Origin of the sequence: Streptomyces sp. NPDC057616 (assembly GCF_042800575.1) — a bacterium.
In the GTDB taxonomy this organism is placed as follows: Bacteria; Actinomycetota; Actinomycetes; order Streptomycetales; family Streptomycetaceae; genus Streptomyces.
The window spans coordinates 1-57,086 of sequence record NZ_JBHVGU010000021.1 but is presented as its reverse complement, the minus strand read 5'-3'; the positions used below and the strand labels follow the sequence as shown (position 1 = coordinate 57,086).

Annotated in this window: 46 protein-coding genes and 3 tRNA genes (1 of these 49 running past the window's edge); 20 read left to right on the top strand and 29 right to left on the bottom strand. The window is 71.3% G+C overall.

Translation table 11 applies throughout. The annotated features are described in order from the left end of the window. Window positions 1–905, bottom strand: the 5' portion of a protein-coding gene (locus tag ACFU97_RS25835) for a metal ABC transporter substrate-binding protein (RefSeq protein WP_384260742.1). Its footprint begins 55 nt before the window's first position; only the first 905 of its 960 coding nucleotides appear in the window; the start codon lies at window positions 903–905; its stop codon lies off the left edge, out of view. Window positions 906–1,054: 149 nt separating this feature from the next. Between ACFU97_RS25835 and ACFU97_RS25830 the strand changes: the two genes are divergently transcribed. Together ACFU97_RS25830 and ACFU97_RS25825 are read left to right on the top strand one after the other, a co-directional pair. Beyond that, the gene (locus tag ACFU97_RS25830) at window positions 1,055–2,437 is read left to right on the top strand and encodes a glycine--tRNA ligase (protein WP_384260739.1); all 1,383 of its coding nucleotides are present in this window, start codon (window positions 1,055–1,057) and stop codon (window positions 2,435–2,437) included. A gap of 156 nt (window positions 2,438–2,593) precedes the next feature. Then, window positions 2,594–3,205: a LysE family translocator gene (locus ACFU97_RS25825; RefSeq protein WP_384260737.1), complete on the top strand. Its 612-nt coding sequence runs from the start codon at window positions 2,594–2,596 to the stop codon at window positions 3,203–3,205. On the opposite strand, the gene ACFU97_RS25820 is transcribed toward ACFU97_RS25825, so the two are convergent. Continuing rightward, on the bottom strand, window positions 3,202–4,257 hold the full coding sequence (locus ACFU97_RS25820) for a chitinase (protein WP_384260735.1): 1,056 nt from the start codon (window positions 4,255–4,257) through the stop codon (window positions 3,202–3,204). The two genes, ACFU97_RS25825 and ACFU97_RS25820, sit on opposite strands and share 4 nt — an antisense overlap. Window positions 4,258–4,415: 158 nt before the next feature. Between ACFU97_RS25820 and ACFU97_RS25815 the strand changes: the two genes are divergently transcribed. Next, window positions 4,416–5,426 (top strand): aldo/keto reductase, encoded by a 1,011-nt coding sequence (locus ACFU97_RS25815; RefSeq protein ID WP_384260732.1) that lies wholly within the window; start codon window positions 4,416–4,418, stop codon window positions 5,424–5,426. A gap of 26 nt (window positions 5,427–5,452) precedes the next feature. After that, complete coding sequence (locus tag ACFU97_RS25810; RefSeq protein ID WP_384260730.1) at window positions 5,453–6,043, top strand: TetR family transcriptional regulator; 591 nt, start codon at window positions 5,453–5,455, stop codon at window positions 6,041–6,043. A gap of 58 nt (window positions 6,044–6,101) precedes the next feature. On the opposite strand, the gene ACFU97_RS25805 is transcribed toward ACFU97_RS25810, so the two are convergent. From ACFU97_RS25805 to ACFU97_RS25790, 4 genes are all read right to left on the bottom strand, one after another. Then, window positions 6,102–6,872 (bottom strand): transposase family protein, encoded by a 771-nt coding sequence (locus tag ACFU97_RS25805; protein WP_384260728.1) that lies wholly within the window; start codon window positions 6,870–6,872, stop codon window positions 6,102–6,104. Window positions 6,873–6,959: 87 nt separating this feature from the next. Continuing rightward, window positions 6,960–8,102, bottom strand: coding sequence for a serine hydrolase domain-containing protein (locus ACFU97_RS25800; protein ID WP_384260725.1), 1,143 nt, complete (start codon window positions 8,100–8,102; stop codon window positions 6,960–6,962). Window positions 8,103–8,205: 103 nt separating this feature from the next. Beyond that, window positions 8,206–8,412 carry a hypothetical protein gene (locus tag ACFU97_RS25795; protein WP_384260723.1) on the bottom strand — a complete coding sequence of 69 codons (207 nt, stop codon included), beginning with the start codon at window positions 8,410–8,412 and terminating at the stop codon, window positions 8,206–8,208. A 122-nt stretch (window positions 8,413–8,534) separates the two neighbouring features. Then, on the bottom strand, window positions 8,535–9,962 hold the full coding sequence (locus ACFU97_RS25790; protein WP_384260720.1) for an MFS transporter: 1,428 nt from the start codon (window positions 9,960–9,962) through the stop codon (window positions 8,535–8,537). A gap of 101 nt (window positions 9,963–10,063) precedes the next feature. Here ACFU97_RS25790 and ACFU97_RS25785 point away from each other — a divergent pair, with 101 nt between their 5' ends. After that, a complete protein-coding gene (locus ACFU97_RS25785; RefSeq protein ID WP_384260718.1) occupies window positions 10,064–10,975 on the top strand; it encodes a helix-turn-helix transcriptional regulator in 912 nt (303 codons plus the stop codon). A gap of 123 nt (window positions 10,976–11,098) precedes the next feature. Here ACFU97_RS25785 and ACFU97_RS25780 read toward each other — a convergent pair whose 3' ends face one another. Next, window positions 11,099–12,544, bottom strand: coding sequence for an MFS transporter (locus tag ACFU97_RS25780; protein ID WP_384260716.1), 1,446 nt, complete (start codon window positions 12,542–12,544; stop codon window positions 11,099–11,101). 97 nt (window positions 12,545–12,641) lie between these two features. On the opposite strand from ACFU97_RS25780, the gene dusB reads away from it, so the two are divergent. Then, window positions 12,642–13,784 carry a tRNA dihydrouridine synthase DusB gene (gene dusB / locus ACFU97_RS25775; protein ID WP_384260713.1) on the top strand — a complete coding sequence of 381 codons (1,143 nt, stop codon included), beginning with the start codon at window positions 12,642–12,644 and terminating at the stop codon, window positions 13,782–13,784. 110 nt (window positions 13,785–13,894) lie between these two features. Here the strand turns inward: dusB and ACFU97_RS25770 are convergent, their stop codons facing one another. The 3 genes from ACFU97_RS25770 to ACFU97_RS25760 all read right to left on the bottom strand — a co-directional run bounded on the left by ACFU97_RS25770 (window position 13,895) and on the right by ACFU97_RS25760 (window position 19,372). Then, on the bottom strand, window positions 13,895–15,748 hold the full coding sequence (locus tag ACFU97_RS25770; protein ID WP_384260711.1) for a CDP-alcohol phosphatidyltransferase: 1,854 nt from the start codon (window positions 15,746–15,748) through the stop codon (window positions 13,895–13,897). A 244-nt stretch (window positions 15,749–15,992) separates the two neighbouring features. Beyond that, window positions 15,993–17,930 carry a glycogen debranching N-terminal domain-containing protein gene (locus ACFU97_RS25765; protein ID WP_384260709.1) on the bottom strand — a complete coding sequence of 646 codons (1,938 nt, stop codon included), beginning with the start codon at window positions 17,928–17,930 and terminating at the stop codon, window positions 15,993–15,995. Continuing rightward, window positions 17,927–19,372 (bottom strand): hypothetical protein, encoded by a 1,446-nt coding sequence (locus ACFU97_RS25760; protein WP_384260706.1) that lies wholly within the window; start codon window positions 19,370–19,372, stop codon window positions 17,927–17,929. The genes ACFU97_RS25765 and ACFU97_RS25760 overlap by 4 nt, the downstream gene beginning before the upstream one ends. Window positions 19,373–19,493: 121 nt before the next feature. Between ACFU97_RS25760 and ACFU97_RS25755 the strand changes: the two genes are divergently transcribed. Both ACFU97_RS25755 and ppdK read left to right on the top strand, forming a co-directional pair. Next, entirely contained in the window at window positions 19,494–20,690 is a 1,197-nt protein-coding gene (locus tag ACFU97_RS25755; RefSeq protein ID WP_384260704.1) for an ROK family protein, read from the top strand. 417 nt (window positions 20,691–21,107) lie between these two features. Then, complete coding sequence (gene ppdK / locus ACFU97_RS25750) at window positions 21,108–23,828, top strand: pyruvate, phosphate dikinase (RefSeq protein WP_384260702.1); 2,721 nt, start codon at window positions 21,108–21,110, stop codon at window positions 23,826–23,828. A gap of 177 nt (window positions 23,829–24,005) precedes the next feature. Here ppdK and ACFU97_RS25745 read toward each other — a convergent pair whose 3' ends face one another. Continuing rightward, on the bottom strand, window positions 24,006–24,545 hold the full coding sequence (locus tag ACFU97_RS25745; RefSeq protein ID WP_384260700.1) for a DUF4232 domain-containing protein: 540 nt from the start codon (window positions 24,543–24,545) through the stop codon (window positions 24,006–24,008). A 171-nt stretch (window positions 24,546–24,716) separates the two neighbouring features. Here ACFU97_RS25745 and ACFU97_RS25740 point away from each other — a divergent pair, with 171 nt between their 5' ends. Further along, window positions 24,717–25,643, top strand: a complete 927-nt coding sequence (locus ACFU97_RS25740; protein WP_384260698.1) for an oxidoreductase — start codon at window positions 24,717–24,719, stop codon at window positions 25,641–25,643. A gap of 24 nt (window positions 25,644–25,667) precedes the next feature. On the opposite strand, the gene ACFU97_RS25735 is transcribed toward ACFU97_RS25740, so the two are convergent. The 5 genes from ACFU97_RS25735 to ACFU97_RS25715 form a co-directional block, all read right to left on the bottom strand. After that, window positions 25,668–26,432, bottom strand: a complete 765-nt coding sequence (locus ACFU97_RS25735) for an SDR family NAD(P)-dependent oxidoreductase (protein WP_384260696.1) — start codon at window positions 26,430–26,432, stop codon at window positions 25,668–25,670. An 83-nt stretch (window positions 26,433–26,515) separates the two neighbouring features. After that, window positions 26,516–27,106, bottom strand: a complete 591-nt coding sequence (locus ACFU97_RS25730) for a TetR/AcrR family transcriptional regulator (RefSeq protein WP_384260694.1) — start codon at window positions 27,104–27,106, stop codon at window positions 26,516–26,518. A 54-nt stretch (window positions 27,107–27,160) separates the two neighbouring features. Then, window positions 27,161–27,511 (bottom strand): nitrite reductase small subunit NirD, encoded by a 351-nt coding sequence (gene nirD / locus ACFU97_RS25725; protein ID WP_384260691.1) that lies wholly within the window; start codon window positions 27,509–27,511, stop codon window positions 27,161–27,163. Further along, window positions 27,511–30,126, bottom strand: coding sequence for a nitrite reductase large subunit NirB (gene nirB, locus ACFU97_RS25720; RefSeq protein ID WP_384260689.1), 2,616 nt, complete (start codon window positions 30,124–30,126; stop codon window positions 27,511–27,513). The genes nirD and nirB overlap by 1 nt, the downstream gene beginning before the upstream one ends. After that, a complete protein-coding gene (locus tag ACFU97_RS25715) occupies window positions 30,126–31,337 on the bottom strand; it encodes an NAD(P)/FAD-dependent oxidoreductase (RefSeq protein WP_384260686.1) in 1,212 nt (403 codons plus the stop codon). The genes nirB and ACFU97_RS25715 overlap by 1 nt, the downstream gene beginning before the upstream one ends. 145 nt (window positions 31,338–31,482) lie before the next feature. Between ACFU97_RS25715 and cpt the strand changes: the two genes are divergently transcribed. After that, on the top strand, window positions 31,483–32,031 hold the full coding sequence (gene cpt, locus ACFU97_RS25710; protein WP_384260684.1) for a chloramphenicol phosphotransferase CPT: 549 nt from the start codon (window positions 31,483–31,485) through the stop codon (window positions 32,029–32,031). An 89-nt stretch (window positions 32,032–32,120) separates the two neighbouring features. Here the strand turns inward: cpt and ACFU97_RS25705 are convergent, their stop codons facing one another. Then, window positions 32,121–32,741 (bottom strand): class F sortase, encoded by a 621-nt coding sequence (locus ACFU97_RS25705; protein ID WP_384260681.1) that lies wholly within the window; start codon window positions 32,739–32,741, stop codon window positions 32,121–32,123. 130 nt (window positions 32,742–32,871) lie between these two features. After that, the gene (locus ACFU97_RS25700) at window positions 32,872–33,387 is read right to left on the bottom strand and encodes a hypothetical protein (protein ID WP_384260679.1); all 516 of its coding nucleotides are present in this window, start codon (window positions 33,385–33,387) and stop codon (window positions 32,872–32,874) included. Window positions 33,388–33,676: 289 nt separating this feature from the next. Between ACFU97_RS25700 and ACFU97_RS25695 the strand changes: the two genes are divergently transcribed. After that, on the top strand, window positions 33,677–34,267 hold the full coding sequence (locus tag ACFU97_RS25695; protein WP_384260676.1) for an NADPH-dependent FMN reductase: 591 nt from the start codon (window positions 33,677–33,679) through the stop codon (window positions 34,265–34,267). A 39-nt stretch (window positions 34,268–34,306) separates the two neighbouring features. On the opposite strand, the gene ACFU97_RS25690 is transcribed toward ACFU97_RS25695, so the two are convergent. Then, window positions 34,307–35,233: an aminoglycoside phosphotransferase family protein gene (locus ACFU97_RS25690; RefSeq protein WP_384260674.1), complete on the bottom strand. Its 927-nt coding sequence runs from the start codon at window positions 35,231–35,233 to the stop codon at window positions 34,307–34,309. 94 nt (window positions 35,234–35,327) lie between these two features. Then, window positions 35,328–36,980 carry a M4 family metallopeptidase gene (locus tag ACFU97_RS25685; RefSeq protein ID WP_384260671.1) on the bottom strand — a complete coding sequence of 551 codons (1,653 nt, stop codon included), beginning with the start codon at window positions 36,978–36,980 and terminating at the stop codon, window positions 35,328–35,330. Window positions 36,981–37,112: 132 nt separating this feature from the next. On the opposite strand from ACFU97_RS25685, the gene ACFU97_RS25680 reads away from it, so the two are divergent. After that, a complete protein-coding gene (locus ACFU97_RS25680) occupies window positions 37,113–37,523 on the top strand; it encodes a gamma-glutamylcyclotransferase family protein (RefSeq protein ID WP_384260669.1) in 411 nt (136 codons plus the stop codon). 3 nt (window positions 37,524–37,526) lie between these two features. Here ACFU97_RS25680 and ACFU97_RS25675 read toward each other — a convergent pair whose 3' ends face one another. Beyond that, entirely contained in the window at window positions 37,527–39,629 is a 2,103-nt protein-coding gene (locus tag ACFU97_RS25675; RefSeq protein ID WP_384260667.1) for a molybdopterin oxidoreductase family protein, read from the bottom strand. Between the two features lie 112 nt (window positions 39,630–39,741). Then, window positions 39,742–40,428 (bottom strand): vancomycin high temperature exclusion protein, encoded by a 687-nt coding sequence (locus tag ACFU97_RS25670; RefSeq protein ID WP_384260664.1) that lies wholly within the window; start codon window positions 40,426–40,428, stop codon window positions 39,742–39,744. A 259-nt stretch (window positions 40,429–40,687) separates the two neighbouring features. Between ACFU97_RS25670 and ACFU97_RS25665 the strand changes: the two genes are divergently transcribed. From ACFU97_RS25665 to ACFU97_RS25645, 5 genes are all read left to right on the top strand, one after another. Continuing rightward, window positions 40,688–41,560 (top strand): sirohydrochlorin chelatase, encoded by an 873-nt coding sequence (locus ACFU97_RS25665; protein ID WP_384260994.1) that lies wholly within the window; start codon window positions 40,688–40,690, stop codon window positions 41,558–41,560. Between the two features lie 50 nt (window positions 41,561–41,610). Next, complete coding sequence (locus tag ACFU97_RS25660; RefSeq protein WP_384260661.1) at window positions 41,611–42,924, top strand: deoxyguanosinetriphosphate triphosphohydrolase; 1,314 nt, start codon at window positions 41,611–41,613, stop codon at window positions 42,922–42,924. Window positions 42,925–43,059: 135 nt separating this feature from the next. Continuing rightward, complete coding sequence (locus tag ACFU97_RS25655) at window positions 43,060–44,325, top strand: NAD(P)/FAD-dependent oxidoreductase (RefSeq protein WP_384260658.1); 1,266 nt, start codon at window positions 43,060–43,062, stop codon at window positions 44,323–44,325. 29 nt (window positions 44,326–44,354) lie between these two features. Next, window positions 44,355–46,250, top strand: a complete 1,896-nt coding sequence (gene dnaG / locus ACFU97_RS25650) for a DNA primase (RefSeq protein WP_384260655.1) — start codon at window positions 44,355–44,357, stop codon at window positions 46,248–46,250. Between the two features lie 103 nt (window positions 46,251–46,353). Next, on the top strand, window positions 46,354–47,655 hold the full coding sequence (locus ACFU97_RS25645; protein ID WP_384260653.1) for an RNA polymerase sigma factor: 1,302 nt from the start codon (window positions 46,354–46,356) through the stop codon (window positions 47,653–47,655). 53 nt (window positions 47,656–47,708) lie between these two features. Here ACFU97_RS25645 and ACFU97_RS25640 read toward each other — a convergent pair whose 3' ends face one another. The 4 genes from ACFU97_RS25640 to ACFU97_RS25625 form a co-directional block, all read right to left on the bottom strand. Next, window positions 47,709–49,640, bottom strand: a complete 1,932-nt coding sequence (locus tag ACFU97_RS25640) for an ABC transporter ATP-binding protein (RefSeq protein ID WP_384260650.1) — start codon at window positions 49,638–49,640, stop codon at window positions 47,709–47,711. Next, window positions 49,640–51,373 (bottom strand): ABC transporter ATP-binding protein, encoded by a 1,734-nt coding sequence (locus ACFU97_RS25635; RefSeq protein ID WP_384260647.1) that lies wholly within the window; start codon window positions 51,371–51,373, stop codon window positions 49,640–49,642. The genes ACFU97_RS25640 and ACFU97_RS25635 overlap by 1 nt, the downstream gene beginning before the upstream one ends. A 115-nt stretch (window positions 51,374–51,488) precedes the next feature. After that, window positions 51,489–52,946, bottom strand: coding sequence for an FGGY family carbohydrate kinase (locus ACFU97_RS25630; RefSeq protein WP_384260645.1), 1,458 nt, complete (start codon window positions 52,944–52,946; stop codon window positions 51,489–51,491). A 185-nt stretch (window positions 52,947–53,131) separates the two neighbouring features. Beyond that, window positions 53,132–53,437: a YtxH domain-containing protein gene (locus ACFU97_RS25625; protein WP_384260642.1), complete on the bottom strand. Its 306-nt coding sequence runs from the start codon at window positions 53,435–53,437 to the stop codon at window positions 53,132–53,134. A gap of 157 nt (window positions 53,438–53,594) precedes the next feature. Here ACFU97_RS25625 and ACFU97_RS25620 point away from each other — a divergent pair. The 3 genes from ACFU97_RS25620 to ACFU97_RS25610 all read left to right on the top strand — a co-directional run bounded on the left by ACFU97_RS25620 (window position 53,595) and on the right by ACFU97_RS25610 (window position 54,000). Then, window positions 53,595–53,667 (top strand) — tRNA-Asn (locus tag ACFU97_RS25620). A 5-nt stretch (window positions 53,668–53,672) separates the two neighbouring features. Further along, a tRNA-Asn gene (locus ACFU97_RS25615) sits at window positions 53,673–53,745 on the top strand. A gap of 178 nt (window positions 53,746–53,923) precedes the next feature. Next, window positions 53,924–54,000 (top strand) — tRNA-Ile (locus ACFU97_RS25610). A gap of 86 nt (window positions 54,001–54,086) precedes the next feature. Here the strand turns inward: ACFU97_RS25610 and ACFU97_RS25605 are convergent. From ACFU97_RS25605 to ACFU97_RS25595, 3 genes are all read right to left on the bottom strand, one after another. Beyond that, window positions 54,087–54,866, bottom strand: a complete 780-nt coding sequence (locus ACFU97_RS25605; protein WP_384260639.1) for a hypothetical protein — start codon at window positions 54,864–54,866, stop codon at window positions 54,087–54,089. Between the two features lie 397 nt (window positions 54,867–55,263). Continuing rightward, complete coding sequence (locus tag ACFU97_RS25600; RefSeq protein ID WP_384260637.1) at window positions 55,264–55,776, bottom strand: hypothetical protein; 513 nt, start codon at window positions 55,774–55,776, stop codon at window positions 55,264–55,266. A 146-nt stretch (window positions 55,777–55,922) separates the two neighbouring features. Next, a complete protein-coding gene (locus tag ACFU97_RS25595; protein ID WP_384260635.1) occupies window positions 55,923–56,858 on the bottom strand; it encodes an RHS repeat domain-containing protein in 936 nt (311 codons plus the stop codon). Between the last annotated feature and the right edge of the window lie 228 nt (window positions 56,859–57,086).

The window sequence follows — 57,086 nt, the reverse complement described above, 5'->3', positions numbered from 1 at the left end:
AAGTAGTCCTTGCCGCGGGACTTGGCCGTGATGCCCTCGATCGGGTCGAGCACGTCCGTCCTGAGCCCGGCGTCGGAGGCGACGGTCTTCGCGGTCCTGTCGCTGACGAGCGTCTCGTAGAAGACGGTGGTCACGCCGTCGGCCTTCGCCATCGTCTCCAGCGCCTTGACCCGGGCCGCGCTCGGCTCGGACTCGGGGTCGAGGCCGTTGATGGCCTCCTCGGTCAGGCCGTAGCGCTCGGCGAGGTAGCCGAAGGCGGCGTGCGTGGTGATGAAGACCTTGGACCTCGTGTGCGCGAGCCCGTCCTTGAACTGCGTGTTCAGGCCGTCGAGCCGCTTCACCAGGGCCGCGGTGTTCTTCCGGTAGTCCGCGGCGTGGTCCGGGTCCGCCTTCGCGAAGGCCTTGCCGACGCCCTCGGCGACCTCGGCGTAGCGCACCGGGTCGAGCCAGATGTGGGGGTCGAGGCCGGCGCCCTCCTCGTTCGCGGAGTGGTCGTGGGCGGCGGCGTGCCCGCCCACCTCGTTGCCGTGCTTCTCCAGCGAGGTGAGGGAGGCGGCGTCGATCTTGGTCCCGACCTCTGACTGGGCCACCGCGTCGTCGACGGAGGGCTGGAGGTTCTTCAGGTAGAGCACCGCGTCCGACTCCTGGAGCTGCGCGGTCTGCCTGGCGCTGATCTCCAGGTCGTGCGGCTCCTGGCCGGGCTGGGTGAGGGAGGTGACGTGGACGTGGGAGCCGCCGATCCGCTCCGCGAGGAAGGCCATCGGATAGAACGACGCGACGACGTCGAACTTGTCCGTGCCGCCCGCGGCGGCGCTCTCGGTCGAGCAGGCGGAGAGGGTGGCGAGACCGAGTGCGGTGGCGGCGGCCGCTGCCGCGGCGGGTATGAGGCGTCGTCGTACGTTCATGACAGTCATTTTCAACTAACATGGAAACCATTGTCAACAAGCCTCGAAGTCGGACCGATTTGATTGAGGGGGAGCCCCCGCCGGTACCCTGAAGCATTCGCTGTGAAGCGCCTCGCTTCGTCGTCCGTCGTCGTAATGAAGAGAGCACCGTGGCCGCCGACAAGATCGACACCATCGTCAGCCTGAGCAAGCGCCGTGGCTTCGTATTCCCGAGCAGTGAGATCTACGGCGGCCAGCGTGCCGCCTGGGACTACGGGCCGCTGGGTGTCGAGCTCAAGGAGAACCTGAAGCGCCAGTGGTGGCGCTACATGGTGACCTCGCGCGAGGACGTGGTCGGTCTCGACTCGTCCGTGATCCTGGCGTCCGAGGTGTGGGTCGCCTCCGGCCATGTCGCCACCTTCACGGACCCGCTCACCGAGTGCACCTCCTGCCACAAGCGGTTCCGCGCGGACCACCTGGAGGAGGCCTACGAGGCCAAGCACAAGCGCCTGCCGGAGAACGGCCTGGCGGACGTGAACTGCCCGAACTGCGGCAACAAGGGCCAGTTCACCGAGCCCAAGCAGTTCTCGGGCCTGCTCTCCACGCACCTCGGCCCCACGCAGGACTCCGGCTCCATCGCCTACCTGCGCCCCGAGACCGCACAGGGCATCTTCACCAACTTCGGCCAGGTGCAGACCACTTCGCGCCGCAAGCCGCCCTTCGGCATCGCGCAGATGGGCAAGTCCTTCCGCAACGAGATCACGCCCGGCAACTTCATCTTCCGCACCCGCGAGTTCGAGCAGATGGAGATGGAGTTCTTCGTCAAGCCGGGCGAGGACGAGAAGTGGCAGGAGTACTGGATGGAGCAGCGCTGGAACTGGTACACCGGCCTGGGCCTGCGCGAGGAGAACATGCGGTGGTACGAGCACCCGAAGGAGAAGCTCTCCCACTACTCCAAGCGCACCGCCGACATCGAGTACCGCTTCCAGTTCGGCGGCAACGAGTGGGGTGAGCTGGAGGGCGTCGCCAACCGCACGGACTACGACCTGACGGCCCACTCCAAGGCCTCCGGCCAGGACCTCTCCTACTTCGACCAGGAGGCCGGCGAGCGCTGGACCCCGTACGTCATCGAGCCCGCGGCCGGTGTCGGCCGGGCGATGCTCGCCTTCCTGCTCGACGCGTACGTCGAGGACGAGGCGCCCAACGCCAAGGGCAAGATGGAGAAGCGCACGGTGCTGCGCCTGGACCACCGCCTCGCCCCCGTGAAGGTCGCCGTCCTTCCGCTGTCCCGCAACCCGGAGCTGTCCCCGAAGGCCAAGGGCCTCGCGCAGGCGCTGCGGCAGAACTGGAACATCGAGTTCGACGACGCCGGCGCCATCGGCCGCCGCTACCGCCGCCAGGACGAGATCGGCACGCCGTACTGCGTGACCGTCGACTTCGACACGCTCGAGGACAACGCCGTGACGGTGCGCGAGCGCGACTCGATGAAGCAGGAGCGGGTGTCTCTCGACCAGATCGAGGGGTACCTGGCCGGCCGCCTGCTGGGCAGCTGACGTTTCTTGCGGCTGACGAATCGGCCCTGAACGGGCCTCGTCCTCGAACGCCGGACGGGCTGATGACGCTCGTCCGGCGTTTTCGGCATTGGCCCTCGATATCGGCGCGGCTTTGGCTCTGTATCGCGGGCCGCCGGGGGCGACAGGCTGGCGGGCATGAGCCTCGCCTTCCTCCTCACCACCCTGGTCGTCGTCGCCACCCCCGGCACCGGAGTCGTCTACACGCTCGCCGCCGGGCTGTCCCACGGCCGGCGGGCGAGCGTGGTCGCCGCCTTCGCCTGCACGCTCGGGATCGTGCCGCACGTGCTGGCCACCGTGACCGGGCTCGCGGCGCTGCTGAACGCGAGCGCCGCGGCCTTCCAGGTCGTCAAGTACGCGGGGGTCGGCTATCTGCTGTACATGGCCTGGGCGACCCTGCGGGACCGGCGCGCGATCGACGTCGACGAGGGGGCCGCGCCGCTCTCCGCCGGGCGCGTGATCGTGCGGGGCGTGCTGATCAATCTGCTCAACCCGAAGCTGACGATCTTCTTCTTCGCGTTCCTGCCGCAGTTCGTGGACCCGGCCGCCCCGCACGCCCTGCCGCGCATGCTGGGCCTGAGCGGTGTGTTCATGCTGGCGACGTTCGTCGTCTTCGCCCTCTACGGGGTGCTCGCCGCCTCGGTCCGCAGCCACGTCACCTCACGGCCGACGGTGATGACGTGGCTGCGGCGGAGCTTCGCGGGGTCGTTCGTGGCGCTGGGCGCGAAGCTGGCGCTGACGGCGCGTTAGCGCCCCTGCAGCGACTTGACGTTGTCGCCGAAGGTCCAGTTCTTCGAGCCGTCCCAGTTGACGGACCAGGTCATCAGGCCCTTGAGCGAGGTGCCGTAGTGCTTCCAGGCCTGGGAGACCAGTGACGGCGCCATGTAGCCGCCGCCCGCGCCCGACTGCGCGGGCAGGCCTGGGACCTGCTTGTCGTAGGGCACCTTGATCGTCGTGCCCTGCACCGTAAGGCCCTTGTTGAGACAGTCGGTCTGGGCGGTGAAGCCCTGCACGGTGCCGGCCGAGTACGAGTCGCCGGAGCAGCCGTACATGCTGCCGTTGTAGTACTGCATGTTCAGCCACCACAGTCGGCCGTTGTCCGCGTACTTCTTGATGATCGGCAGGTACGCGCCCCAGATCGAGCCGTAGGTGATGCTGCCGCCGGTCACGTAGGCCGTCTCCGGGGCCATGGTGAGCCCGAAGTTGGACGGCATCTGCGCCAGGATGCCGTCGATGATGCGGATCAGGTTGGCCTGCGAGGTGGACGGCTGGGAGATGCTGCCGCTGCCGGTCAGGCCCGTCTCGATGTCGATGTCGATGCCGTCGAAGTTGTACTTCTTCAGGACCGGGACGATCGTCGAGACGAACTTGTCCGCAACGGCGGTGGAGTTGAGGTCGATGCCGGCCGCCGCGCCGCCGATCGACATCAGGATCGTCTGGCCGGCGGCCTTGGCCGCGCACATCTCCGCGGGCGTCGCCACCTTCACGCCCGCGTCCATGCCGTCCTCCCACAGGGCCGTTCCGTCCGAACGGATCACGGGGAAGGCCGCGTTGATCACGTTGTAGCCGTGCGCGGCGATACGGGAGTCGGTGATCGGGGTCCAGCCGAAGGGCGGGTGGACGCCGTTGGCGGAGCCGTCCCAGTTCTCCCAGTAGCCCTGGAGGACCTTGCCGGCGGGCCTGGACTTCACCGCGCAGGTGTCGGCGGCGGAGGCGGCGGGCGCGGTGGCGATCGTGGCCAGGGGGGCGAGGACCGTCGCGGCGAGGGCGACGGCGAGCAGACGGGCTGTGCGGCGGATCATGCGGGGCCTCCCGGTGGGGGTCGGGGCGGGGACGCGCAGGTGTCGTAGGCATGACAGTGCTCGTGGTCCAGACCTCACGTCAATAGGTCTGGACCATGCTGAGGAAGTTGGAATGACAGATATTGAAATCTGTCAGCTGTCATGGCAGGGTGGACGGCATGACGATCCAGACACGCAAGCTCGGAACCACCGGTCCCCAGGTCTCCGCCCTCGGCCTCGGCTGCATGGGCATGTCCGCGCTCTACGGCGACGCGGACCGGGCGGAGTCGATCGCCACCGTCCACGCCGCCCTCGACCAGGGCGTGACGCTGCTCGACACCGGCGACTTCTACGCCATGGGCCACAACGAGATGCTGATCGGCGAGGCGCTGCGCACGGCCCCCGCTCCACTGCGTGAACAGGCCCTGACCAGCGTGAAGTTCGGCGCCCTGCGCGACCCGAACGGCGGCTGGAGCGGCTACGACGGACGGCCCGCCGCCGTGCGCAACTTCGCCGCCTACTCGCTCCAGCGCCTCGGCGTCGACCACATCGACGTCTACCGCATCGCCCGCGTCGACCCGGACGTGCCGATCGAGGAGACGGTCGGCGCGATCGCGGAGCTGGTCGAGAAGGGGTACGTGCGGCACATCGGGCTGAGCGAGGCGAGCGCGGAGAACATCCGGCGGGCCGCCGCCACCGCGCCCATCTCCGACCTGCAGATCGAGTACGCGATCATCACGCGCGACATCGAGCGGGAGATCCTGCCGACCACCCGCGAGCTGGGCATCGGCATCACGGCCTACGGCGTGCTCTCCCGGGGCCTGATCTCCGGCCACTTCAGCCGCGACCGGCAGCTCGCGGCGACCGACTTCCGGGCCGGGGCGCCCCGCTTCCAGGGCGACAACCTCCGGCACAACCTCGACCTCGTCGAGGCGCTGCGGAAGATCGCCGAGCAGAAGGGCGTGACGGTCGCGCAGATCGCCATCGCCTGGGTCCTGTCCCGCGGCGAGGACATCGTGCCGCTGGTCGGCGCGCGCACCCGGGAGCGGCTGACCGAGTCGCTGGGCGCGCTGGACGTGACGCTGGACGAGGCCGACCTGACGGCGATCGAGGAGGCCGTCCCGGCGGGCGCGGCGGCGGGCGACCGTTACCCGTCCGCGCAGATGGCACACCTCGGGACCGAGCACTGAGCGCGCTGCCGGGTACGGTCTAGGCCATGTCGACGACCCCGCAGACGCTGACCGCCGAGCGCATCCTCGAAGCGACCGAGGAGGTGCTGCGCCGCCACGGACCCGCCAAGGCGACCGTGGTGGACGTGGCCCGCGTGCTCGGCGTCAGCCACGGCAGCGTCTACCGCCACTTCCGTACGAAGGCGGCGCTGCGGGAGGCGGTGACCAAGCGGTGGCTGGACCGCACCACGGAGGTCCTGGCCGGCATCGCCGCGGACGCCGAACGCGATCCGGAGGCCCGGCTGCGCGAGTGGTGCGCGGCCCTCTTCGCCGCCAAGCGCCGCAAGGCGGGAGCCGATCCGGAACTCTTCGCCACGTACTCGGTCCTGGTCGGCGAGTCCGGCCAGGTGGTCGGCGAGCACATCGCGGAGCTGACCGCCCAGCTCACCCGGATCGTCCGCGCCGGCGCCGAAGCGGGCGTCTTCACGGCCGAGGACCCGGCGGTGGCGGCCCGCGCCCTGTTCCAGGCGACGGGCCGCTTCCACGACCCCTGCTATGCGAGTGAGTGGGAACTGCCGGGCGTGGAGGGGGAGTTCGAGGCCGTGGTGGACCTGGTGGTGCGGGGACTGCGGTCCTAAAGGGTGTTGCGGAAGGTTGTGTTCGGGCAGGTCAGGGCCCGTGGAGGCAGTCCTCTGGTCATGATGTGAGGGCGAGGTTGTGCATGTGGGCGACGGCCTGGACCGCGTGGTGGAGGCCGTCGCCGCGCTGCCGGCAGTCGCGGAGGATCTTGTAGTTCTTCATCCGGCCGATCACATGCTCCACCCGTGCACGCACCTTGCGGTGGGCGGCGTTGTCGTCCTCCTCGCCGGGCAGCAGGGGCCGGTGCGGGCGTTTGCGGTGCGGCACCACCATCTGGCAGTTGAGGTAGGCGCCGTCACCCAGGACGGTCACGCCCTGGCAGTGCTCGGCCAGCCCGGAGGCCCGCCAGGCGTGCGCGTCCGCGGTGGTGCCCGGCACCGGACGGGCGGCGGCGATCACAAGACGGGTGTCGGCATCGACGATGACCTGCACGTTCGCGGAGAACCGGTAGTTGCGTGACGATGAGCCCACCTGCCGGTCGCGGACCGGGACCAGGGTGCCGTCCACGATCCACAACCGGTCCGCGGCCTCGGCCGGGCGGGCCACGGGTTCGAGCGCGAGCAGCGGACCGAGCCGCTGGATGACACGGCACACCGTCGAGGAAGAGACGCCGAACAGCGGGCCCAGCTGCCGCATCGTCAGGTTCGTGCGGTAGTACACCGCCACCATCAGCACCCGCTCGGCCAACGGCAACGACCACGGCCGACCCCGCAGCGTGCCGTTGCCACCCCGCTCCCGCACCACCTTCAACAGACCCGCAAACTGCGTCACCCGCAGCCCCGTGAACGTCTCCACCCACACCCGCTCAGCCCTTAACACCCCAGCCATACAAGGGAGATGCCCAGCTCAGAGCCTTGTGCAACACCCTTTAGGGCCTGTTGCGAAAGTCCCGCCTGCCCGGCGACGCGACAGGCCCTAGCCCGCCACGTGGCGCCAGAAGTCGCGCATCACCGGGGTCGGGCTCGGGCTCTGCATGGCCGACTGGGTGAGCAGGATCGAGACGGTCGCCATGGGCGGGACGATGTGGGCCGCGGTGCCCGTGCCGCCCACCCAGCCGTAGCGGCCGGGGACGTTCCAGGGGTCGGCCGGGCTGACGTCCACCTGGCCGCCGTAGCCCCAGCCCTGGCCCTCCAGGAAGAGCGGGACGCGCTCGCGCTGCTCGGCCGTGAGGTGGTTGGTGGTCATCCGGCTCACCGACGTGGCGGACAGCAGCGGGCGGCCGTCCGGGGCGGTGCCGGAGTTCAGGAGCAGGCGGGCGAAGGCGAGGTAGTCGTCCGCCGTGGAGACCAGGCCGCCGCCGCCCGAGGGGAAGGCGGGAACCCGGCCGTACTGCCCGTCCGGCCGGTCGACGAGGTGCAGGGTGCCGTCCGGGTTCGGCGCGTACGCCGTGGTGAAGCGGTGCCGCTTCGACGCGGGCACCTCGAACGCCGTGTCCGTCATGCCCAGCGGCCCGAAGAGCCGTTCCGCGAGGAAGTCGGGGAGGCTGCGGCCCGAGGCGCGGGCGATCAGGACGCCCTGGAGGGCGGACGAGGTGCCGTAGAGCCAGGCCACGCCCGGCTGGTACAGCATCGGCACCCGGGCGAGCCGCTCCAGCCAGACGCCCGGCTCCGGCCAGGAGTGCAGCTCGTGGACGTTCTGCACCGCGGACAGCGCCCGCGCGGCGGGAAGCGAGAAGTCGACGTCCATGCCCCAGCCGGTGCGGGAGCTGAGCAGGTCCTCGACCGTGATCGGGCGGGCCGCCGGGACCACGTCCTCGACCGGGCTCGACGGGGTGCGTACCACCATCGGCCGCGCCAGCTCCGGCAGCCACTTCTCGACGGGCGCGTCCAGCTCGAGCACGCCGTCGTCGAGCAGCATCAGCAGCGCCGCGGCCGTGACCGGCTTGGTGAGCGAGGCGATCCGGAAGATCGAGTCCCGGGTCATCGGGGCGGTGCCGCCGGTGTCCATCGCCCCGAGGGTCACCGCCTCGACGTCGTCACCGCGGGCCACCAGGGCCACGGCACCGGGCACGGTGCCCGCCTCGACGTGCCGGTTCAGGATGTCGTGCAGAGCGCTCATGGGTGGCCTTCCGGTGCGTGGTCGTCGTACCGTCTACGCCTTCTACGACCGCCGGGGCGACGGAAAGTCATCGGCCGGGGAGCGTTCCGCCCGCCGGGGAGCCCTACTCGTCGGACGGGTCCACCGTCGCCTGGTGCGCCTCGGCCAGATGCTCCTCCGCCTTCAGCCAGGGCAGGAACTGCGCGGCCTTGCGCCAGCCGCAGGTGTCGCATCTGATCGTGCGCTGCACTCCGGTCCGCTGCACCCGGACGACGTGCTCACGTCCGTGCTGGTCCCAGCGGCTCACCTTGCTCGTCTTGATCTCCAGCATGCTGCCTCGCCTCCGACACAGGAGTGTGCAGCAAGACCAACATCAACAGGGTTTTCTTCACAGCGAGTTGGCCAATCCGTGAGCGGCTCCCCACAACCGCCGCCGGGCCGGCCCGCCCGCGCTCACCCGATGGTCCGCGGCAGCCGCAGGCTCAGCAGCCCGGTCAGCGCCACACAGCCCAGCTGTACCAGGAGCGTCGTGACCAGGGCGTCCTGCATCCCGTGGGCCGGGACGAGGGAGAGGAAGAGGGTGCCCAGGGCGGCCACGCCGAGCGCCAGCGCCGACTGCTGGGTGGTCATCATCACGCCACTGCCCACACCGGCCCGTGCGCCCGGCACCTCGGAGAGGACGACCCGGAAGATGATCGGGAGCTGGAGCGCCTGCCCCGCGCCCGCGAGGGCCGCGCCGGGGAGCAGTTCGACGAAGCCGAGGTCCGGCCAGGAGCGCCAGGCGGCCAGCGCCATCAGCCCGACACCGAGCCCCTGGACCACCGCGCCGGCGGTCACGACCCGGGTGCCGTACCGGGCGACGAGCCGCGGGCCGCAGAGCGAGACGAAGAAGAAGACGACGGCCATGGGCGCGAGCGCCAGCCCCGCGGGCACCGGCCCGAGTCCCGCGCCCCGCTGCAGGGCGACGGCGATCACGAACATGAACCCGCTGAAGCCGACCGAGAACGGGACGATCATCACCAGGCCGCGGCGCAGCGAGGTGAGCGCGAACAGGCTCGGCGGCACCAGCGGCGTACGGCCCTGCCGGTCCGCCCGGCGCTCGACCGCGTAGAACGCCGCCGTCACGAACGGGAAGGCCACCAGCGACAGCCAGGTCCACAGCGGCCAGCCCGCCGAGCGGCCCTCGGTGAGCGGGGCCAGCAGCGCGAGCAGGGACGCGGTGAGCAGGACGGTGCCGGGTCCGTCCACCGGCTCCGGGTGCTGCGAGCGGGTCTCGGGCACCCCGCGCACGGCCAGCACCAGGCCGACGACGACCACGGGCACGTTCACCAGGAACACCGAGCGCCAGCCGGTGCCCCACAGGTCGGCGGCCACCAGGACCCCGCCGAGGATCTGCCCGGCCACCATGGACAGCCCGGCCGTGGCGCCGTAGAGGCCCATGGCCTTGGCCCGGCGCGGTCCGGCCGTGGCCGACTGGATGGTGGCGAGCACCTGCGGCAGCATCGCGGCCGCCGCGGCGCCCTGGGCGACCCGGGCCGCGACCAGGGTCCAGGCGCTGGGCGCGAGCCCGCACGCCAGCGAGGTCACGCCGAAGGCGGCCATGCCGCCGAGGAAGAAGCGGCGCCGCCCGAACAGGTCGCCGAGCCGTCCGCCGAGGACGAGCAGGACGGCGTAGGCGAGTCCGTAGCCGGCGACGACCAGTTCGAGGACGGACTCGCTCGCGTGCAGGTCCCTGCCGATGGTCGGCAGGGCGACGTTCACGATGAAGAAGTCGATGAGAGGCAGTGCCGCTGCCAGCAGCACGGTGAAGAGCCCGAGGCCGCCCAGCGAGGGTGTCGCGGGCGGCGTCCGGACGGTGCGTGTAGCGATGGTTTCGGTCACGTGGCCAAGCCTGCGGCCGGGCCCAGACTGGTACCAGAGTCTTCTTATCCTGGTAGAAGGAGTACCTGGCAACAGGGTCCGCGCGGCGGCAGGCTGGAGGGATGACGACCATGGCCCAGGATCAGGCGGTACGCACCCCGGACACCCCTGCGACCAGGGACGCCGGTTCGGTACGGCGGCACGAGCTCGCCGCGTTCCTGCGGCACCGCCGCGAGCACATCACGCCCGAACAGGTCGGCCTGCCCCGGGGCCGCCGGCGCCGCACCCCGGGCCTGCGCCGCGAGGAGGTCGCGCACCTCGCCGCCGTCGGCGTCACCTGGTACACGTGGCTGGAGCAGGCCCGCGACATCCAGGTCTCCGTGCAGGTCCTGGACGCCCTGGCCCGCACGCTCTTCCTGGACCCCAGCGAGCGGGCGCACCTCTTCCAGCTGGCGGGCCAGGTCGACCCCACCCCGGCCCGGGACTGCCCGTCGATCACGCCGGGCGTGCGCACGGTCCTGGAGCAGCTGGAGCCGGTGCCGGCCTGCGTGCAGAACAGCCGCTACGACATCCTGGCCTACAACCGCACCTACGGCCTGCTGCTGTGCGACCTGGACGCGGTGCCGGCCGAGGACCGCAACTGCATGGTCCTGTCCTACACCAACGCCGACTGGCGCTCGTCGATCGTCCACCTCGACGAGGCGCAGCGTCTGATGGCCGCCCGTTTCCGCGCCACGATGGCGGGTCATCTCGCCGAGCCCGCCTGGAAGATGCTGCTCAAGCGGCTGCGCGCGGAGTCCCCGGACTTCTGCGAGATGTGGGACCGCCACGAGGTGGTCGCCCACCGCACCAAGCGCAAGGAGTTCGACAACCGCTACGTGGGCCGCATCACGGTCCACCACACCGACCTCTGGCTCGGCCCCGAACTGGGCCCCCGCCTGGTGACCTACGCCCCGGTCGACGACGAGTCGAGGCACCGCCTGGAACAACTCCAGCAGATAGCCCTGGAGAGGCCACCGGCCCGAGTGGGCTGACTGCAGGCAGGTGTTGTTCGACGCGACGGGCTCACACAGGTCTTGGCGCGAGGGGCTCACTGCAGGGTTTCCAGGGGCGCGGGGAACGGCGCGACCGGCCCCCACCGACCCGCACTCGCCGTACTACGCGACGACCCCCGCCGCTTCACGGACCTCCGCCGACCGCAACCGGTCCGCCGTACGCTCCGCCGTACCCCGCGCCCACCGCCCACTCGTCACGACCCCGAGCACCAGCACAGCCGCGCCGCAGGCGACCAGCACCCACCACCCCGGCACGGACGCGTCCACGAACTTCGACCGGTACGACGACCCCGCCACGCCGGAGGCGAGCAGTGCCCCGACCACCGCGACCCCGAGCGTCTGCCCCAGCTGACGGCTCGTGGACGCGACCGCCGCCGCGACTCCCGCCTGCGCCCGCGGCATCCCGGACACCGCCGTGTTGGTGATCGGCGCGTTCACGAACCCGAAGCCGACACCGAACAGCACGTACCCCAGGAACAGCGTCACGTCGGACGTCTCCGCGTCGAACGCCGCGAACAGCACCGCGCTCACCGTCATGGCGATCCCCGCGATCACCAGTGGCAGCCGCGGCCCGCGACTGCCCACCAGCCGTCCGGACAGCGGCGCGCACAGGAACATCGGCACCGCCATCGGCAGCATCCACAGGCCGGCGTGCAGCGCGCTCAGCCCGCGGACGTTCTGCAGGTACAGCGTCGACAGGAACAGGAAGCCACCGAGCGAGGCGAAGGCGCTGATCGCGATGACCGTCGCCCCGCTGAACGGCACGGAGTGAAAGAAGCGCAGGTCGATGAGGGGCTCCTCGCGCCGCGGCTCGTACCGGAGCAGTCCGGCCAGCGCGACCGCCGCGATCAGGGCGAACGGCAGGACGGAGCCGGCACCGGAGTCCGGCGCCTCGATGATCGCGTACGTCAGGGAGCCGAACAGCGCGATGACCAGGACCTGCCCGACCGGGTCGGGACGGCGGGCCCGGGGAGCGCGGGAGTCGGGCACGAAGCGCAGGGTGAGCAGCAGTGCGGCCAGGCCCACCGGCAGGTTGACCCAGAAGATCGAACGCCAGCCGACCGACTCCACCAGCAGTCCGCCGACCAGCGGGCCGGCGGCCATCGATATGCCGACGACGGCGCCCCACACGCCGATCGCCCGGGCGCGCTCGCGCGGGTCCGTGAAGGTGTTGGTGATGATCGACATCGCGACCGGGTTGAGCATCGAGCCGCCCACCGCCTGGACCATGCGGAACGCGATCAGCGCGTCCAGGCTGGGGGCGAGGGAGCAGAGCAGTGAGCCGAGGGAGAAGACGACCAGGCCCGCCATGAAGACCTTCTTGCGGCCCACCCGGTCACCGGTGGAGCCGGCGAGCATCAGCAGCGAGGCCAGGACCAGGGTGTAGGCGTCGATCGTCCACTGGAGACCCGAGGTGGGGGCGTCCAGATCCTGCTGCATCGACGGCAGGGCGACGTTCAGCGCGGTGGTGTCGAGGCTCACGATCAGCAGGCTCATGCAGCAGATCGCGAGCACCAGGAGACGTCGTCGGGGGCTGAGCTCTGGCATGTCCGTCATCGTACGACTATTTCGATAGTGCGTCTAACTAATGACCGTTACAAGATCCGTGGGCCGGGCACTCGGCGGCGTACGGGACAATGGGGGAATGCCCACGCCCCTCTCCTCCTTGCAGATCGGTCCGCACGCCGTCACGCCGCCCGTCGTGCTCGCGCCCATGGCCGGGATCACCAACGCGCCGTTCCGCACCCTGTGCAGGGAGTTCAGCGGCGGCAAGGGCCTGTTCGTGAGCGAGATGATCACGACCCGGGCGCTGGTCGAGCGCAACGAGAAGACCATGCAGCTCATCCACTTCGACGCGAGTGAGAAGCCGCGGTCCATCCAGTTGTACGGCGTCGATCCGGCCACCGTCGGCAAGGCCGTCCGCATGATCGCGGAGGAGGACCTGGCCGACCACATCGACCTGAACTTCGGCTGCCCGGTGCCGAAGGTGACGCGGAAGGGCGGCGGCTCGGCGCTGCCGTACAAGCGGAACCTGCTGCGCGCGATTCTGCGGGAGGCGGTGTCGGGGGCCGGCGATCTTCCCGTCACCATGAAGATGCGCAAGGGCATCGACGACGACCACATCACGTATCTCGACGCCGGGCGGATCGCGGTCGAGGAGGGCGTGACGGCGATCGCGCTGCACGGGCGGACGGCCGCCCAGCACTACGGCGGCACGGCGGACTGGTCGGCCATCGCGCGGCTGAAGGAGCACGTGCCGGAGATCCCCGTGCTCGGCAACGGCGACATCTGGTCGGCCCAGGACGCGCTGCGGATGGTGCGGGAGACCGGGTGCGACGGGGTGGTCGTGGGACGGGGGTGCCTGGGGCGGCCCTGGCTGTTCTCGGATCTGGTGGCGGCGTTCGAGGGGCGCCCGGAGGATGTCGCGCGGCCCTCATTGCGGGAGGTCGCCGACGTCATGGTGCGGCACGCCACGCTGCTCGGGGAGTGGATCGGCAACGAGTCGAAGGGCGTCGTCGACTTCCGCAAGCACGTCGCCTGGTACCTGAAGGGGTTCGCGGTCGGCAGCGAGATGCGCAAGCGGCTCGCGGTCACCTCCTCGCTGGAGGAACTGCGGTCCGGGCTGGACGAGTTGGACCTGGACCAGGCGTGGCCGTCCGGCGCGGACGGGCCGCGGGGACGGACGTCCGGCAACAACCGGGTCGTGCTGCCGGACGGGTGGCTGAAGGACCCCTACGACTGCGCGGGCGTCGGCGAGGACGCGGAACTGGACACGTCGGGCGGCTGACGCCTGCCCGCGGCGCCCGAGCGGGGTCGTCGCCTGGCGCGCCGGGTGCGGGTCGGTGGGGCTGGCCGCGCAGTTCCCGGCGCCCCTGAAAAGCCCCCGGGACCCCGCCGTCAGCCCCTTGTCGGGTGGGGGGTCGAGCCGTAGGCCGTCAGGAACTTGTCCCGGAAGGCGCTCATCTTCCAGACCGGGGCGTCGTGGGCGGGCCGGAGGCCGTCCGTCCAGCCCCAGTCGGCGATCTTGTCGAGGACCTTGGGGTCCTTGGCCACGATGGAGATCGGGACGTCCCGGCTCGCGTGGTTGCCGCTGACGCGGGCGATGGGCTGATGGTCGCCGAGGAAGACCAGGACGGTGTTGTCGTTGCCGTAGCGCTCCAGCCACTGGGTCAGGGCGGTCACCGAGTACTGGACCGACTTGCCGTACTGTGCCTGCGACTTGGGCGAGCTGGTGATGATGTCGGCCGGCTTCTTGCCCGCGTCGTGGATGGCGTCGAAGACCTTGCCGTCACCCAGCTGGTCCCAGGGCACCATCTTGGGGATCGGGGCCCAGGGCTGGTGGCTGGAGGTCAGGATGAGGAACGACATCCGGGACTTGCCGTCGGCCGGCTTCTTGCTGTGCACCCGCTGCTGGAACTGTTCGAGGGCGTACTGGTCCGGCATCGTCGACCAGCTGAACTTCGGTCCCTGGTAACCCAGCTGGAAGGCGTTGTAGACCTTGTCGAGGCCGTACCACTTCGCCTCCGGCCAGCCCTTCTGCACGCCCGGCATGACACCCACGGTGTCGAACGCGCCCGTCTTCTGGAACGCCTTGGTGATCGTGAGGTGCTCGCCGTTGCCCGCGGTGACCGTCCTGTAGCGGTTCTGGTTGTTGATCCACAGGCCCGACATGGTCGTGGAGTGGCCGAGCCAGCTGCTGCCGCCGTACGTCGCCGACGTCAGCCAGCCGCTCTTGGCGTGGAAGCCCACCTCGGCGAGCGCCTTGGTGCGCGCGTCCAGCGTCGCGTCGACGCCGGGCGCCTCGACCGGGTCCTCGATCGCGCTGCGGCCGTAGCTCTCGATGAACGAGAAGACCATGTCCTTGCCGCGCAGGTCCGGCACCAGCTGGCTGGGCGGCGTCGCGCCGAAGGTGTCCGCGCGGGCCGTCTTGCCGAAGGCGGCCTCGTCCCGGATCGCGTCCCGGACCCGCTCCGCGCGGTACTTGAGCATCGTGACGGTGTGCTCGGCCGACAGCGGCACACCGGCGTTCTGCAGGTTCAGGCTCGCGCAGACCATCCAGAACGCGCTCAGCACGAGCAGGACGCGGGTCGAGTGGCCCGGGTTGCGCCCCACCAGGCCGCCGACGCGGACCACCGCGAGCACCATCACCGCGAGGATGAGCGCGACGAGCAGGACGACGCCGATCGCGGCGAGTTCGGCCGTCCCCTTGCCGAGCGTGTCGCCCAGGTACGACTGCGCGTCGGTCAGCAGCGGCCAGTCCAGGATGATGTTGAAGCCGCGGCCGAGGTACTGGTAGAAGCCGATGTCCAGCAGGTTCAGGACCGTCAGCACGCCGAGCATCAGCCCGAACAGCACGCCCGCGATCAGCCGCGGCCTGCGCGGCAGCGCGGTCAGCACGGCCGCCCCGAGCAGCGCCTCCACCGGAAGCCTGAGGAACTCGGCGGTGCGGAAGGTCTCCCACCGGTTCGGCATCACGAGCGCCGCGACGACGACGACGAGTGCGAGCGCCGTCACCGCGATGCCGATGACCTGCGCCGGCCTGGGGTGCGCCGTCTTCCAGCGCCGCCAGGCCCGGCGGGGGTGCGGACGGGGCAGGGCACGCAGGCGGGAGAGGAGCGTCGGGGCGGGCGGGGGCGTCCTGGCGGCGAGGACCAGCTCCTTGCCGGGCTCTCGCTTCGTGGTCGCCTCGGACGCGTCCTCGGGTGCCCCTGCCGTATCAGTTGTCTGGCGCGTGCTCGTGTCCTGGGACAACCCGAAGGTCCTTCCGTGCGTGGCCCTGAAGCGGAGTGGCGGGCCACGCTGGGGAGGCTGGGACCCGCCACCAGTCCGTACGGCCACTCCCGGGTCCCTGTTCAGCGGCCGACGGCAAACACCGGGCAAACGCCTCACCAACGGTTCGGACAGCGCCCTGGTCCTTTGTCTTCAGGGGCGCGGGGAACGGCGCGACAAGCCACGATGCACCGGCAGTCGCCCACTCACCGATCGCACCGAGCCCTCAGGCGCCACCGACCGCCGTCAGCAGAGCGAGGGGCGCCGCGGCCGAACGGGACTCTCGTACGCACGCGTGCGGATACGGCACCGGCTCCGTGTGCGTGTCCCGCCCGTACCCCGCGAGCACCTCCGGCAGCCGGTGCCCCGCGGCCGTCGCCGCGTCCACCAGGGCGTGGGCCACCGTGCGGGCCTCGTCGTGCAGGCCGTACCGGGCGAGCCCCAGTGTGATCAGCGCGTTGTCGTGCGGCCACACCGAACCGCGGTGGTACGACAGCGGGTGGTACGCCGCCTGTCCGGCGGCCAGCGTCCGCACGCCCCAGCCGGAGAAGAAGTCCGGCTCCAGCAGCCGCCGGCCCACGGCCTCCCCGTACTCCTTGTCCAGCAGGCCCGACCACAGCAGATGCCCGGCGTCGGAGGCGAGGGCGTCGACCTGGTGGCCGTCGCCGTCGAGGGCGAGCGCGAAGAACGAGCGGTCCGGCATCCAGAAGTCCCGCTGGAACCGGTCGCGCAGATCCCCGGCGGCCTGCTCCAGCAGCGACGCGTACGTCTCGTCCTCCCACAGCGTGCGCGCGAGCCACGCCGTGCGGCGCAGCGCGTCGTAGGCGTACCCCTGTGCCGCGGCCGCCGTCACCGCGCCACTGGCGCGCGTCCCGTCGGCGGAGCAGATCGCGCCGGGGGAGTCCTTCCAGTTCTGGTTGGCGAGGCCGCCCTGGTCGGCGCGGTAGACGAGATAGCCGCGCGAGGTCAGCCCGCCGTGGTCCAGCATCCAGCCGACGGCGGCGCGGGCGTGGGACTCCAGCCGGCGGGCGAGCGCCGCGTCCCCGGTCCGCTCGACGTACGCGCCCAGCAGGACGAGGAAGAGCGGCGTCGCGTCCACGGAGCCGTAGTAGCGCCCGTACGGCACCTGCCCGAAGTGCGCCAGCTCGCCGTGGCGGACCTCGTGCACGATCTTGCCCGGCTGGGACACCGAGTCCGCGCCGATCTCGGTGGCCTGGACGGCGGCGAGGGCGGGGAGTGTGGCGGCGGCCAGCTGCGGGCGGTAGGGGAGGGCGAAGAGCGAGGTGAGCAGGGCGTCGCGGCCCAGCAGGGTCAGGAACCAGGGCGCGCCCGCGGCCGGCACCCGCAGCTCCTCGCCGTCCGGGCCGGTCGCGCTGATCTGCAGGGAGGCGAGGTCGGCGAGTCCCCGGGCGCAGGCCGCCGCCAGTTCGGGCCAGCCGGTCGGGAAGGAAACGCCCTCCACGAACTCGCCCTCCAGCGCGAGGAGTTCGTCGTTCGCGGCGCTCGGGGACACCGGGACCCGCGGCTCGCTCGTCGCCCCGTGCGGGCGGGCCGCGACCCGCAGCAGCAGCTCCGCCGTACCGTGCGGCTCGAGCTCCAGGGTCCACACGAGGCGGCGGGCGCCGGTGCCGGTCTCCTCGACGGCGTCCGGCGCGGGGTCGGCCGTCACCGTCGTACGGGAGAGCCATTCGCCGCGCCGGTAGCCGAACTCCACGCCGTCGTCGAGGACATGGCGGGAGCGGACGGCGCCGGTCTTGGCGTAGGTGCGGTAGTCGGAGCGCAGCTCGAACTGGTCGGTGAAGTCGGCGTCCGCGGTGACCGCGAGGCGGACCGTCGTCGGCACGGGGCGGTTGCTGGTCACCCGCAAGGACTCCACGAACGCGCCGTCGCCGAGGGCCTGTTCACGGAAGACCGTGCATGCGGGCGGCTCCTGGCGGCCGCCGCGCGGGACGAGCACGCAGCGCGTGGTGTCGCCGTCCGCGACCGGCGTGAGCGTCTGCGGCACCGCTCCGTCCACCGTCAGCTGCCAGCGGCTCAGATGGCGGGCGTCGCGGACGAACAGCCCGTCGGGCGGGCCGGATCCCCGCACCCCGCTGATGTCGCCGCCGTCGCCGACGGCCGCGAACGTCGCGCCGTGCACGAGCAGATGCTGTCGGTCCGTCATCCCCGGTCCCCTCCCGTGACTGCCCTGTCACTCCTGTCGAACGTGCGAGCGCCCGCGGGGGACACGCCGTGTCCGGGGCGCTCGTGGAGCAGATCCAGCGCGAGCGCGGCGGTCCAGCCGAACCCGCTCGCGCCGCACGCCTCGCCGGTGTACGGGTCCACGTACTCCGCGAACCCGGAGGCGGCGGCGAGGTCCAGGACGGCGTCGCGCAGGGCGTCGGCCCGGTCCCGCTCGCCGTGTGTGCGCAGCCCGCGCTCCAGCAGCCAGCTCGTGTTGAACCAGGCGGGACCGCGCCAGTAGCGGTGCCGGTCGAAGGCCTCGCCGAGCAGGTCGTGGCTGGGCACGAGCCGGGTGACGGCGCCGACCCCGAAGTGCGGTCCGCCCAGGGTGCGCAGCAGCGCCGCGACGACGTCCCGCGGCAGGCCGGGCAGCAGCAGCGGCACGAGGCCGGTGACCCCGCGCTCGGGGATCAGGCCGCCGGTGGGGGAGCGCAGGTCCCGGCACAGGAACATGCCGCTCGCCGGATCCCACAGCCGCTCCACCAGCGCCGCCGTCAGCCGTTCCGCGCGCGCGTGCCGGGCCGTCGCCGTGGCGCCGAGCTCCCGGGCGATCCGTGCGAGCGCGTGCTCGGAGGCGATGAGCAGGGCGTTGAAGGCGGGGTCCTCCACCGCGAACTCGCCGCCCCCGTCGGCGTATTCACGGTCCCGGTAGTCCGCCGCCAGCCGCACGTACCGCCCGTAGTCCAGATCCGTCGGCCGGTCCTCGGCGGCCCCGTGGTCGAGGTCGGCGCGGCGGAAGGAGCGGGCCGGGGCGGGCGTGATGCGGCTCAACGGCACGTCCCAGCAGGGGCTGTTGTCCATGCCCTGCTCCCAGGGGTGCACGACGGACGCGAGCCCGCCCCCGCCGAGGTCCCGCCGGTGCAGCAGATAGCGGTGCCAGGCGGCGAGCCGCGGGTAGACGCGGGCCAGGAAGCCGCGTGCCCGGGACAGCCCCGGGTCGGCCAGGTGCACCAGCCAGGCCGCCAGCGCGTGCACCGGTGGCTGCACGATGCCGGAGGTCTGTACGGTGCGCGGGGCCCCCGCGCGGCGCCCGGCGTTCGAGGAGCGCCAGAAGTCGGGGCTCGGGAAGTACGCGTCGAGCGGGACGGAGGGGTTGAAGACGATGTGCGGAACGCGTCCGTCCTCCCACTGCGCGCCCAGCAGCGTCTCCAGCTCGGTCTGCGCCCGTAACGGCGACACGTGCCGCAGGCCGATCGCGATGAACGCGGAGTCCCACGACCACTGGTGCGGATACAGGCTGCGCGAAGGAACGGTGGACGTCCCCGTCCAGTTGCCGTCCAGGACGCGCACGGCCCGGTCGTGGAGCGAACCCGGCGCCGGCGGTGGATCGTATGCAATGGAGGGCGCCGCGGCGCGGCCGGTGAGTTGGGCAGTGCGATTCACGCGGGGCTCCCCGAAAAGACGTCCGGCAGGCCGGTGCGGTCGCGGCCATCCTAGAGTTACGTCTACTTAACATGCAAAACTCACTATGTAATGCAAGCTTGATGAACACAAGGGGGTGCACATGACGGGACGGGGCCAGGCTCGCGCCGGCGATCTGCTCGAACTGGTACGAAGCGGACGCGCGACCACACGGGGGGCGCTCCAGCAGGTCACCGGACTCTCCCGGGCCACCGTCGGACAGCGCCTGGACCGCCTCTTCCGGGCGGGCTGGCTGCGCGAGGGCGCCGGCGGCCCGGTCGACTCGCCCCTCGGCGGCCGCCCCTCCATCACGCTGGAGTTCGACGACGACCACGCCGTCGTGCTCGCCGCCGACCTCGACACCCGGCATGCCCGCGCGGCCGTGCTCTCCCTGGGCGGCGAGATCCTGGCCGAGCACTCCGGGACACTCGTGATCGAGGACGGGCCCGACGCCGTGCTCGGCGAACTCGGCCGCTGGTTCGGCGACTTGCTGGTCAAGGCCGGGCGGCGGGCGCAGACCGTCTGCGGGATCGGGCTCGCGGTGCCCGGACCCGTCGACAGCGAGACCGGCCGGGTCGTGCAGCCGCCGATCATGCCCGGCTGGGACGGCTACGACATAAGAGGCCGGCTGGCCGCCTCCTTCGGCGCGCACACGGGCGCCGGGCCGGTGCCGGTGCTGGTGGACAACGACGCGAACCTCATGGCCTACGGCGAACAGCGCGCCTCGCACCCGGACTGCTCGGCGTTCGTCCTGGTCAAGGTGTCGACCGGTATCGGCGCCGGGGTGGTGGTCGGCGGCTCGATCTACCGCGGCATCGACGGCGGCGCCGGGGACATCGGGCACATCCGGGTGGGCGCGGAGACGCTGTGCCGGTGCGGCTCCCGCGGCTGCCTGGCCGCCGTCGCGAGCGGTGGCGCCGTGGCGCGGCGGCTGCGGGAGGCCGGGGTGCCCGCGGCCTCGGGTGCGGACGTACGGGATCTGCTGGCGGCCGGGCACCCCGAGGCGGTCGGGCTGGCGCGAGAGGCGGGCCGGCAGGTCGGGGACGTCCTGGCGACCGTCGTCACGCTGCTGAATCCCGGGGTGCTGATGATCGCGGGAGATTTGGCCGGAACCCCCTTCCTCACGGGCGTCCGGGAACTGCTGTACCAGCGGGCGCTGCCCCGCTCCACGGCCCACCTCGAGGTGGTCACCTCGCAGCTGGGAGAGCGGGCGGGGCTGGTGGGGGCGGGTGCGCTGGTCGTGGAGTACCTGTATGCCCCGGAACGGGCGGAGGAGCGGCTGCGGGCGATGGGCGTGTGACGTCCCTGTTTCCGTCCCGCCCTCCGTCTCGGAAGCCGTCCGCATGGTGGTATCCGGCCGTCTGTGGGAGCGTGATTCTTGCCACCCTTGATAAGGGTGGCGCTCAGATGAGCGGATCTTGACCGGCTGCACTTCACGAAGGGGTGGCACTCGGTGCCACCCCTTGATCGTTCATCGATCGAAATCAGACGCGCGAAAGGTCGCTCAGATGAGCGCAAAAGTGCGCCTCTCGGTGTCGATGCGTTCAAGAAGTGAAAACATCGGCGCTCTGACGCTTGCCAAGCTTTGACTTTCGATCCGCTGGCGGACGAGTGGTTACAGGCGCATGACGCGTGCGTGGACGTACCCAGACGCCTTCGATCTGGGTATGTTCCTCGCCGTCAGGGCAGCCACCGCGTCCTCGAGGGAGTCGAGACCGTGTCGGAAAACAAAGAACCTCACGTGGCGAAGTTCGTCTACGACTTCACCGAGGGAAACAAGGACCTCAAGGACCTCCTGGGTGGCAAGGGCGCGAACCTCGCCGAGATGACCAACCTGGGACTCCCCGTTCCCCCCGGCTTCACCATCACGACGGAAGCCTGCAAGGTCTACCTCGACAGCGGCGAGGAGCCGGCGGCACTGCGTGACGAGGTGAGTGCGCACCTCGACGCCCTCGAGGCCCGCATGGGCAAGAAGCTCGGCCAGTCCGACAACCCGCTGCTGGTCTCCGTCCGCTCCGGCGCCAAGTTCTCCATGCCGGGCATGATGGACACCGTCCTGAACATCGGGCTCTCCGACAAGTCCGTGCAGGGCCTGGCCAAGCAGGCCGGCGACGACCGCTTCGCCTGGGACTCCTACCGCCGCCTCATCCAGATGTTCGGCAAGACGGTCCTCGGCGTCGACGGCGAGCTCTTCGAGGAGGCCCTCGACAAGGCCAAGGAGGCCAAGAAGGTCTCGGTCGACACCGAGCTGGAGGCCGCCGACCTCAAGAAGCTGGTCACCACCTTCAAGAAGATCGTGAAGAAGGAGGCCGGCCGGGACTTCCCGCAGGACCCGCGCGAGCAGATGGACCTCGCCATCCACGCGGTCTTCGACTCCTGGAACACCGACCGCGCCAAGCTCTACCGCCGGCAGGAGCGCATCCCCGGCGACCTCGGCACGGCCGTCAACGTCTGCTCCATGGTCTTCGGCAACCTCGGCCCGGACTCCGGAACCGGCGTCGCCTTCACCCGCGACCCCGCCTCCGGCCACCAGGGCGTCTACGGCGACTACCTGCAGAACGCGCAGGGCGAGGACGTGGTCGCGGGCATCCGCAACACGGTCCCGCTCGCGGAGCTGGAGCAGATCGACAAGAAGTCGTACGACCAGCTGATGCAGATCATGGAGACCCTGGAGAACCACTACAAGGATCTCTGCGACATCGAGTTCACCATCGAGCGCGGCCAGCTGTGGATGCTGCAGACCCGCGTCGGCAAGCGCACGGCCGGCGCCGCCTTCCGTATCGCGACCCAGCTGGTGGACCAGGGCCTGATCGACGAGACCGAGGCGCTCCAGCGCGTCTCCGGCGCGCAGCTGGCCCAGCTGATGTTCCCGCGCTTCGACGAGGAGGCCAAGACCGAGCAGGTCGGCCGGGGCATCGCCGCCTCGCCCGGCGCGGCGGTCGGCAAGGCCGTCTTCGACTCCTACACGGCCGTCAAGTGGTCCCGCTCCGGCGAGAAGGTCATCCTCGTCCGCCGTGAGACCAACCCCGACGACCTCGACGGCATGATCGCGGCCGAGGGCATCCTCACCAGCCGCGGCGGCAAGACCTCCCACGCCGCCGTCGTCGCGCGCGGCATGGGCAAGACCTGTGTGTGCGGTGCCGAGGAGCTCGAGGTCGACACCAAGCGCCGGCGGATGACCGTGCCCGGCGGGCGCGTGGTGGAGGAGGGCGACCTCATCTCCATCGACGGCTCCAGCGGCAAGGTCTACCTGGGCGAGGTCCCGGTCGTCCCGTCGCCCGTCGTCGAGTACTTCGAGGGCCGGATGCACGCCGGCGCCCAGGACGCCGGCGAACTGGTCGAGGCCGTGCACCGGATCATGGCGTTCGCCGACCGCAAGCGCCGGCTGCGGGTGCGCGCCAACGCGGACAACGCCGAGGACGCGCTGCGCGCCCGCCGCTTCGGCGCCCAGGGCATCGGCCTGTGCCGTACGGAGCACATGTTCCTCGGCGACCGGCGCGAGCTGGTCGAGCGCCTCATCCTGGCCGACACGGAGGGGGAGCGCGAGGAGAGCCTGAAGGCCCTGCTGCCGCTGCAGAAGAAGGACTTCGTCGAGCTGTTCTCGGCGATGGACGGCCTGCCCGTCACCGTCCGTCTGCTCGACCCGCCGCTGCACGAGTTCCTGCCGGACATCACCGAGCTGTCGGTGCGGGTGGCCCTCGCCGAGTCCCGCCAGGAGTCCCACGAGAACGACCTGCGCCTGCTCCAGGCCGTGCACCGGCTGCACGAGCAGAACCCGATGCTGGGTCTGCGCGGCGTCCGCCTCGGCCTGGTCATCCCCGGTCTGTTCACCATGCAGGTGCGCGCCATCGCGGAGGCGGCCGCCGAGCGCAAGGCCGCCAAGGGCGACCCGCGCGCCGAGATCATGATCCCGCTCGTGGGCACCGTCCAGGAGCTGGAGATCGTCCGCGAGGAGGCCGACGCCGTCATCGCCGAGGTCGAGGCCGCGACCGGCACACAGCTCAAGCTCTCCATCGGCACGATGATCGAGCTGCCGCGCGCCGCCCTCACGGCCGGGCAGATCGCGGAGGCCGCCGAGTTCTTCTCCTTCGGCACCAACGACCTCACCCAGACGGTGTGGGGCTTCAGCCGGGACGACGTGGAGGCGAGCTTCTTCACCGCGTACCTGGAGAAGGGCATCTTCGGCGTCAGCCCGTTCGAGACGATCGACAAGGACGGCGTCGGCTCGCTGGTCAAGCTGGCGGCGAAGGCCGGCCGGGAGACCCGCCCCGACCTGAAGCTCGGCGTCTGCGGCGAGCACGGCGGCGACCCGGAGTCGGTCCACTTCTTCCACGAGGTGGGCCTGGACTACGTCTCCTGCTCGCCGTTCCGGATCCCGGTGGCGCGCCTGGAGGCCGGGCGCGCGGCGACGCAGTCGGAGGGCAGCGACCACCGCTGAGCGCTCCGCGGGACGTGAGCGAACCCTGCGTCCCGTGAGCGCCCGGCACTCCCTGAGCCCCGGAGCCGTCGTCCGTCCCCGACCCTCAAGACCGATGGACGGCGGCTCCGGATCACGAAAGGAGGGGCGGCACCTTGTGCGGGGTGCCGCCCCTTCGTGATGCTCGGGCGGGGTCGGTCAGAAGGCGCCCTGGGTGTTGACCGGGCCGACCTGGAAGGTGTGCGAGCAGACCTTCCAGTGCGCCGGTATCCGCACCGACGTGTACGACGCCGGCGGGTAGATCCGCAGGTAGCTGCCGGTGCGCCCGCAGGCGCCGCCGATCGGGCCGTTGGTGGTGCGGATGACCGCGGAGGCGGAGTGGCCGGGCGCGAGCACGACCGTGGCGTAGGAACGGCCGCTGCGCGTGGCCGCCGGGCCGATCTGCCGGTTCCTGGAATCCAGGACGCTCACGCCCGGGTACCCGCGCAGGGCACAGCTGTCGCGGCCGGTGTTGGTGAACCTGATCGGCAGGTACAGCGAGCCCGCCGCGCCTTCCTGGCGGCCCGTCGACAGCCGCAGGCCGTCGGCCGTGCAGGTGCGCACGCTGCTCGCGGCCGGCGCGGCCGAGGTCGTCGCCGAGGCGTTCCAGGTGAGGCCGGCGGTGGTGAGTGCGGCGAGTGCGGCGGTCAGTGAGACGGCTGCAGCGCGCCGGGAGAAGTGTCGGGAGCGCAGGAACATGGCGTTTCCCCCTCCATCGGGCGAATGGGTGGATGGTGGTCATCGGTTGTGATGCGCCCTCGGCGGAAAAAGTTGTGCGTTACGGCGGACGGCGCGCGTGCGCTAGGACAGAGGACAGAGGACGGACGACAGGCGAAGGCACCGTTCGTGCACTCCGAAGGGAGTCAGGCCATGCCCGGCTGGACCACCGAAGACATCCCCGACCAGACCGGCCGCGTCGCCGTCGTCACGGGGGCGAACAGCGGACTCGGGTACGTCACCGCCCGGGAACTCGCCCGCAAGGGGGCGCGGGTGGTGCTCGCGTGCCGCAGCGAGGCACGCGGGAACGCCGCGGGCGACACGCTCGTGACCGAAGTGCCGGGCACCGAGGTCGAGTTCGGGCGGCTCGACCTCGGCGACCTGGGCTCCGTACGGGAGTTCGCGGAGCGCTTCCCCTACGACCGGATCGACGTGCTGGTCAACAACGCGGGAGTGATGGCGCTGCCGTACGGGACGACCGCCGACGGGTTCGAGACGCAGCTCGGGGTCAACCACCTGGGGCACTTCGCGCTGACCGGACGGCTGCTGCCGCTGCTGCTCGCGACGCCCGGCGCGCGGGTGGTGACCGTCTCCAGCGAGGTGCACGCGCTGGCCAACATCGACCTCGACGACCTCAACAGTGAGCGCCGCTACCGGCGTTGGATCGCCTACGGCCGCTCGAAGTCCGCCAACCTGCTCTTCACGCACGAGTTCGCGCGCCGGCTGGCGGCGCACGGCGCGGACGTGGTGGCGGCCGCGGCCCACCCCGGCTACGCGGCCACCAATCTCCAGGGCGCCGCTCCCCGGATGGAGGGGCGCAGGCTCGTCGGCCAGATGATGGAGATCGGCAACCGCGTCTTCGCGCAGTCGGCGGAGGCCGGTGCGCTGCCCGCCCTGTACGCCGCGACCGCCTCCGGCGTGCGGCCGGACTCCTTCACCGGCCCCTCGTTCCTGATGTGGCGCGGGGCCCCCGCACCGTCGTGGCGCGCACCCTGGACGCTCAACGACGCGATGGGAGAACGCCTTTGGACCGCGTCCGAACGCCTGACCGGAGTGACCTACGACCAGCTCAAGGCGTGAGCCCGCCGGGGTGAGGATGATCGGTCAGGCCGTCGCGCCGCTGTCCACGACCAGGTCCGTGCCGACCACGGAGGAGGCGTCGGGCGAGGCGAGGTAGAGGACGGCGGCGGCGATCTCGGTGGTGGAGGAGACGCGGCCGAGGGGCAGGGTGGCCCTCGCACGCTCCTCGCGGTCGGCCTCCGTCTCGCCGGGGCGCAGGGACATGGGCGTCTCGACGGCGCCGGGGCTGACCGCGTTGATACGGACGCCCTCGCCGATGTGGTCGCGGGCGGCGCCCCGGGTCAGGGCGGAGACGGCGGCCTTGGAGGCGGCGTAGGCGGCGGCGCCGGGGACGCGCGCGTGCGCGCCGAAGGTGGACGCGACGTTGACGATCGCGCCGCCCCGCGGCTGGGTCCGCATGCGGCGGATCTCCGCGCGAAGCGGCAGGAAGACACCGGTGACGTTGGTGTCGAGCTGGGTGTGCCAGTCGGCCTCGGAGAGGTCCGCGAGCGGCGCGCCGCCGCGGAAGACGCCCGCGTTGTTGACCGCCACGTCGAGCGAGCCGAACGTGTCGGTGGCGGCCCGCACCAGGGCCTCCGCGTCCTCGGCGCGCGTGACGTCGGCCGTCACCGCGAGCGCCTTGCCGCCCTGGTCCTCGATCAGCCGGACCGTCTCGTCGAGTGGCTCCCTGCGCCGCCCGGCCACGACGACCCGCGCCCCCTCCGCGGCGAGCGCCAGCGCGATCGCCCGCCCGATCCCGGAGCCGGCGCCGGTGACGAGGGCGGTCCTGTCGGTGAAACGGCTGGTCATGATCTCCCCTTGTTCTTGGCTTTTCTTGACCGATCGGTTCAGTATGAGAGCGAAGAAAAACGCCCCTCCGGCGGAGGGGCGTCTCAGTCTCCGGCGAGCAGCGCCAGGGCCTGTTCCGCCGCGTCCCGGACCCGGGACGGGTCCGCCGACGCCTTGCCTACGACGCGCAGGCCCTGGAGCAGCACCAGCAGCATGCGGGCGAGCGTGAGCGGATCGCGGCCGGCCGGCAGCTCGCCCTGGGCCTCGGCCCGGACCAGGGCCGAGTGCAGCACGGCCTCCAGCTGGTCCCAGTTGCGCTCCACGTGCCGCGCCGCGGCCGGGTCGCGCGGGGCGAGCTCGCTCGCCGTGTTGGTCACCATGCAGCCGTTCACGCGCAGTCGGGCGTCGGCCGCCTCGGCCGCATAGCGCCGTACGAGGGCCCGTACGCCCGGCAGGGCCGGACCCGGCCGGGACAGCTCGCGCACGATCGGCGGGAGTCCCGCCCGGTCGTAGCGCTCCAGCGCCTTCAGGTACAGCTCGTGCTTGTTGCCGAAGGTCGCGTAGATGCTGGCGCGGCCGATGCCGAGGTGCTCGACCAGGTCGGACATCGACGTCGCCTCGTAGCCGCGCTGCCAGAACAGCTCCAGGGCTGCCTGCAGCGCGGCCTCGGGATCGAACTCCTTGGTCCTGGCCACGTACAGGAGACTACGTCTGAACAGAACGATCGGTCAAGAAAGATCGGGCCGGGGCTACGCCGCCCGTACCTCGTACGTCGCCACCCGCACCGACTCGTCGTCCAGGCACTGCCCCGTCAGCAGGTCGAAGCGCTGCTTGAGCAGGGGCGAGGCGACGTAGGGGCGGCCCTGCTGGGAGCCGGTCAGGCCGCGGGAGAGGACCGCCGCGCCGCCGAAGGGGTCCCGGTTGTCGATCGCGTACAGGTTGCCGTCGCGGTCGCGGAAGAGGGCGGCCTGGCGGCCGTCGGGCAGCAGGGCGGCCACCCCGCGGCCGGGGACCAGCCGGGTGAGGTCGCAGACCGCCAGCCAGCCGTCCTCCAGCTGGAGTTCGATCTTCAGGTCGGTGGTCTCGGGTGCCAGGGTCATCACTGGGCGCTTCCTTCCAGGAGGCTGTCGGCGGGGCGCATGCCGATGGACAGCAGCGGCAGGTCGGGCTTGATCTGGCCGCGCTCGGGGACGAAACCGACGACCGGGTCGGGGGCGTCGGGCGCGTTCACGAACGACACGAACCGGGCGAGCTTGTCGGGGTTGTTGATGGTGGTCGCCCACTCGTCGGCGTAGTTCGCCACGTGCTCCGCCATCAGGGACTCCAGCTCCTCGCAGATGCCGAGGGAGTCCTCCACCACCACCTCCCGTACGTGGTCCAGGCCGCCCGGGATGCGCTCCAGCCAGGTCGAGGTGCGCTCCAGACGGTCGGCGGTGCGGATGTAGAACATCAGGAACCGGTCGATCAGGCGCACCAGTTCGGCGTCCGTCAGGTCCTGGGCCAGCAGGTCCGCGTGGCGCGGGGTCGCGCCGCCGTTGCCGCCGACGTAGAGGTTCCAGCCGTTGGAGGTGGCGATGACGCCGAAGTCCTTCGACTGGGCCTCGGCGCACTCGCGGGCGCAGCCGGAGACGGCCGACTTGAGCTTGTGCGGCGACCGCAGCCCCCGGTAGCGCAGCTCCAGGTCGATCGCCATGCGGACGGAGTCCTGGACGCCGTAGCGGCACCAGGTCTGGCCCACGCAGGACTTCACGGTGCGCAGCGCCTTGCCGTAGGCGTGGCCCGACTCGAAGCCGGCGTCCACCAACCGCATCCAGATCAGCGGGAGCTGCTCGACGCGCGCACCGAACATGTCGATCCGCTGACCCCCGGTGATCTTCGTGTAGAGACCGAAGTCGCGGGCGATCTCGCCGATCGTGATCAGGCCCTCCGGGGTGATCTCGCCGCCGGGGATGCGCGGGACGACCGAGTACGAGCCGTTCTTCTGGAGGTTGGCCAGGAAGTGGTCGTTGCTGTCCTGCAGCGCCGCCTGCTCGCCGTCCAGGACGTAGCCGCTCGCGCCGATCGTGGGCGCGAGGGAGGCGATGATCGAGCCGATGGCCGGCTTGCAGACCTCGCAGCCCTCGCCGCCCCGGGCGCCGTCGCGGCCGTAGCGGTCGAGCAGGTCCTGGTAGGTGTTGATGCACAGCGCGAGGACGATCTCGTAGAGCTCCTCGCGGGTCTGCGCGAAGCAGCCGCACAGTCCCTTGTCGACCTCGACCCCGCTCGCCTCCAGCTCCGCGGTGACCAGCTGGCCGAGCACCTTGACGCAACTGCCGCAGCCCGTACCGGCCTTGGTGCACTTCTTCACCTCGGGCACGGTGGTGCACGAGTGCTCCGTCACCGCGCCGCGGATCGCGCCCTTGGAGACGTTGTGGCAGGAGCAGATGATCGCCTCGTCGGGCAGGGCCGACGGGCCGAGCTGGGCCCCCGAGCCCGCTCCCGCGGGCAGGACGAGCGACTCGGGGGAGAGGGGCGGGACCGATCCGGTCAGGGCCCGCAGGGTGCCGTACGCATCCGCGTCGCCGACCAGGATGCCGCCGAGCAGTGTCCCGTCGCGGCCGATGACGAGCTTCTTGTACAGGCCCGCGCGGGAGTCGGAGTAGACGACGTCCAGGCAGTCCTCGGTGGCGCCGTGCGCGTCGCCGAAGGAGGCGACATCGACGCCGAGGAGCTTGAGCTTGGTGGAGAGGTCGGCGCCGACGAAGGCCGCCTCGTCCGACGCGATGGTGGCGGCGGCCGTCTCGGCCTGCTCGTAGCCGGGGGCCACCAGGCCGTAGACCCGGCCGTCGCAGGCCAGCGCGCACTCGCCGATCGCGAAGACGTGCGGGTCGGAGACCGTACGGCACTGCTCGTCGACGGCGATGCCGCCGCGCTCGCCGACGGTGAGGCCCGCGTCGCGGGCGAGCTGGTCCCTCGGCCGCACACCGGCGCTGAACACCACCATGTCGGTGGCGAGTTCCGAGCCGTCGGAGAGCCTCATGCCGGTGACGGCCCCGCTCTCGTCGACGACGACCTCCTGCGTGCCCACGCCCGTGTGGACGCTCAGGCCCATCTCCTCGATGGTCCGCAGCAGGGCCGCGCCGCCGCCGTCGTCCACCTGCACCGGCATCAGGCGCGGCGCGAACTCCACGATGTGGGAGGTGAGTCCGAGACCCTTCAGCGCGCCGGCCGCCTCCAGGCCCAGCAGGCCGCCGCCGACCACCGCGCCGACCGTCGCCCGGCTCTTCGCGTACTCCTCGATGGCGAGAAGGTCCTCGATCGTGCGGTAGACGAAGCAGCCCTCGGCGTCCTTGTTGGGGACCGGCGGCACGAAGGGGTACGAGCCGGTGGCCAGCACCAGGGTGTCGTAGGCGACGACCTTGCCGGACCGGGCCGTGACCGTCCTCGCCTCGCGGTCGACCGTCTCGGCCGGGTCGCCGACGTGGAGCTCGATGCCGTGGTCGTTGATGAACTCCATGTCGGTCATGGAGAGTTCCTCGGGGCTGCGGCCCGAGAAGTACGAGGTGAGCGCGACCCGGTCGTAGGCGGGGCGCGGCTCCTCGCAGAGCACGACCACGCGGTGCGTGGCGGTCAGGCCCCGCTCGGCGAGCGCTTCGAGGAAACGCTGGCCGACCATGCCGTGGCCGACGAGCACGATCGTGGGGGTGGCCTCCGTGGCCTCCGGGGTGGCGGTCATCAGGAGCCTCCATCGTTGGTGAGCAGGTGGAGCAGCGGGCCGTCGTCGGGGAGCGGCTCTGCTCCCTCCCAGGCGCGGGCGAGCGCGCCGACGGTGCCGAGTTCGCCGACGAGGACCCCGCCGACCAGGCGGTCGTCGCGGACGACGACCTTGCGGTAGGTGCCGCGGGTGGCGTCCGTGAGCTGGACGACGTCGTCCCCGGGGCGCGGCTCGGTCTCGCCGAACGCGGCGAGGTCGAAGAAGCCCTCGCCGGCCAGCGTCAGCCGGGTCAGCGAACGGGTGCCGGTGTAACGGGCGTCCGTCCGGCCGGCGAGCGACTCGGCGAGGATCTCGGCCTGTTCGAGCGCCGGGGTGGCGAGGCCGTACACGGTGCCGTCGTGCTGGACGCAGTCGCCGACGGCGCGGATGTGCGGGTCGGAGGTGCGCAGTTCGTCGTCGACGACGATCCCCTTGCGGACCTCCAGCCCCGCGATCTGCGCGAGGCCTACCCGCGGGTGGACACCGCAGGCGAGGACCACCAGGTCGGCGTCGAGGGCGTACCCGTCGTGCATCTCGACCGAGCGGACCGCGCCGGCGACGCAGCGCACGTCGCGCACGCGGCACTCGGTGTGCACCTCGACGCCGAGGTCCTTGAGGTGCCGTGCGACGAGCTTCGAGGCGTTCGGGTCGAGCTGGCGCTCCATGACCCGCTCGCCCTGCTGGGCGAGGACGACCTGGGCGCCGCGCCGGGCGAGCGCGCGGGCGGCGGAGACGCCGAGGAGCCCGCCGCCGATGACGACGGCGCGCACGCCGGCCCGTACCGCCTTGGACAGGCCCAGGCAGTCGTCCATCGTGCGGAACGCGTGCACGCCCTCGGGCAGTACGCGGTCGGGCGTGAACAGGCCGCGCAGGGGCGGGAGCACGGGGTTCGAGCCGGTCGCCAGGACCAGCGTGTCGTATGCGATCTTCGAGCCGTCCGCGAGGTGTACGGCTCGCACCTCGCGGTCGATGCCCGTGACCCGGCCGCGCAGCAGCTCCGCGGGCGCGGGCAGCGCGATGACGTCCGGGCTGTAGCGCCCGGCCAGCACCTCGGCGAGGAGCACCCGGTTGTACGGGCGGTGTTCCTCCTCGCCGACCAGCGTCACGGGCGTGCCTAGCTCACCGAGCCGCCGGGCGAGACGGACGCCCGCGAGGCCGGCGCCGATCACCACCACACGCGTATTCGAGGTCATGTCCAGGAGCCTGCGGTGCCGGTGTTACCCGGCAGCATCACCTCTGTTTCCCGCGGGGAACGCTGCCCTCTTCGGGTGCGGGGGCCGGGTGTGAGGGTTCCGGGAAGGCGCCGGGAGGGCGGTGTGAGGCCGCTACGGTGACGCGATGACCCCTCAGGTGATCGTGCTCAACGGCGGCTCCAGCTCCGGCAAGTCCGGGATCGTGCGGTGCCTCCAGGCGGTCCTGCCGGAGCCGTGGCTGGCCTTCGCGATCGACACGTTCGTCGACCAGCTGCCCGCGTCCCTGCGGGACTCGCTCGCCGGGATCGGCATCGCGCCGGACGGGGAGGTGAGCGTCGGTGCGGAGTTCCGCAGGCTGGAGGCGGCCTGGCGCGCGGGCGTCGCGTCGACGGCCCGCGCGGGCGCCCGCGTCCTCGTCGACGACGTCTTCCTCGGCGGCGCCGGCTCCCAGGACCGGTGGCGCACGGCCCTGGACGGCCTTGACGTGCTCTGGGTCGGTGTCCACTGCGCCTCCGCGACCGCGGCGGCCCGCGAGCTCACCCGCGGCGACCGCCCACCCGGCATGGCCGAGAAGCAGGCGACCCTGGTCCACCAGGGCGTGACGTACGACCTCGAGGTGGACACGACCCACACGGAGGCCCTGGACTGCGCCCGCACGATCGCGAGGACGGTCACCGGACCGGATGGGCGGTGAGTGCGCAGGCTAGGGCGGTCGTCGGCGGGTGTGGGCGCTGATGGCGGTATGGAACCGCGCGTGTGGCGCATCGTCGCCGCCGGCAGGCCTCAGCGGGTGGCTGTGAGGTGGGCGAAGACGACGACGTTTCCCTGGTAGCCCGTGGTGCGTGAGTAGCCGCCGCCGCAGGTGATCACGCGCAGTTCGGGGCGGCTCGCGGGGCCGTAGACCTTCCGGTCGGGGAAGTGGCGGGCGTCGTAGACCTCGACCGCGTCGACCGAGAAGACGGCCGTGCCGCCGTCGCGCCGGTCCACCTCGATGCGGCTGCCCTTGCGCAGGGCGCCGAGGTCGTAGAAGACGGCCGGGCCGTCCGCGTTGTCGACATGGCCGGCGACGACGGCGGTGCCGCGTTCGCCGGGGGTGGTGCCGGCCTCGTACCAGCCGGCGAGGTTCGGCTTCGCGGCGGGCGGCACGTCGAGGCTGCCGTCGCGGGTGAGCGCGAGACCCATGAGCGGGGCGTTCACATGGATCGACGGGATGCGGATGCGGTTCGGCGGCGAGGGCGGCAGCGCACCCGCGGCGGGCGGCTCGCCCCCGGGCCCGGTGCGGGCCTCGGCGGCGGAGGGCTGCGGCGGCGCGTGCGTCCGGGCGTCCGTGGTGAGCAGCCACGCGCCCGCGCACAGGGCGGTCACGGTGACGGCACCTATCGCGGTGTTGCTGATGCGACGCACGCGAGCCTCCGGAGGACGGGACGGGCGGACCCGTCGGACGGACCCGTTCCCCCCTCCGGGCCGCGAGGGGCGTCGGACCCGGAGGGGGAGGGACAAGCGGTACCGGCAGACGGACAGCGGAGGGTGTCCGTCAGATCCCGTCGCCTCTCGCCCGGCGATGCAGGAGCCAGGTACCGCCCGCGGCGGCGACGGCGAGAGCCGCCACGCCGGCCGCGGTCTGCACGGGGTCGGGGCCCAGAGCGCCGCCGACCCCCGTCTTCACACTTCCGCGGGGCGCCTGCGCGTGCGCCTCGGCCAGGGTCACCACCAGGTCGCCCTTCACCTGCCGGCCGCCCTCGGCGCACTTCGCGACGATCTCGTACGTCCCCGGCTGCGCGCTCGACGGCACCCGGAACTGCCCGATCGCCTCGTCCTCGTGCGCGCTCGGCGCCAGCGTGAAGGGGCCCGCGCCCACCGCGCCCGCGTCGCCCGTTGCCGTACCCGCCGCACAGTCCCCGGTGTTGACCGTGACCTCGCCACCGGGCACGGCCGAGTACGGGAACACCTCCAGGCTGCCGGCGCCGCCCGCGTACGCGGGCGCGGCCACGAAGCCCGCGGCGGCGACGGCGAGCGCGGTACCGGTCAGCAGACGGGCGGTACGTCGCATCGGTGCTCCTTCGAGCTGTCTTCGGTGTCCTTCGGTGTCCTCTGTCCCTCCGAGGTAAGTGGCAGTGGGCCGGGCCCGCTTCCTGAGGGTGCGCCAGAAATGTGGTGAATGGGTGTCAGGTGAGTGCGCGCGAGGGGTGTCCGGGCGGACTTCCCGCAGGTCACCGGCGTGTTCGGAGCCCGTTCCCGAAGAGCACCCGTTGGGCGCAGGGCGCGCGTGCGACCGGGTGACCCGGTGCTCACGGCGCGGGCTTGACCTCAAGAAAGCTTGAGGTTGGAGGGTGGGGCGCATGGAGATCACCGAAGCACCGGAGAACCCCCTGGCCGTCACCCTCGTCGTCGGCAGCAACCGGCACGGCCGGTTCGGACCGGTCGTCGCCGACTGGCTGCTGGACCGCATGCGTGACCGCGACGACCTCGCCGTCGAGGTCGTCGACGTGGCCGACGCCCCCCTGCCCACGAGCCTCGCGCCGACCCCCGAGGCGACCGCGGCGCTGTCCGCCGTCACCCCCAAACTGGCCGCCGCGGACGCCTTCGTGGTCCTCACGCCCGAGTACAACCACTCCTTCCCGGCGGGCCTGAAGAACCTCGTCGACTGGCACTACACCGAGTGGCGCGCCAAGCCCGTCGCCCTCGTCTCCTACGGCGGCGTCTCGGGCGGCCTGCGCGCGGTCGAGCACCTCCGCCAGGTCTTCGCCGAGCTGCACGCGGTGTCGCTGCGCGACACGGTGTCCTTCCACAACGCCGGGGCGTCCTTCGACGGGGGACGCCTCAAGGACCCGACTGCGGCGGACCCGGCGGCGAAGGTGATGCTGGACCAACTGGTCTGGTGGGGAAGGGGGTTGAGAGAGGCCCGGGAGAAGCGGCCGTACGGGCGGTAGGGCGGTGGGGAGGTGGGTGCGGTGGCGGCGGAACCGCCCTCAGGGCCGCCCCGCGCCCTCCCCGCCCGCGAACTCCGCCAGCACCTCGGCGACCGTCCGCCGGGCCACCGCCGCCAGCGCCGGGTTCTTGCCGCCGCGGTAGTAGTGGTCGGCCAGCAGGCCGAAGCACAGGGCCCAGCCGCGCCCGCGCGCCCATGTCGCGTCGTCGACGTCCACCGCGGCGTGGAACAGGGCCCGGGTCGCGGTGTCGAAGACCGCCCAGGCCGGCATCGTGTCGCAGGCCGGGTCGCCCACGCCGAGGCCGCCGAAGTCGATGACGGCGGTGAGCCGGCCGCCGGTGGTGAGGAGGTTGCCGGGCAGGAGGTCGCCGTGCAGCCAGACCGGGGCGCCGTCCCACTGGGGCAGCCGGACGGTCTCCTCCCAGGCCGCCGTGGCGAGCGCCGGGTCCAGGACGCCGTCCGCGCCCAGGTCGCGGATGGCGGTGCGGACGTGGTCGTCGTTGGGGGCGACGGGGCCGCCCCGGAACGACGGCGGCCCGCCCGCGGCGTCCGCCCGGCGCAGCGCGACCACGAACTCGCCCAACTGGCGTGCCGCAGAGGCTGGTTCGGCGAGCGGAGCGGCATGCGCGTCCTCGCCCTCCAGCCAGCGGTACACCCCCCAGGACAGCCCGTACCCGGCACCCGGCACGCCCTTCGCGAGCGGCGCCGGGACGGCGAGCGGGAGGTGCGGGGCCAGCCGCGGCACCCAGCGGTGCTCCTTGTCGATCTGCCGCGCGCCGCCGGGCAGCCGCGGCAGCCGTACGGCCATGTCGTCGCCCAGGCGGTACATGGCGTTGTCGGTGCCGGCCGAGGCGACCGGGCGCACCGGCAGCCCCGCCCACTGCGGAAGCTGCTCCGCGATCAGCCGGGAGACCAGCGCCGTGTCGATGTCGAGTTCGTCGGCGTGCATCTTCGCGGTGGACGGCATGCGGCTCCGTGACGTACGGGCGGGAAGGGCGGGCGGCAGCGGAGCCTAGCCATGGCCAGGGCCCCGCTGCCACCGGATTTCCGCCCGCGGGGCGTCAGTTCACATTGACGGCGCTCCACGCCGCGCCCACCGCGGCGTACTCGGCGCTGCCGGCCCCGTAGAGATCCTTCGCCGCGTTCAGCGTCGCGGTGCGCGCCCCGGCGTAGTTCGTCGACGACGTCATGTAGACCGTCAGCGCTCGGTACCAGATCTGGCCCAGCTTGGCGCGGCCGATGCCCGTCACCGACTTGCCGTTGTACGTGGGGGAGTTGTAGCTGACGCCGTTGATGGTCTTCGCGCCGCTGCCCTCGGCCAGCAGGTACGCGAAGTGGTTCGCGACCCCGGAGGAGTAGTGGACGTCTAGGTTGCCGACCGAGCTGCTCCAGTAGTCCGCGGACTGGCCGTCCCTGGACGGCTTGTCCATGTAGCGCAGGGCGTCGCCGCCGAAGCCGGAGCGGACGATCTTCTCGCCGATCAGGTAGTCGCCGGGGTCGGAGGAGTTGTTCGCGTACCACTCGACCAGCGAGCCGAGGATGTCGGACGTCGCCTCGTTCAGGCCGCCGGACTCGCCCGAGTAGGTCAGGCCCGCCGTCTTGGAGGTGACGCCGTGCGTCATCTCGTGGCCGGCCACGTCGAGTGCGACCAGCGGGCCGAGGGTCGTCCCGTCACCGTCGCCGTAGGTCATGCAGAAGCAGGTGTCGTCCCAGAAGGCGTTGTTGTACTTGTTGCCGTAGTGGACGCGGTTGTACGAGCCCTTGCCGTCGTTCCCGATGCCGTTGCGGCCGAAGACGTTCTTGTAGAAGTCCCAGGTCATGTTGGTGCCGTACTGGGCGTCCACGGCGGCCGAGGCGCGGTCGGAGGTGGTGCCGTCGCCCCAGTGGTTGTCCGCGTCGGTGAACACGGTGGAGGGGGCGCGGCTGACGCAGATGCTGGTCAGGATGCACAGGTCCGACTGGCCGGCGGCGTCACCGGTGTAAGTGCCGCCCCGCGTCGGGTCCTTGAGCTGGTACGTCGATCCCGACTGCGTCGTCTCCAGCGCGACGGTGCCGCTGTAGAGGGACCTGCCGTCGCCGGTCGCCGTCTCGATGTCGTCCCAGGCGTCGATCTGCGAGCCGGTGCGCGCGTCGGTGAGGACGGTGCGGGAGACCGGGTTGCCCATCGAGTCCTGTGCCACGACGTCCGTCCGCCAGGCCAGCTTCGGTGCCCCGTGCAGGGCGTCGACGACGAGCTGGGGCCGCGCCGTCAGCTTCTTGAGCGTCTCGCCGAGGTTGACCGCACGCAGCGCGTTCGCCGCGAGGTCGGCCGCCCTCGGCTTCGATATCGAGGGGTCGGTGGAGGCGAGGGATATCGGGCTCCGCGTCGCGCGGTCGGCGCTGCGGTAGGCACCGTCGGGCGCCATGTGGACCACGAAGTCGCCGCCCAGGACCGGAAGCTGACGGTACGTCCGTTCGTAGCGCACATGCTGCGTGCCGTCGCTGTCGACGATCACGTCCTGCACCTTCGTGGCCTCGTCGGAGGTGAGCCCGAGGCTCGCGGCGTGCTTCAGCAGGGCCGACGCCGCGTTCTCGATCGCGCCCGCCCTGGTGGGCCGGTCGTCCGCGACGGCTGTGGGGGAGAGTGCGGCGGCCAGCAGGGTGGCGGTCGTCGCGGCCACGCCGAGAGCGGCGAGACGGCGGGAGCCCCGGACGTCGATACGTATCCGGCTCATGGATCTCCTCGAAAAGGCGCCGGCGGGCGCGTGGGGGGACGGAGGCGCTTGTTGACTGAGATTTAAGAGGCCATGACAGATCAAGGTCCATAGCGCGTACGAGGAGGTATGTGTGGAGAGAGAATCGTTTTTGTGAGACTCCGTTTCTTCGTCTACGGCACCCTGCTCCCCGGCGAGGCCAACCACGACCTGTTCCTGCGCGGCCGCACCGGGCCCGAGGAGCCGGGCCGGCTGAACGGCGCGGTGCTCTACGACGGTCCCGGCTACCCGTACGCCGTCGAGGAGCGAGGCGGTGTCGTGTACGGCGAGCTGGTGACCGCACGGCCCGAGCGGTACGGGGAGTTGCTGGCCGACCTCGACCGGCTGGAGGAGTACGCGCCCGGCGCCCCGCACAACCTCTACGAGCGTGTCGAGCGCGAGGTGCACCGCGACGGGGACGCACCGCCCGTCCGCGCCTGGGTCTACGTGGCCGCCCCCGCCGTCGCCGCACGCCTGCGCGCCCGCGGGAAGCTGATCGAGAGCGGCGACTGGCGTATCAGGTGAGCGTCACGTCCGCACGACCTCCAGCCGCACCGCGCACGCCTTGAACTCCGGCATCCGCGAGGTCGGGTCGAGCGCCGGGTTGGTGAGAGTGTTGGCGCGGCCCTCGCCCGGCCAGTGGAAGGGCATGAAGACGGTGTCCGGACGGATCGAGGTGGTGATGCGGGCCGGCGCCACCGCGCGGCCCCGGCGGGAGACCACCGCGACCGGGTCGCCCTCGGCCGCCCCGAGCCGCGCCGCAAGCCGCGGGTGCAGTTCCACGAACGGGCCCGGCGCGGCGGCGTTCAGCTCCGGCACGCGGCGGGTCTGGGCGCCGGACTGGTACTGGGCGACGACCCGGCCCGTGGTCAGCAGCACCGGGTACTCCTCGTCCGGTTCCTCGGCGGAAGCCCGGTGCGAGACGGGGACGAACCGGGCCCGGCCGTCCGGGGTGGCGAACCGGTCGAGGAAGAGGCGCGGGGTGCCGGGGTGGGCGGCGTCCGCGGCCCCCTCCTGCGCCGGCTCCTCCTGAGGGCACGGCCAGAACACCCCGTTCTCCTCCGCCAGCCTGCGGTAGGTGATGCCGGAGTAGTCGGCGGGCCCGCCCGCGCTGGCTCGGCGCAGCTCCTCGAAGACCTCCTCGGCGTCGGTGGGGAAGCCCTTCTCCACGCCGAGCCGGCCGGCCAGTTCGTGCAGGACCTCCAGGTCGCTGCGGACGCCGTCGGGAGCGGTGATCGCCTGCCGGCGCAGCAGGACGCGTCCTTCGAGGCTGGTGGTCGTGCCGGTCTCCTCCGCCCACTGGGTCACCGGCAGCACGACGTCCGCGAGGGCCGCGGTCTCGGACAGCACGACGTCGCACACGGCAAGGAAGCCAAGGGAGTTGAGGCGCTGCTCGACATGTGCGGCGCGCGGCGCCGACACCACCGGGTTCGACCCCATCAGCAGCAGCGACCTGATGTCCGTGCCCAGGGCGTCGAGCAACTCGTAGGCGCTGCGGCCCGGTCCGGGCAGGCTGTCGGGGTCCACGCCCCACACTTCGGCCACATGGCGCCGCGCCTGCGGATCGTCCAGCTTGCGGTAGCCGGGCAACTGGTCGGCCTTCTGGCCGTGTTCGCGCCCGCCCTGCCCGTTGCCCTGCCCGGTCAGGCAGCCGTACCCGGACAGCGGGCGGCCCGCGCGGCCGGTGGCCAGGCACAGGTTGATCCACGCGCCCACCGTGTCGGTGCCCTTGGCCTGCTGCTCGGGCCCGCGCGCGGTCAGCACCATCGCGGCCTCGGGCTCGCAGAACAGCCGTACCGCCTCACGCAGTTCGGGAACGGACACCCCCGTGATCCGTTCCACGTACTCGGGCCAGTGCGCCATCGCCGCGGCCCGCGCCTCCTCCCAGCCGGAAGTTCGGTCCTCGATGTACGCCTCGTCGACCCGTCCCTCGGCCACGACCAGGTGCAGCAGGCCGAGCGCGAGCGCGAGGTCCGTGCCGGGGCGGGGCGCGAGATGCAGGTCGGCCTGTTCGGCTGTCTTCGTGCGGCGGGGGTCGACGACGATCAACGTGCCGCCGTTCTCCCTGAGTTCGCTGAAGAACCGCAGTGACGGCGGCATGGTCTCGGCGAGGTTCGACCCGACGAGGATCACGCAGCCGGTCCTCGGGATGTCCTCCAGCGGGAAGGGCAGCCCGCGGTCCAGCCCGAAGGCCTTCGTACCGGCGGCCGCCGCCGACGACATGCAGAAGCGCCCGTTGTAGTCGATCTGCGAGGTGCCCAGCACCACCCGGGCGAACTTGCCCAGCGTGTACGCCTTCTCGTTGGTCAGGCCGCCGCCGCCGAAGACGCCGACCGCGTCCGGGCCATGTTCCGAACGCGTCCGGCGCAGCTCCCCGGCGATCCGGTCCAGTGCCTCGTCCCAGGTGGCGGGCACGAGCGTGCCCTCGGAGCGCACCAACGGGGAGGTCAGGCGCACCCGGGACGAGAGCACGGCCGGCGCCGTGCGGCCCTTGCCGCACAGCGCTCCCCGGTTCACCGGGAAGTCCGCGCGCTCGCTCACCTCGACCGTGCCGTCGGGCGCGGGTGTCAGGTTCATCCCGCACTGCAGGGCGCAGTACGGGCAGTGCGTGGGCGTCGCGGTGGTCTGCATGCCCCCAGCGTGCTTCGGCCGTGTTACGTGCGGGACGGCCCCCTGTTACGCCGGCGGGACGGCGACCTCCCCGCTGCCGCCCGTCCGGCGTGAGGGGCGCCGGGCCGCCGCGTCACCGGGCGCTCGCCAGCGCCGCGGGCACACCCGTCTCCTTCGGTCCGAGGAAGCGCGGGTCCGGCCGGAACACCGCGTCCAGGGCCGCCTTGCCCGCCGCGAAGATCTCCCGCGTGCCGCCGTAGTACCAGGTCGCGTCGTGCTTGTCCTGGACCCCGACGCCGTACGAGCGCACGCCCGCCGCCTGGCACAGCGCCACCGCCCGCCGGATGTGGAAGCCCTGGCTGATCAGCACGGCCCGGTCGACGCCGAAGATCTTCTTCGCGCGCACGCAGGAGTCCCAGGTGTCGAAGCCGGCGTAGTCGCTGACGATCCGCCCGTCGGGGACGCCGTGCCGGGTCAGGTAGACACGCATGGCGTCGGGCTCGTCGTAGTCCTTGCGGCTGTTGTCGCCGGTGACCAGGACGACCTCGACGCGGTTCTCGCGGTACAGCCGCGCGGCCGCGTCCAGGCGGTGGGCGAGGTAGGGGGAGGGCTCGCCGTCCCACAGGCCCGCGCCGAAGACGACGGCGACCTCGGTGCGCGGCACGTCCGCCGTGGTCCGCAGCCGGTCGGCGGTGACCGTGTACATCCAGGTCGCCGGCAGCAGGGCCAGCACACATCCGGCCATCACGGCCTGCACCAGCCGCCGCCGGCCGGTACGCGTGCGTGGCAGACGCGGTCTGCGCAACGTGGGTCGGCGCATCGGACGGTCCCCTCCCGTGTGGCCTGCGAAGCCGGTGTGTCGACAGTCAGAGACGTCCTGTCGGGCCGCACGGTTCACGCGCACCCTGAGTGACCAGTCTCACTCGGAGAGTGAAAGCCCAGGTCGCGCCGCCTCACAGACCCCACAGGCCGCATGGTGAACGGCCGGAAAGCGTCCGTCATTCTCGCGCAACGGATCGGCAACCTGCGGCACCGATCATTTCTCCATGACGCCGTCGAACCCTCCTCGCGACGAGTCCATGACCGAGCCCGGTGCGGCCGTGCAGTTCCCGGCGGCGCACCTGGGCAGCACGGCCCATCTCATGGACCGGATCAGCACGCAGCTCGCCAGCCAGCTCAGCCTCGTCTCGCTCAGCGGCAGGCGGCGCCCCGGCCCTCCCGCCCTCGTGGTCGTGGCGCACGGCAGCCGCGACCCGCGCGCCCTGAAGACCGTCCACGCGCTCCTGGACCGGATCCGGGACGAGCGCCCCGGCCTGCCCGTCCACCTCGGCCACATCGAACTGAACGAACCGCTCCTGCCCGACACCCTCGCCTCCCTGGGCACCGGCGAGGCCGTCCTCGTCCCGCTGCTGCTCGGCCGCGGCTACCACATCAAGCGGGACATCCCCGAGATGGCCGCCGCGTCCGGCGTGCACACGCGCGTGGCCGGCGCCCTCGGCCCGCACCCGCTGCTCGTGGAGGCCCTGTACGCCCGGCTCGTCGAGGCCGGATGGCGCACCCGCATGGACGAGGCGGCCCGCGCCAGGAGCGCCGTGGTCCTCGCCGCCGCCGGCTCCCGCGACCCGGAGTCGAAGGTGGACACGGGCCGCACCGCCCAGCTGCTCGCCGACCGCCTGGGCGTCCCGGTGGTCCCCGCCTACGCCAGCACCGCCGCACCGTCCGTGCCGGACGCCCTGCGCGCCCTGGCCGCCGCCGGCCGCCACCGGGTCGCCGTCGCCTCGTACTTCACGGCACCGGGCCGCTTCGCGACCGAGTGCGCCCAGGCGGCCCCCTGGATCGCCTCGTCCCCGCTGGGCACCCACCCGGCGATGGCCCGCCTCGTCCTGCACCGCTACGACCAGGCGCTGGCGGCGCCCGGGACGGTGACGCACCCCGAGCTCGCCTCGGCCTGAAACGGTCACTGACGTCCCGATTGTCGGTCCCGGGCTCTACTGTCGGGTGCATGGAAGGCATCGCAGGCATCGCACCGCAGGCTCACGAGAACCACGTCCCGCCGCCCGGGTACGACACGCCGGCGGTGGAGCGCTGGGTACCGGAGCCCGACAAGCGCCCCGGACGCACCGCCTTCCAGCGCGACCGCGCGCGCGTGCTGCACTCCGCGGCCCTGCGCCGGTTGGCCGGCAAGACCCAGGTGGTCACCCCCGGGACCCGCAGCCAGGCGTGGGACGCCAGCCCGCGGACGCGGCTCACCCACTCCCTGGAATGCGCGCAGGTCGGCCGCGAGCTGGGCGCGGCCCTCGGCTGCGACCCCGACCTGGTGGAGGCCGCCTGCCTCTCCCACGACCTGGGCCATCCGCCCTTCGGGCACAACGGCGAACAGGCGCTGAACGAATTCGCCGAGGACGTCGGCGGCTTCGAGGGCAACGCCCAGTCGCTGCGGCTGCTCACCCGCATCGAGCCCAAGCGCTTCACCGACGGCGGCTCCCGCTCCGTCGGCCTCAACCTCACCCGCGCCACCCTCGACGCGGCCACCAAGTACCCGTGGCCGCGCGGCGCCCACCCCACCGACCCCGGCTCCCGGAAGTTCGGTGTCTACGAGGACGACCGGGCCGTCTTCGACTGGCTCCGCAAGGAGTCCCCCGGCCCCCGCGCCACCTTCGAGGCCCAGGTCATGGACTGGTCGGACGACGTGGCCTACTCGGTGCACGACGTCGAGGACGGCCTGCACGCCGGCCACATCGACCCCAACTGCCTGTACGCCGAGCCCGAACGGCAGGAGGTCTTCGCCGTCGCCGTCGGCCGCTACGTGCCCGCGGGCACCGACCCCGCCGAACTCGCCGCCGCCCTCGACCGCCTCCAGGACCAGGAGTGGTGGCCGCACGGCTACGACGGCTCGGCGGTCGCCCAGGCCCGCCTCAAGGACGCCACCAGCCAGCTCATCGGCCGCTTCTGCCTCGCCGCCGAGGCCGCCACGCGCGCGCGGTACGGCTCCGGGCGCCTGACCCGCTACGACGCCGAGCTCGTCGTCCCGCACGGGACGCGGCTGGAGTGCGCGGTCCTCAAGGCCGTCGCGGACCGGTACGTGATGCAGCGGGCCGAGCAGGAGCTGCTGCGGGCCGACCAGCGGATCGTGGTGGCCGAGCTGGCCGAGGCGCTCACCCGCCGCGCCCCGGACGGCCTGGACCCGCAGTTCCGCGCGCTGTTCGACCAGGCCGGCGACGACCGCGCCCGCAAGCGCGTCGTCGTGGACCAGATCGCCTCCCTCACGGACGCCTCGGCCCGTTCGCTTCACGCGCGTCTGACGGGGAACCCGTGAGACCGGCGGGACGCGGGTGACCCCGAACACGCCCGAATGTGACCCTCCGTGGCCTGATCGGGCCACTCCCTCTTCCCCCATCACGCTGCGTGCGGGACGCTCGCATGTGGCGACACTCTTAAGAGGAGGCATCAAGTGGTCGACGCGGATCAGACATTCGTCATCGTCGGAGGCGGCCTCGCCGGCGCGAAGGCGGCCGAGACGCTCCGGGCGGAGGGCTTCAGCGGGCGCGTGATACTGATCTGCGACGAACGCGACCACCCCTACGAGCGCCCGCCCCTGTCCAAGGGCTATCTGCTGGGCAAGGAGGAGCGCGACAGCGTCTTCGTCCACGAACCGGCCTGGTACGCCCGCAACGACATCGAACTCCATCTCGGGGAGACCGTCGAGGCCATCGACCGCGCGGCGAAGACGGTCCGCTTCGGCGAGGACGGCACGCTCGTCCGCTACGACAAGCTGCTGCTGGCCACGGGGGCGGAGCCGCGCCGCCTGGACATCCCGGGCACCGACCTCGCGGGCGTCCACCACCTGCGCCGCCTCGCCCACGCCGAGCGGCTCAAGGGCGTGCTGGCCGCCCTCGGCCGGGACAACGGCCACCTCGTGATCGCCGGAGCGGGCTGGATCGGCCTGGAGGTCGCCGCGGCGGCCCGCGAGTACGGCGCCGAGGTGACCGTCGTCGAGCCCGCCCAGACCCCGCTGCACGCCGTCCTCGGCCCCGAACTCGGCAGCCTCTTCGCCGACCTGCACCGCGAGCACGGCGTCCGCTTCCACTTCGGCGCGAAGCTCACCGAGATCGTGGGCCAGGACGGCATGGTGCTGGCCGCCCGCACGGACGACGGCGAGGAGCACCCCGCCCACGACGTCCTCGCGGCCATCGGCGCGGCCCCGCGCACCGGCCTCGCGGAGGCGGCGGGCCTGGAGATCGCCGGCCGCGAGCACGGCGCCGGCATCGTGGTCGACGAGCGGCTGCGCACCTCCGACCCGGACGTCTACGCGGCCGGAGACGTCGTCTCCTTCCCGCACGCCCTGTTCGGCACCCGCCTGCGCATCGAGCACTGGGCCAACGCCCTCAACGGCGGCCCGGCGGCCGCCCGCGCCATGCTCGGCCGGGACGTCACCTACGACCGTGTGCCCTATTTCTTCTCCGACCAGTACGACCTGGGGATGGAGTACAACGGCTGGGCGCCCCCGGGCTCGTACGACGAAGTGGTGATCCGGGGAGACGCCGGAAAGCGTGAGTTCATCTCCTTCTGGATCAAGGACGGCCGGGTGCTGGCCGGGATGAACGTGAACGTGTGGGACGTCAAGGACCCCGTCCAGCAGCTGATCCGCTCGAAGGCACGGGTGGACACCGAGGCGCTGGCGGACCCGCACGTTCCGCTCGAAAGCCTCGTCTCTTAGGTGTCAGTCCATCCCCGTAGAATTCACGCGTGGCAGGACGGATCAACGACGAGGACGTGAAGGCGGTACGGGACGCGGTCCCGATCGACGCCGTGGTGTCCGAGTACCTCCAGCTGCGCAACGCGGGCGGGGGCAACCTCAAGGGCCTGTGCCCGTTCCACGACGAGAAGTCGCCGTCCTTCCAGGTCAGCCCGAGCAAGGGACTCTTCCACTGCTTCGGCTGCCAGGAGGGCGGCGACACCATCACGTTCGTGATGAAGGTCGACCACCTCTCCTTCTCCGAGGCGGTCGAGCGCCTGGCCGCGCAGGCCGGCATCACCCTGCGGTACGAGGAGGGTGGGTACAACCCCTCCCACCAGCGTGGCGAGCGCATCCGCCTGGTCGAGGCCCACAAGATCGCCGCGCAGTGGTACACGGAGCAGCTGGCCACCAGCCCCGAGGCCGACACCGGCCGCGCCTTCCTCGCCGAGCGCGGCTTCGACCAGGCGGCCGCCGAGCACTTCTCCGTCGGCTACAGCCCCCAGGGCTGGGACCACCTCACCCGCTTCCTGCGCGGCAAGGGCTTCACCGACAAGGAACTGCTCCTGTCCGGCCTCGCCCAGGAGGGCCGCCGCGGCCCCATCGACCGCTTCCGCGGCCGGCTGATGTGGCCGATCCGCGACATCGGCGGCGACGTGGTCGGCTTCGGCGCCCGCAAGCTCTACGAGGCGGACAACGGCCCCAAGTACCTCAACACCCCCGACACCGCGATCTACCGGAAGTCCCAGGTCCTGTACGGCATCGACCTCGCCAAGAAGGACATCGCCAAGGCGTCCCGCGCGGTGGTCGTCGAGGGCTACACCGACGTCATGGCCTGCCACCTGGCCGGCGTGACGACGGCGATCGCCACCTGCGGCACGGCCTTCGGCTCCGACCACATCAAGATCCTGCGCCGCCTGCTGATGGACAACGGCAGCGCGCGCGTGATCTTCACCTTCGACGGCGACGCGGCCGGCCAGAAGGCGGCCCTGCGCGCCTTCGAGGACGACCAGAAGTTCGCCGCCGAGACCTACATCGCGATCGCGCCGGACGGCATGGACCCCTGCGAGCTGCGGCTGGCGAAGGGCGACGACGCGGTCTCGGACCTGGTCGAACCCCGCACCCCGCTCTTCGAGTTCGCGCTGCGCCAGATCGTGGGCCGGTACGCGCTGGACACCCCGGGAGGCCGCGCGGCCGCGCTGGACGAGGCGGCGCCCGTGGTGGCGAAGATCAAGGACCGCAGCGTACGGCGTGAGGTGGCGGTCCAACTCGCCGGGCTGGTCGGCATCCTGGACCAGGAGTTCGTCGTGGACCGCGTCGGCTACCTGGTGCGCCGGGGAGGGTCCCAGCGCGCCCCGGAGGCCCGCTCGCGGACACGGGCGCAGTACGACGCCGCGCCCCGCCCCGCCCTGTCCGGACCGGCCCTGACGCTGCGCAACCCCGTCTACGCCACGGAGCGGGAGCTGCTCAAACTCGCCCTCCAGCGGCCGGACTTGGTCGCCCCCGCCTTCGACGCGTACGGCGTCGACGAGTTCACCGCCCTGCCGTACGCCGCGGTGCGCCAGGCCATCCTGGACGCCGGCGGCGCGGAGGCCGGCCTCGAGGACCCGCAGGAGTACCTGGTCCGGGTCCGCGAGGCGGCCCCGGACGACACGGCCCGCGCGATGGTCACGGAGCTGGCCGTCGAGGCGATCATGCGCAAGACGGTCGACGAGGTGTACGCGGGCGCCCAGCTGGTCACCGTCCGGCGCCGCGCCGTCGAGCGCCGCATCCGCGACGTGCAGAGCACCCTGACCCGTCTGGAACTGGGCGGCGACCCCGCCCAGTTGGCCGCGGTCAAGAACGAACTGTGGGTCCTCCAGCAGTACGATCAGGCCCTGCGCGTGCAGGGAGCCGCCGCCCTCTGAGCGGCCGCGTACGGCACGGTAACCGCGGGGTCACGGCCCGATTGCAAAAAGTCACCGCACGCCCCTCGTGGCGGCGATGTGTCGTACTCCACACTGGGTTCCGGTGCCTGAGTCCTCGGAGCGCGGCCGATCCGTCCCACACGGGTCCCACAACCCCGCGGTTCCGCTCATCGCGTACGGGACGGACAGCGGCGTGGCCGCAGACTCCGCCCCCGAAGTACCGCTGCCGCTCACCTCTGCAGCGATCATCCTGGAGGTCGCCCCCGTGCAGACCCAGACCCTCACCCAGACCGACACCAGCACGGACACGGAGCCGGACGCCGAGACCGACGTCCTGGTCGCGGTCCCGCCGCAGACCCGTGTCATGCACCACCCCGAGGCGGACCCGGAGGGCTCGCCCGAGCCGGCCGAACCGCCCGCCGGGGCGCTGGAGACCGAGTCCACCGAGCCGGTGGAGCCGCCCGTCGTGGAGCGCGCCCGCGCCGACACCGGCGGCCCGTCCTCCGACCTGTTCCGCCAGTACCTGCGCGAGATCGGCCGCATCCCGCTGCTCACCGCGGCCGAGGAGGTCGAACTCGCCCGCCGGGTCGAGGCCGGCCTGTTCGCCGAGGAGAAGCTGAGCAACACCCCCGACCTGGACAGCCAGTTGGCCGTCGACCTGGACCGCCTGGTGGTCATGGGCCGGATGGCCAAGCGCCGCTTGATCGAGGCGAACCTGCGCCTGGTGGTCTCCGTGGCCAAGCGCTACGTCGGCCGCGGCCTGACCATGCTGGACCTGGTCCAGGAGGGCAACCTCGGCCTCATCAGGGCCGTCGAGAAGTTCGACTACGCCCGTGGCTACAAGTTCTCGACGTACGCGACCTGGTGGATCCGCCAGGCCATGTCCCGGGCCCTCGCCGACCAGGCCCGCACCATCCGCGTCCCGGTCCATGTCGTCGAACTGATCAACCGGGTCGTCCGCGTCCAGCGCCGCATGCTGCAGGAGCGGGGCTACGAGCCGACCCCGGAGGAGGTCGCCGCCCACCTCGACCTGCCGCCCGAGCGGGTCAGCGAGGTGCTGCGGCTGGCCCAGGAGCCCGTCTCCCTGCACGCCCCCGTGGGCGAGGAGGACGACGTGGCCCTCGGCGACCTGATCGAGGACGGCGACGCGACCTCGCCCGTCGAGTCGGCCGCGTTCCTGCTGCTCAGGGAGCATCTGGAGGCCGTGCTGTCCACGCTCGGCGAGCGCGAGCGCAAGGTCGTCCAGCTCCGCTACGGCCTCGCCGACGGCCGCCCGCGCACGCTGGAGGAGATAGGCCGCATCTTCGGCGTGACCCGCGAACGGATACGGCAGATCGAGTCGAAGACCCTGAACAAACTCCGCGACCACGCCTTCGCGGACCAGCTGCGGGGATACCTGGACTGAGAAAGGGGGCCGCCTCCCGGCGGCCCCCCGTCACACCTGATCGACCGGTACCGCTAGTCCACCTCGGCCACCGCCTGGGCGAACTGCGCCTTGTACAGCCGCGCGTACGCCCCGTCCGCGGCCAGCAGGTCGCCGTGCGCGCCCTGCTCGACGATCGAGCCGTTCTCCATGACGAGGATCGTGTCCGCGTCCCGGATGGTCGACAGCCGGTGCGCGATCACGAACGACGTACGCCCGTGCGCGAGTTTGGCCATCGCCTTCTGGATCAGCACCTCGGTCCGGGTGTCGACGGAGCTGGTGGCCTCGTCGAGCACCAGTATCGTCGGGTCGGACAGGAACGCCCGCGCGATGGTGATGAGCTGCTTCTCACCGGCGCTGACGCCCGTGCCCTCGTCGTCGATCACGGTGTCGTAGCCGTCGGGCAGCGTCCGGACGAACCGGTCGGCGTGCGCGGCCCGCGCCGCCTCCTCGATCTCGCCCCGGGTGACGTCCCGGGACGCGCCGTAGGCGATGTTCTCCGCGATCGTGCCGCCGAACAGCCAGGTGTCCTGCAGCACCATGCCGATCCCGGAGCGCAGTTCGTTCCGGGACATGGACGCGATGTCGACGCCGTCGAGGGTGATCCGCCCGCCGGAGACGTCGTAGAACCGCATGAGCAGGTTCACCAGCGTCGTCTTGCCGGCGCCCGTCGGGCCGACGATCGCGACCGTGTGCCCCGGTTCCGCCTTCAGGGACAGGTTCTCGATCAGCGGCTTGTCGGGGTCGTAGCGGAAGGAGATGTTCTGCAGCTCCACCCGCCCCCGCAGCTCCTCGGGCCGCCGGCCCTCGACCGGATCCGCCTCCTGCTCCTCCGCGTCCAGGAGTTCGAAGATCCGCTCGGCCGAGGCGACACCCGACTGCACCAGGTTCGCCATCGACGCGACCTGCGTCAGCGGCATCGAGAACTGCCGCGAGTACTGGATGAAGGCCTGCACGTCACCGATGGACAGCGCGCCCGAGGCGACCCGCAGGCCGCCGACGACCGCCACCAGCACGTAGTTGAGGTTCGACACGCACATCATCAGCGGCTGCATGATCCCGCTGTTGAACTGCGCCTTGAACCCGGCCTCGTACAGCGCCTCGTTCTGCTCGGCGAACTGCTGCGCCGACTCGTCCTGCCGGCCGAAGACCTTCACCAGTGTGTGGCCGGTGTACATCTCCTCGACGTGGGCGTTCAGCTTGCCGGTGGAGCGCCACTGCTGCACGAAGTGCGGCTGCGAGCGCTTGCCCACGCGTGTGGCGACGACGAACGACAGCGGCACGGTCACCAGCGCGACCAGCGCCAGCAGCCACGACACCCAGAACATCACCGCGAGCACACCGATGATCGTCAGCAGCGAGTTGATGAGCTGGCCCATCGACTGCTGCAGCGTCTGCCCGATGTTGTCGATGTCGTTGGTCGCCCGGGACAGCACCTCACCGCGCTGCCGCTTGTCGAAGTACGACAGCGGAAGGCGCGACAGCTTCGTCTGCACGTCCTCGCGCAGCCGGAACATGGTGCGGTTGACCGTCCGGTTGACCAGCCGGGTCGCCACCGCCATCAGCAGACCGGCGACGGCGAACGTGCACAGCGCCAGCAGCAGGACGCGGCCCACGGCGTCGAAGTCGATGCCCTGGCCCGGGGTGAAGTCCGTGCTGCGGAGCATGTCGGCGATCTGGCCCTGGCCGCGCGCCCGCATCGAGTCGAGGACCTGCTCCTTGCTCGCACCGGCCGGCATCTGCCGCCCGATGATGCCGGAGAAGACCAGGTCGGTGGCCTTGCCGAGGATCTTCGGCCCGATCACGTTGAGGCCCACGCTGACCACCACGCACAGCAGCAGCGCGTAGATGGTGAGACGTTCCGGCTTGAACTGGGAGATCAGGCGTTTGCCCGACACCTTGAAGTCCATCGAGCGGTTGTCGGGCCCGCCGCCCTGGCCCATCATCCGCGCCATCGGCCCGGCCATCAGGCAGCCTCCGCTTCCGTCAGCTGGGAGAGCACGATCTCCCGGTACGTCTCGTTGTCGGCCATCAGCTCGTGATGGCGGCCCGTGCCGACGACCCGGCCCTCGTCGAGGACCACGATCCGGTCGGCGTCCCGGATGGTCGCCACGCGCTGGGCGACGATCACCACGGTCGCCTCCGCGGTCTCCTCGGACAGCGCCGCCCGCAGCGCCGCGTCGGTGGCGTAGTCGAGGGCGGAGAAGGAGTCGTCGAAGAGGTAGATCTCCGGGCGCTGGACGAGCGTGCGGGCGATGGCGAGCCGCTGGCGCTGGCCGCCCGAGACGTTCGTACCGCCCTGCGAGATGGGTGCGTCGAGCCCGCCCTCCAGACGGGTGACGAACTCCTTGGCCTGCGCCACCTCCAGCGCGTGCCACAGCTCCTCGTCCGTGGCGTCCGGATTGCCGTAGCGCAGATTGGTCGCCACCGTGCCCGCGAACAGGTACGGCTTCTGCGGTACGAGCCCGACCGTCTTCGCCAGCAGCTTCGGTTCGAGGGAGGCGACGTCCGTGCCGTCGACCAGGACCTCGCCGTCGGTCGCGTCGAACAGCCGCGGGACCAGCCCGAGCAGGGTGGACTTGCCGCTGCCGGTCGAGCCGATCACGGCGGTCACCTCGCCGGGCCGGGCCACCAGGTCGATCGACCTGAGCACGGGCTCCTCGGCACCGGGATAGCGGAACCCGGCACCCCGGATCTCCAGGTGCCCGTGCCGGCGCAGCTCCGTGACCGGCGCCACCGGCGGCACCACGCTGGAGGAGGTCCCGAGCACCTCCTGGATCCGCTCGGCGCACACCTCCGCGCGCGGCACCATCATGAACATGAAGGTGGCCATCATCACGGACATGACGATCTGCATCAGATAGGCGAGGAAGGCGGTCAGGTCGCCGATCTGCATCTCGCCGCTGTCGATGCGGTGCGCGCCGAACCACACCACCGCGATCGACGACAGGTTCACCACCGTCATCACGATCGGGAACATCAGCGCGAGCATGTTGCCGGTCTTCAGCGACATCTCGGTGAGATCGGCGTTGGACTTCCGGAACCGGTCCTTCTCGTACTCGTCCCGGACGAAGGCGCGGATCACGCGGTTGCCGGTGATCTGCTCACGCAGCACCCGGTTCACCGTGTCCAGCCGGGTCTGCATGGACCGGAACAGCGGCCGCAGCCGGCGCACGATCAGCGTCACGCAGATGCCCAGGGTCGGCACCACCGCGACCAGCACCGCGGACAGCGGCACGTCCAGGCCGAGCGCCAGCACGATGCCGCCCACACACATGATCGGCGCGGACACCATCAGGGTGAACGTCATCAGGGCCAGCATCTGGACCTGCTGCACGTCATTGGTGGTACGGGTGATCAGCGAGGGCGCGCCGAAGTGGCCGACCTCCCGCGAGGAGAAGGACTGCACCCGGCCGAAGACGGCGGCCCGGACGTCCCGGCCGAGCGCCGCCGCGGTCCGGGCGCCGAAGTAGACGGCACCGATGTTGCACACGACCTGCGCCAGCGAGATGCCGATCATCAGGGCGCCGAAGGAGAGGATGTAACCCGTGTCACCCTTCACGACACCGTTGTCGATGATGTGCGCGTTCAGTGTGGGCAGGTAGAGGGTGGCGCAGGTCTGCAGGAACTGCAGCAGCACCAGCAGGGCGATGGGTTTCTTGTAGGGCCTCAGATAGGTCCGCAGTAGTCGTATGAGCACGCTACGTCTCTCGGAGTCGGCGATGGGGCGGGCTTGATGCCCGAGGCTCCTATCGTCGGACACTCCACCCGCGTTACCTCAACCGATTAAGCCGACAGCAGTGCGCTTTACCGTCTTACGGGCGGAAAGCTCCGGGGTGTGTCTGATCCCTTACGGAAACGTACTGCTGCCGCACCGCCTGACCCACCGCCATCTCGTCGCCCGGCTCGAGGATCTGCGCCGCCGCGCCCTGCCAGGCCGGCGGGTTGCGCGGGTCGAGAGTGCCCTGCGAGGCACCGAGCGCCCAGGCCGCCTGCCGGGCCGCGCCGATCGCCGCGTAGTCCGCCGGCTGCGGCACCACGACCTGGGCCCCGAACAGCATCGGCGCCGCCGCCTGCACGGCGGGCAGCTCGGCGGCCGCCCCCAGCAGGAAGATCCGCCGCACCTCGACACCTCTGCCGCGCAGCACGTCCAGCGCGTCCGCGAGCCCGCACAGCATGCCCTCGAACGCGGCACGCGCCAGGTGCTCCGCCTTCATCGACTCCCGCCGCAGCCCGGCGAGGGTGCCCGCGGTGTGCGGCAGGTTCGGCGTCCGCTCACCCTCCAGATACGGCAGCAGGACGAGTCCGTGCGAGCCGGGCGTCGACTTCAGCGCCAGGTCGGACAGGCTCTCCAGGTCGGGCAGCCCGAGCAGTTCGGCCGTCCCGCGCAGGGCCCGTACGGCGTTGAGCGTGGTGACGACGGGCAGATGCATGCCGGTCGCGTCGGCCAGGGAGGTGATCATCCCGGTGCTGTCGAAGAGCGCCTCGGGGTGGACCGCCATCACGGACCCGGAGGCGCCGAGCGACACGACGGCGTCACCGAGCCCGATGCCGAGCCCGAACGCGGCGGCCATGGTCTCGCCGGTCCCCGCCGAGATCAGCAGCCCCTCGGGCGTCGTGCCGGCCGCCTCGGCCGGCCCGATCACCTCGGGCAGCATGGCCTGGTGACCGAGCGCCAGCTCGACCAGGTCGGTCCGGTAGGAGCCGGTGGCCGCCGACCAGTACCCGGTCCCGGAGGCGCCACCGCGATCGGTGGTTCTCCTGACCGGCCGCCCCAGCAGCTGCCACACCAGCCAGTCGTGGGCCTGCATGAGGATCGCGGTGCGCAGCGCGGCGTCGGGCTCGCTCTTCGCCAGCCAGCGCAGCTTGGTCACCGGCTGCGCGGCCTGCGGCACGCACCCCACGGCCTGCGCCCACGCCGCGCGCCCGCCGAGCGCGTCGATCAGATCGGCCGCCGCGACCTGCGCCCGCTTGTCCCCGCCGACCATCGCGGGCCGCACGGTGCCGCCCTGCGAGTCGAGCGGCACGAGCGCGTTCGCCTGCGCCGACACGCCGATGGCCTGCACGCCTTCGAGAAGTCCGCCGCCGGCCGCCTCACCGAGGGACAGCAGCCAGGCCTGCGGGTCGACGTCCGAGGGCCGTCCGCCCCCGCCGTCGGCGCCCTCGACCGGATGCGGGGCGTACCCCTGCCTGAGCACGGCACCCGTGTCCGAATCGCAGACGACGATGCGAGTGAAATCGGGCGCACTGTCCAGCCCGGCGACTATCCCCATGACGAAAATTCTATGGGCCGCACGGCGTGAGAGCGCGGGGCCTCACAGGCCCCTCGCAGCCGAGGAGAAACCATGTGCTGCGGCCGGCCCGGACCGGGTGCCCCGGACGGCCCGCACCAGGTGCCCCGGACGGCCGGGAGCAGGCGTCGCGGACGGCCGGAAGCAGGTGCCGCGGACGGCCCGCCCTAGGTGTTGCTGGTGCCCCAGTCGTCCTGCGCCGCGCCGTCGCCGCCGCGCTCGCGCAGGGAGCGCACGCGCTGGGCCACCGAGTCCGGCACGCGGTCGCCGACCTTGTCGCTCACCACGTGGTACGCCTTGCCCGCGAACTCGCGTCCCTGCTGCGCCGCCGACTCCGCGGTGTTGCGGACGGCGGGGTTCTGGGCGACCTGACGTGCCGACTTCTTCAGCTGCTCGTAGCGCTCGCGCCCGGCGCGCGTGCCCAGTACGTAACCCAGGGCCAGTCCGACGACGAACGTCAGCTTGTAGCGCATGGCGGCCACCCTCTCCTTGTGCAGGTCTCTGGCGCGGTGTCGGTGCCGGGGGAACCGATTGGCGGAGCACCCCCCTGCTTGCGCTAATGTATGTGTCGCAGCGAGCGCCCGCCCCCTGGCGAATACCCAGGTAGGTACGTTCGATGCAACGAGGCATTCCTCCGTAGCTCAATTGGCAGAGCAGCCGGCTGTTAACCGGCAGGTTACTGGTTCGAGTCCAGTCGGGGGAGCTCGGTCCTCCGTAGCTCAATTGGCAGAGCAGCCGGCTGTTAACCGGCAGGTTACTGGTTCGAGTCCAGTCGGGGGAGCATGCTGAAGAGGACCCCTCAGGGGTCCTTTTTCATGTCCGGCCCCGCGCCCCGGGAACCGTGCAGGTCACGGCGGAGTCCTCATGGGCAGGCGAAGTCGACCATACGAAGCAGGAGATCGTATGAGCGGCTATGCTGCGGCAGACGGCGCGCACAAATGTGCGCGACACGCCGCTATGGGGCGGTAGCTCAGCCGGTTAGAGCAGCGGACTCATAATCCGTCGGCCGTGGGTTCGAGTCCCACCCGCCCCACCAGTGCAGGTCGCTGATCTGCGGAAACGTTCATCTTTTGAGTGTCGGATCGTCAACTTGGCCTGAACGGAGCGGCGCAGGGCGAGTCGTCAGAATTCGGTGACGTGGAGACTGTCGCCAGCAGCCGCTCGTACTGTGACGCTCTTGTGCCCCCGTTCGTCCTGGAGGGCTTCGATCCCAGGGGTCCGCATGGTGGTGATGAGGACCGTGGTGCGGAGCAGCTCACGCAGGTGAGGAAGAACCTCACCCAGGCCGTAGATGTGACACCTGAGCCAGTCATGCAGTGCCTGTGTCAGTTCGTCGGGCAGGGGTGGGGCCAGATCTGGGTCGCGAGGGGTCGGGCTGTCCGTGTGCCGCAGCTGGCCTTCACGGTGGCGGCGGAGGTGATCCAGCAGGTAAGGGTCCGTGGAGCGTCCGGGTTCCTTCCGGGCGCGCTCGTCGCGCCTGACGCGTTCCTCCTCGAGGGCCTTGAGCATGCGCTCGGCGCTGCCGTGTGGTGCCTGGGCGCGGAGAGTCTCGGCGTACGTCTCGTGATGCAGCCGATAGACCGAGCGGCCGGCGCTGTCGATCGATTCGGTTATGAAGGGCGCCGCGAACTCGAGTGCATTCCGCACACGCTTGTCCGTGAGCGACAGGCCGAAGTCGAACATGCGGGAGACGACGTCCGGCCACAGGCCGCCTGCCCAGGGCAGCCCAGCGCCGTGGGCGAACGCGAGTCCGGTCAGCAGCGCGTGCACGACGGGATCGGGGCAGCGAGCCGGCAGGGCTGTTGCTGAAGGTGCGGTCAGCCGCTGGACTTCCAGGCACAGCACGAGTTGGTTGCCGCCCGACCTGCGGACGACGCGAGGTGCGGCCTCCCGTGCCTGCACAACGCGTCAGTGACGGGGCCTCGTCCCGGTCCCGAGAACTGTCGCCCTATCCCGTGAACAACCACCACCGATGCCACTGCACGGCCCCCTCGAAACACCCTTCCACGGTGAGCAGGCTCTGCGGAATTCCCGGAATACAGATCCCTCGGACCTGCCCAGGCCCAAAGTCCGATACGCATCGCACCGATGTAGTAAGTCAGGTGATGGGGTGGCGCCGATCGTTCACGCGTACGTCGATGCCGCGCGTCAGGCAGACGACGAGACTCACTTGCTGGATATCGGCGCTCAGTGGTACCTGTTGCGGGTTCCCGGTGCGCTGCGACACCACGCTGCTGGAGCGATCGATCTGATGGTCGGAGGGTGATGCCGTTGAAAATCAACGGTATTCAGGGTGTGTCTAGGAAATGCGATCCAGCTGTCGCAGGACCGTCAGCCATGAATCGTCGGGATCCTCTCCGGCGATCTCCCGATATCCGCCGCCGAACACTTTTTCGAGTAGAAATCCGTTGAGGTCGTCGGTGAACTTCTCGAAGGCCTCGCTCTGCCACCAGATCACGCCGGTATCAGGGAAGCCCCAGACTTCATCCGTCGCGCGATGGAGGAAAATGGGGTCTTCGTTGATCTTTCCAATGCAGAACCATTGTGTCCGGTTCAGCTGTACCGGGGTACCTTCCCTGGGGTCCGCATAGAATTGTGAGTCGACTACGACCTTCGCCTCGAAGAGCACCACAGAGCCGAAGATCCCTCCGTCTGCCCTGATCAGGAAGTCCACGTAGTCGGCGGGGATGTCAGAGGAGAGGGGGCGCCCGGAGTACCCACCTCGGACATCGTTCATCATTCCCAGGTCAAAATCGTCTGCGAGCAGCGAACGTGCGGTCGCGAAGAGTTCTTCCAGTTCCCGGGAGATCATTCGGGGCCCTCGATTCTAATCTTCAGGGGAGTGTGGTCGGGAAGATTTCTGATTTGATTCCAGATCTGGTTTCCTATCCGTTGGTTGGTGAACGCGTCCAGGATGTGCAGGTTGGTCGCGGCATCGGGTCCTCCCAATTGCAATTCTCATACATGATCAGGGTTCATTCTCTGGAGGATTGTACTACGCAGAGTGTCCGCGAAGTCGCGGTTGGTCTTTCCGAACTGATCGTTAACTCGGCGTATCAGGTCTCGTTTGTAGTTGTTGGTGATCGAGGAGTCGCGGGCCACCGGGTTGGGCGCCTTGAACAGAACTCCCGCATCGCTCAGCTTCAGAAGCGCATCGGCCTTCATCCTGAATTGCTGTTTGGGCATACCCTCGAGCCACTGGACGGTGACCTCGACGGGGCCGCCCTCCGTGCATTGCAGCCCTAGGGGATCCAGGAAGGCCAGTGGGTTCGGCACGTAGCCGTAGTTGTCCGGCCCCGCCTCCAGCCCGAGAGGATCCGGGCTCATGTAGCGGCCGGCGTCCGGCGCGTAGTAGCGCAGGCAGTTATAGTTGAGGCCGGTTTCGGCGTCGGGGTACTGGCCGGGGAAACGAAGTGGGCAGTCGGCGGATTGCGGGGGCGCCGCCGATGTCACCACGGACATCCCCCACAGCGTGGCGCGGCCCGACCAAGTGATCTCTCCGGCTGGGCTTATGAGCTCTGTGGGTGTGCCTACGGTGTCGGTGAGCACCGCGTGGAAGCGGGAGGACGCACCCCGCGCGGAGCGTTCGGTCCGTGGTGTCGTGTGGTCGGTCTGGGCGAGTGGCCGGTGCGAGTCCGGAGCGTAGTCCCACGTCGTGACGCTGCCGTCAGGGCCGATCTGTTCGGCGACACGGGTCCCATCCCAGCTGAACCGTATCTCCTCGATGACTGAACCCTCGTCCGACAGCCGTTGCTTTGCGGTCCGGCGTCCCAGGGGGTCGTATCGGTACCGCCAAGTCCCGCCTTGCGGCGTGGTCGCGCGCGTCAGTCGGCCTTCGGGGTTCCACTCGTAGGTCCAGATCTTCTGCCGGCCGCTGAGCAGCTTCCGGGACATGCGGACGACGCGGCCCTCAGCGTCGTAATGGAAGGAGGCGCGCCCGGACGTGCGCAGTTGGTTCCCGCTGTACTCGTGCTGCTGGATCCGTCGGGAAGATGGGTGGACGTGACGTTCCCGGCTTGGTCGTAGGCGGTCGCCACGTCGATCGGGTCCCGTACGAACTTCTTGACCATGTTGCGCACCGAGGCGGGCAGCTTGTCGAAGCCCGGGTTCAGCTTCAGCCGC

Coding starts and splice junctions, on each gene's coding strand:
- ACFU97_RS25800 (WP_384260725.1), bottom strand. CDS start 8,102: ATGAGCGCTCTGCACGACATCCTGAACCGGCACGTCGAGGCGGGCACC.
- nirD (WP_384260691.1), bottom strand. CDS start 27,511: ATGACCCTGGCACCCGAGACCACCGACCTGAAGATCGAACTCCAGCTG.
- ACFU97_RS25625 (WP_384260642.1), bottom strand. CDS start 53,437: ATGCGCTACAAGCTGACGTTCGTCGTCGGACTGGCCCTGGGTTACGTA.
- ACFU97_RS25675 (WP_384260667.1), bottom strand. CDS start 39,629: ATGCAGACCACCGCGACGCCCACGCACTGCCCGTACTGCGCCCTGCAG.
- cpt (WP_384260684.1), top strand. CDS start 31,483: ATGACCCCTCAGGTGATCGTGCTCAACGGCGGCTCCAGCTCCGGCAAG.
- ACFU97_RS25805 (WP_384260728.1), bottom strand. CDS start 6,872: ATGGCTGGGGTGTTAAGGGCTGAGCGGGTGTGGGTGGAGACGTTCACG.
- ACFU97_RS25600 (WP_384260637.1), bottom strand. CDS start 55,776: ATGATCTCCCGGGAACTGGAAGAACTCTTCGCGACCGCACGTTCGCTG.
- ACFU97_RS25660 (WP_384260661.1), top strand. CDS start 41,611: ATGGAAGGCATCGCAGGCATCGCACCGCAGGCTCACGAGAACCACGTC.
- ACFU97_RS25745 (WP_384260700.1), bottom strand. CDS start 24,545: ATGTTCCTGCGCTCCCGACACTTCTCCCGGCGCGCTGCAGCCGTCTCA.
- ACFU97_RS25795 (WP_384260723.1), bottom strand. CDS start 8,412: ATGCTGGAGATCAAGACGAGCAAGGTGAGCCGCTGGGACCAGCACGGA.
- ACFU97_RS25630 (WP_384260645.1), bottom strand. CDS start 52,946: ATGGGGATAGTCGCCGGGCTGGACAGTGCGCCCGATTTCACTCGCATC.
- ACFU97_RS25780 (WP_384260716.1), bottom strand. CDS start 12,544: ATGCCAGAGCTCAGCCCCCGACGACGTCTCCTGGTGCTCGCGATCTGC.
- ACFU97_RS25665 (WP_384260994.1), top strand. CDS start 40,688: ATGACCGAGCCCGGTGCGGCCGTGCAGTTCCCGGCGGCGCACCTGGGC.
- ACFU97_RS25715 (WP_384260686.1), bottom strand. CDS start 31,337: ATGACCTCGAATACGCGTGTGGTGGTGATCGGCGCCGGCCTCGCGGGC.
- ACFU97_RS25740 (WP_384260698.1), top strand. CDS start 24,717: ATGCCCGGCTGGACCACCGAAGACATCCCCGACCAGACCGGCCGCGTC.
- ACFU97_RS25700 (WP_384260679.1), bottom strand. CDS start 33,387: ATGCGACGTACCGCCCGTCTGCTGACCGGTACCGCGCTCGCCGTCGCC.
- ACFU97_RS25765 (WP_384260709.1), bottom strand. CDS start 17,930: ATGACGGACCGACAGCATCTGCTCGTGCACGGCGCGACGTTCGCGGCC.
- nirB (WP_384260689.1), bottom strand. CDS start 30,126: ATGACCGCCACCCCGGAGGCCACGGAGGCCACCCCCACGATCGTGCTC.
- ACFU97_RS25785 (WP_384260718.1), top strand. CDS start 10,064: ATGACGACCATGGCCCAGGATCAGGCGGTACGCACCCCGGACACCCCT.
- ACFU97_RS25810 (WP_384260730.1), top strand. CDS start 5,453: ATGTCGACGACCCCGCAGACGCTGACCGCCGAGCGCATCCTCGAAGCG.
- ACFU97_RS25820 (WP_384260735.1), bottom strand. CDS start 4,257: ATGATCCGCCGCACAGCCCGTCTGCTCGCCGTCGCCCTCGCCGCGACG.
- ACFU97_RS25595 (WP_384260635.1), bottom strand. CDS start 56,858: ATGTCCCGGAAGCTGCTCAGCGGCCGGCAGAAGATCTGGACCTACGAG.
- ACFU97_RS25825 (WP_384260737.1), top strand. CDS start 2,594: ATGAGCCTCGCCTTCCTCCTCACCACCCTGGTCGTCGTCGCCACCCCC.
- ACFU97_RS25690 (WP_384260674.1), bottom strand. CDS start 35,233: ATGCCGTCCACCGCGAAGATGCACGCCGACGAACTCGACATCGACACG.
- ACFU97_RS25670 (WP_384260664.1), bottom strand. CDS start 40,428: ATGCGCCGACCCACGTTGCGCAGACCGCGTCTGCCACGCACGCGTACC.
- ACFU97_RS25695 (WP_384260676.1), top strand. CDS start 33,677: ATGGAGATCACCGAAGCACCGGAGAACCCCCTGGCCGTCACCCTCGTC.
- ACFU97_RS25640 (WP_384260650.1), bottom strand. CDS start 49,640: ATGGCCGGGCCGATGGCGCGGATGATGGGCCAGGGCGGCGGGCCCGAC.
- ACFU97_RS25735 (WP_384260696.1), bottom strand. CDS start 26,432: ATGACCAGCCGTTTCACCGACAGGACCGCCCTCGTCACCGGCGCCGGC.
- dusB (WP_384260713.1), top strand. CDS start 12,642: ATGCCCACGCCCCTCTCCTCCTTGCAGATCGGTCCGCACGCCGTCACG.
- ACFU97_RS25815 (WP_384260732.1), top strand. CDS start 4,416: ATGACGATCCAGACACGCAAGCTCGGAACCACCGGTCCCCAGGTCTCC.
- ACFU97_RS25685 (WP_384260671.1), bottom strand. CDS start 36,980: ATGAGCCGGATACGTATCGACGTCCGGGGCTCCCGCCGTCTCGCCGCT.
- ACFU97_RS25755 (WP_384260704.1), top strand. CDS start 19,494: ATGACGGGACGGGGCCAGGCTCGCGCCGGCGATCTGCTCGAACTGGTA.